Source organism: Amycolatopsis roodepoortensis, from assembly GCF_014873915.1.
Taxonomy (GTDB): Bacteria; Actinomycetota; Actinomycetes; order Mycobacteriales; family Pseudonocardiaceae; genus Amycolatopsis; species Amycolatopsis roodepoortensis.
This window is the reverse complement of sequence record NZ_JADBEJ010000006.1, coordinates 1-52,224: the sequence shown is the minus strand read 5'-3', so window position 1 is coordinate 52,224 and position 52,224 is coordinate 1. Positions and strand designations below refer to the sequence as shown.

The 52,224-nt window shown below is 68.5% G+C and carries 69 protein-coding genes and 1 pseudogene; 32 read left to right on the top strand and 38 right to left on the bottom strand.

The window, feature by feature from the left end; translation table 11 throughout:
* Nucleotides 1–252 precede the first annotated feature (252 nt).
* Nucleotides 253–528: a CHC2 zinc finger domain-containing protein gene (locus tag H4W30_RS37040; protein ID WP_378234903.1), complete on the bottom strand. Its 276-nt coding sequence runs from the start codon at nt 526–528 to the stop codon at nt 253–255.
* Between the two features lie 172 nt (nt 529–700).
* Here H4W30_RS37040 and H4W30_RS37035 point away from each other — a divergent pair, with 172 nt between their 5' ends.
* The 5 genes from H4W30_RS37035 to H4W30_RS37015 all read left to right on the top strand — a co-directional run bounded on the left by H4W30_RS37035 (nt 701) and on the right by H4W30_RS37015 (nt 2,605).
* On the top strand, nt 701–994 hold the full coding sequence (locus H4W30_RS37035) for a hypothetical protein (protein WP_192747011.1): 294 nt from the start codon (nt 701–703) through the stop codon (nt 992–994).
* Nucleotides 994–1,362, top strand: coding sequence for a phage regulatory CII family protein (locus H4W30_RS37030; RefSeq protein ID WP_192747010.1), 369 nt, complete (start codon nt 994–996; stop codon nt 1,360–1,362). The genes H4W30_RS37035 and H4W30_RS37030 overlap by 1 nt, the downstream gene beginning before the upstream one ends.
* Before the next feature lie 39 nt (nt 1,363–1,401).
* Nucleotides 1,402–1,560 (top strand): hypothetical protein, encoded by a 159-nt coding sequence (locus H4W30_RS37025; RefSeq protein ID WP_192747009.1) that lies wholly within the window; start codon nt 1,402–1,404, stop codon nt 1,558–1,560.
* A 137-nt stretch (nt 1,561–1,697) separates the two neighbouring features.
* Nucleotides 1,698–2,093: a hypothetical protein gene (locus tag H4W30_RS37020; RefSeq protein ID WP_192747008.1), complete on the top strand. Its 396-nt coding sequence runs from the start codon at nt 1,698–1,700 to the stop codon at nt 2,091–2,093.
* Between the two features lie 71 nt (nt 2,094–2,164).
* Entirely contained in the window at nt 2,165–2,605 is a 441-nt protein-coding gene (locus H4W30_RS37015; protein ID WP_192747007.1) for a hypothetical protein, read from the top strand.
* A 133-nt stretch (nt 2,606–2,738) separates the two neighbouring features.
* Here H4W30_RS37015 and H4W30_RS37010 read toward each other — a convergent pair whose 3' ends face one another.
* Together H4W30_RS37010 and H4W30_RS37005 are read right to left on the bottom strand one after the other, a co-directional pair.
* The gene (locus tag H4W30_RS37010; RefSeq protein WP_192747006.1) at nt 2,739–3,149 is read right to left on the bottom strand and encodes a hypothetical protein; all 411 of its coding nucleotides are present in this window, start codon (nt 3,147–3,149) and stop codon (nt 2,739–2,741) included.
* Nucleotides 3,150–3,238: 89 nt separating this feature from the next.
* Nucleotides 3,239–4,276, bottom strand: coding sequence for a tyrosine-type recombinase/integrase (locus H4W30_RS37005; protein WP_192747005.1), 1,038 nt, complete (start codon nt 4,274–4,276; stop codon nt 3,239–3,241).
* A 189-nt stretch (nt 4,277–4,465) separates the two neighbouring features.
* Here H4W30_RS37005 and H4W30_RS37000 point away from each other — a divergent pair, with 189 nt between their 5' ends.
* The 3 genes from H4W30_RS37000 (at nt 4,466) to H4W30_RS36990 (ending at nt 6,144) form a co-directional block, all read left to right on the top strand.
* Nucleotides 4,466–4,801: a hypothetical protein gene (locus H4W30_RS37000; protein WP_192747004.1), complete on the top strand. Its 336-nt coding sequence runs from the start codon at nt 4,466–4,468 to the stop codon at nt 4,799–4,801.
* A gap of 326 nt (nt 4,802–5,127) precedes the next feature.
* Nucleotides 5,128–5,334 (top strand): hypothetical protein, encoded by a 207-nt coding sequence (locus tag H4W30_RS36995; protein WP_192747003.1) that lies wholly within the window; start codon nt 5,128–5,130, stop codon nt 5,332–5,334.
* Nucleotides 5,335–5,433: 99 nt separating this feature from the next.
* Nucleotides 5,434–6,144: a toll/interleukin-1 receptor domain-containing protein gene (locus H4W30_RS36990; protein ID WP_225950760.1), complete on the top strand. Its 711-nt coding sequence runs from the start codon at nt 5,434–5,436 to the stop codon at nt 6,142–6,144.
* 121 nt (nt 6,145–6,265) lie between these two features.
* Here H4W30_RS36990 and H4W30_RS36985 read toward each other — a convergent pair whose 3' ends face one another.
* The 6 genes and pseudogenes from H4W30_RS36985 to ligD all read right to left on the bottom strand — a co-directional run bounded on the left by H4W30_RS36985 (nt 6,266) and on the right by ligD (nt 10,084).
* A complete protein-coding gene (locus tag H4W30_RS36985) occupies nt 6,266–6,826 on the bottom strand; it encodes a hypothetical protein (protein ID WP_192747001.1) in 561 nt (186 codons plus the stop codon).
* Nucleotides 6,827–7,052: 226 nt separating this feature from the next.
* The gene (locus H4W30_RS36980) at nt 7,053–7,223 is read right to left on the bottom strand and encodes a hypothetical protein (RefSeq protein WP_192747000.1); all 171 of its coding nucleotides are present in this window, start codon (nt 7,221–7,223) and stop codon (nt 7,053–7,055) included.
* An 85-nt stretch (nt 7,224–7,308) separates the two neighbouring features.
* Entirely contained in the window at nt 7,309–8,010 is a 702-nt protein-coding gene (locus H4W30_RS36975) for a response regulator (protein WP_225950764.1), read from the bottom strand.
* A gap of 99 nt (nt 8,011–8,109) precedes the next feature.
* Nucleotides 8,110–8,304 (bottom strand): annotated as a pseudogene (locus H4W30_RS43995) (helix-turn-helix domain-containing protein); the annotation flags it as partial.
* A gap of 80 nt (nt 8,305–8,384) precedes the next feature.
* Complete coding sequence (locus tag H4W30_RS36970; protein WP_192746998.1) at nt 8,385–8,582, bottom strand: hypothetical protein; 198 nt, start codon at nt 8,580–8,582, stop codon at nt 8,385–8,387.
* A 485-nt stretch (nt 8,583–9,067) separates the two neighbouring features.
* Nucleotides 9,068–10,084 carry a non-homologous end-joining DNA ligase gene (gene ligD, locus H4W30_RS36965; protein WP_192746997.1) on the bottom strand — a complete coding sequence of 339 codons (1,017 nt, stop codon included), beginning with the start codon at nt 10,082–10,084 and terminating at the stop codon, nt 9,068–9,070.
* Nucleotides 10,085–10,292: 208 nt separating this feature from the next.
* Here ligD and H4W30_RS36960 point away from each other — a divergent pair, with 208 nt between their 5' ends.
* Nucleotides 10,293–10,532, top strand: a complete 240-nt coding sequence (locus tag H4W30_RS36960) for a hypothetical protein (RefSeq protein ID WP_225950759.1) — start codon at nt 10,293–10,295, stop codon at nt 10,530–10,532.
* A 60-nt stretch (nt 10,533–10,592) separates the two neighbouring features.
* Here the strand turns inward: H4W30_RS36960 and H4W30_RS44645 are convergent, their stop codons facing one another.
* The gene (locus H4W30_RS44645) at nt 10,593–11,588 is read right to left on the bottom strand and encodes an RNA polymerase sigma factor (protein ID WP_318780742.1); all 996 of its coding nucleotides are present in this window, start codon (nt 11,586–11,588) and stop codon (nt 10,593–10,595) included.
* A 67-nt stretch (nt 11,589–11,655) separates the two neighbouring features.
* Nucleotides 11,656–11,865: a hypothetical protein gene (locus H4W30_RS36950; protein ID WP_192746996.1), complete on the bottom strand. Its 210-nt coding sequence runs from the start codon at nt 11,863–11,865 to the stop codon at nt 11,656–11,658.
* Nucleotides 11,866–12,254: 389 nt separating this feature from the next.
* Here H4W30_RS36950 and H4W30_RS36945 point away from each other — a divergent pair, with 389 nt between their 5' ends.
* From H4W30_RS36945 to H4W30_RS36935, 3 genes are read left to right on the top strand one after another with little or no spacing between them, the layout of a single operon-like run.
* A complete protein-coding gene (locus tag H4W30_RS36945; RefSeq protein ID WP_192746995.1) occupies nt 12,255–12,449 on the top strand; it encodes a hypothetical protein in 195 nt (64 codons plus the stop codon).
* A 48-nt stretch (nt 12,450–12,497) separates the two neighbouring features.
* On the top strand, nt 12,498–13,001 hold the full coding sequence (locus H4W30_RS36940) for a sigma-70 family RNA polymerase sigma factor (protein ID WP_192746994.1): 504 nt from the start codon (nt 12,498–12,500) through the stop codon (nt 12,999–13,001).
* 1 nt (nt 13,002) lies between these two features.
* A complete protein-coding gene (locus tag H4W30_RS36935; RefSeq protein ID WP_192746993.1) occupies nt 13,003–13,935 on the top strand; it encodes a sigma factor-like helix-turn-helix DNA-binding protein in 933 nt (310 codons plus the stop codon).
* An 80-nt stretch (nt 13,936–14,015) separates the two neighbouring features.
* Here the strand turns inward: H4W30_RS36935 and H4W30_RS36930 are convergent, their stop codons facing one another.
* The gene (locus H4W30_RS36930; RefSeq protein ID WP_192746992.1) at nt 14,016–14,501 is read right to left on the bottom strand and encodes a hypothetical protein; all 486 of its coding nucleotides are present in this window, start codon (nt 14,499–14,501) and stop codon (nt 14,016–14,018) included.
* Between the two features lie 621 nt (nt 14,502–15,122).
* Between H4W30_RS36930 and H4W30_RS36925 the strand changes: the two genes are divergently transcribed.
* The 3 genes from H4W30_RS36925 (at nt 15,123) to H4W30_RS36915 (ending at nt 17,037) form a co-directional block, all read left to right on the top strand.
* Nucleotides 15,123–15,587, top strand: a complete 465-nt coding sequence (locus H4W30_RS36925) for a hypothetical protein (RefSeq protein WP_192746991.1) — start codon at nt 15,123–15,125, stop codon at nt 15,585–15,587.
* Nucleotides 15,588–15,665: 78 nt separating this feature from the next.
* Nucleotides 15,666–16,112 (top strand): hypothetical protein, encoded by a 447-nt coding sequence (locus H4W30_RS36920; RefSeq protein ID WP_192746990.1) that lies wholly within the window; start codon nt 15,666–15,668, stop codon nt 16,110–16,112.
* Between the two features lie 7 nt (nt 16,113–16,119).
* Nucleotides 16,120–17,037 carry an acyltransferase gene (locus H4W30_RS36915; protein ID WP_192746989.1) on the top strand — a complete coding sequence of 306 codons (918 nt, stop codon included), beginning with the start codon at nt 16,120–16,122 and terminating at the stop codon, nt 17,035–17,037.
* Between the two features lie 27 nt (nt 17,038–17,064).
* On the opposite strand, the gene H4W30_RS36910 is transcribed toward H4W30_RS36915, so the two are convergent.
* From H4W30_RS36910 to H4W30_RS36900, 3 genes are all read right to left on the bottom strand, one after another.
* Complete coding sequence (locus tag H4W30_RS36910) at nt 17,065–17,934, bottom strand: hypothetical protein (protein ID WP_192746988.1); 870 nt, start codon at nt 17,932–17,934, stop codon at nt 17,065–17,067.
* Nucleotides 17,935–17,940: 6 nt separating this feature from the next.
* A complete protein-coding gene (locus H4W30_RS36905) occupies nt 17,941–18,156 on the bottom strand; it encodes a hypothetical protein (RefSeq protein WP_192746987.1) in 216 nt (71 codons plus the stop codon).
* 74 nt (nt 18,157–18,230) lie between these two features.
* Nucleotides 18,231–19,211, bottom strand: a complete 981-nt coding sequence (locus tag H4W30_RS36900; protein WP_192746986.1) for an endonuclease/exonuclease/phosphatase family protein — start codon at nt 19,209–19,211, stop codon at nt 18,231–18,233.
* A 166-nt stretch (nt 19,212–19,377) separates the two neighbouring features.
* On the opposite strand from H4W30_RS36900, the gene H4W30_RS36895 reads away from it, so the two are divergent.
* Complete coding sequence (locus H4W30_RS36895) at nt 19,378–20,217, top strand: hypothetical protein (RefSeq protein WP_192746985.1); 840 nt, start codon at nt 19,378–19,380, stop codon at nt 20,215–20,217.
* Here the strand turns inward: H4W30_RS36895 and H4W30_RS36890 are convergent.
* Nucleotides 20,214–20,636 carry a hypothetical protein gene (locus H4W30_RS36890; RefSeq protein WP_192746984.1) on the bottom strand — a complete coding sequence of 141 codons (423 nt, stop codon included), beginning with the start codon at nt 20,634–20,636 and terminating at the stop codon, nt 20,214–20,216. The two genes, H4W30_RS36895 and H4W30_RS36890, sit on opposite strands and share 4 nt — an antisense overlap.
* A gap of 236 nt (nt 20,637–20,872) precedes the next feature.
* On the opposite strand from H4W30_RS36890, the gene H4W30_RS36885 reads away from it, so the two are divergent.
* The 3 genes from H4W30_RS36885 (at nt 20,873) to H4W30_RS36875 (ending at nt 22,161) form a co-directional block, all read left to right on the top strand.
* Nucleotides 20,873–21,181, top strand: coding sequence for a hypothetical protein (locus H4W30_RS36885; protein WP_192746983.1), 309 nt, complete (start codon nt 20,873–20,875; stop codon nt 21,179–21,181).
* Nucleotides 21,182–21,242: 61 nt separating this feature from the next.
* Nucleotides 21,243–21,902 carry a hypothetical protein gene (locus H4W30_RS36880; protein WP_192746982.1) on the top strand — a complete coding sequence of 220 codons (660 nt, stop codon included), beginning with the start codon at nt 21,243–21,245 and terminating at the stop codon, nt 21,900–21,902.
* Between the two features lie 88 nt (nt 21,903–21,990).
* Entirely contained in the window at nt 21,991–22,161 is a 171-nt protein-coding gene (locus H4W30_RS36875; RefSeq protein ID WP_192746981.1) for a hypothetical protein, read from the top strand.
* Here the strand turns inward: H4W30_RS36875 and H4W30_RS36870 are convergent, their stop codons facing one another.
* Together H4W30_RS36870 and H4W30_RS36865 are read right to left on the bottom strand one after the other, a co-directional pair.
* Nucleotides 22,162–22,797 carry a hypothetical protein gene (locus H4W30_RS36870; RefSeq protein WP_192746980.1) on the bottom strand — a complete coding sequence of 212 codons (636 nt, stop codon included), beginning with the start codon at nt 22,795–22,797 and terminating at the stop codon, nt 22,162–22,164.
* An 80-nt stretch (nt 22,798–22,877) separates the two neighbouring features.
* Nucleotides 22,878–23,234: a hypothetical protein gene (locus H4W30_RS36865; protein ID WP_192746979.1), complete on the bottom strand. Its 357-nt coding sequence runs from the start codon at nt 23,232–23,234 to the stop codon at nt 22,878–22,880.
* 118 nt (nt 23,235–23,352) lie between these two features.
* On the opposite strand from H4W30_RS36865, the gene H4W30_RS36860 reads away from it, so the two are divergent.
* A complete protein-coding gene (locus H4W30_RS36860) occupies nt 23,353–23,697 on the top strand; it encodes a hypothetical protein (protein ID WP_192746978.1) in 345 nt (114 codons plus the stop codon).
* A 205-nt stretch (nt 23,698–23,902) separates the two neighbouring features.
* Here the strand turns inward: H4W30_RS36860 and H4W30_RS36855 are convergent, their stop codons facing one another.
* On the bottom strand, nt 23,903–24,244 hold the full coding sequence (locus tag H4W30_RS36855) for a hypothetical protein (RefSeq protein ID WP_192746977.1): 342 nt from the start codon (nt 24,242–24,244) through the stop codon (nt 23,903–23,905).
* Nucleotides 24,245–24,836: 592 nt separating this feature from the next.
* Here H4W30_RS36855 and H4W30_RS36850 point away from each other — a divergent pair.
* The gene (locus H4W30_RS36850; protein WP_192746976.1) at nt 24,837–25,856 is read left to right on the top strand and encodes a nuclease-related domain-containing protein; all 1,020 of its coding nucleotides are present in this window, start codon (nt 24,837–24,839) and stop codon (nt 25,854–25,856) included.
* A 59-nt stretch (nt 25,857–25,915) separates the two neighbouring features.
* Nucleotides 25,916–26,758, top strand: a complete 843-nt coding sequence (locus H4W30_RS36845; protein WP_192746975.1) for a hypothetical protein — start codon at nt 25,916–25,918, stop codon at nt 26,756–26,758.
* 287 nt (nt 26,759–27,045) lie between these two features.
* Here H4W30_RS36845 and mobF read toward each other — a convergent pair whose 3' ends face one another.
* Nucleotides 27,046–31,914 carry a MobF family relaxase gene (gene mobF, locus H4W30_RS36840; RefSeq protein ID WP_192746974.1) on the bottom strand — a complete coding sequence of 1,623 codons (4,869 nt, stop codon included), beginning with the start codon at nt 31,912–31,914 and terminating at the stop codon, nt 27,046–27,048.
* A gap of 304 nt (nt 31,915–32,218) precedes the next feature.
* Here mobF and H4W30_RS36835 point away from each other — a divergent pair, with 304 nt between their 5' ends.
* Both H4W30_RS36835 and H4W30_RS36830 read left to right on the top strand, forming a co-directional pair.
* Nucleotides 32,219–32,650, top strand: a complete 432-nt coding sequence (locus tag H4W30_RS36835) for a hypothetical protein (protein ID WP_192746973.1) — start codon at nt 32,219–32,221, stop codon at nt 32,648–32,650.
* Between the two features lie 56 nt (nt 32,651–32,706).
* Nucleotides 32,707–33,057 carry a hypothetical protein gene (locus tag H4W30_RS36830; protein ID WP_192746972.1) on the top strand — a complete coding sequence of 117 codons (351 nt, stop codon included), beginning with the start codon at nt 32,707–32,709 and terminating at the stop codon, nt 33,055–33,057.
* Between the two features lie 113 nt (nt 33,058–33,170).
* Here H4W30_RS36830 and H4W30_RS36825 read toward each other — a convergent pair whose 3' ends face one another.
* The 12 genes from H4W30_RS36825 to H4W30_RS36770 all read right to left on the bottom strand — a co-directional run bounded on the left by H4W30_RS36825 (nt 33,171) and on the right by H4W30_RS36770 (nt 39,777).
* Nucleotides 33,171–33,872 carry a hypothetical protein gene (locus H4W30_RS36825; protein WP_192746971.1) on the bottom strand — a complete coding sequence of 234 codons (702 nt, stop codon included), beginning with the start codon at nt 33,870–33,872 and terminating at the stop codon, nt 33,171–33,173.
* Nucleotides 33,869–34,168, bottom strand: a complete 300-nt coding sequence (locus tag H4W30_RS36820) for a hypothetical protein (protein WP_192746970.1) — start codon at nt 34,166–34,168, stop codon at nt 33,869–33,871. Before H4W30_RS36820 ends, H4W30_RS36825 begins: the two co-directional genes overlap by 4 nt.
* Nucleotides 34,169–34,276: 108 nt before the next feature.
* Entirely contained in the window at nt 34,277–34,468 is a 192-nt protein-coding gene (locus H4W30_RS36815; protein ID WP_192746969.1) for a hypothetical protein, read from the bottom strand.
* The gene (locus tag H4W30_RS36810; RefSeq protein ID WP_192746968.1) at nt 34,465–34,701 is read right to left on the bottom strand and encodes a hypothetical protein; all 237 of its coding nucleotides are present in this window, start codon (nt 34,699–34,701) and stop codon (nt 34,465–34,467) included. Before H4W30_RS36810 ends, H4W30_RS36815 begins: the two co-directional genes overlap by 4 nt.
* Nucleotides 34,698–35,222 (bottom strand): hypothetical protein, encoded by a 525-nt coding sequence (locus H4W30_RS36805; RefSeq protein ID WP_192746967.1) that lies wholly within the window; start codon nt 35,220–35,222, stop codon nt 34,698–34,700. The genes H4W30_RS36810 and H4W30_RS36805 overlap by 4 nt, the downstream gene beginning before the upstream one ends.
* 150 nt (nt 35,223–35,372) lie before the next feature.
* On the bottom strand, nt 35,373–36,782 hold the full coding sequence (locus H4W30_RS36800; protein WP_192746966.1) for a hypothetical protein: 1,410 nt from the start codon (nt 36,780–36,782) through the stop codon (nt 35,373–35,375).
* Between the two features lie 198 nt (nt 36,783–36,980).
* Nucleotides 36,981–37,169, bottom strand: coding sequence for a hypothetical protein (locus tag H4W30_RS36795; RefSeq protein WP_192746965.1), 189 nt, complete (start codon nt 37,167–37,169; stop codon nt 36,981–36,983).
* 122 nt (nt 37,170–37,291) lie between these two features.
* Nucleotides 37,292–37,771: a hypothetical protein gene (locus H4W30_RS36790; RefSeq protein WP_192746964.1), complete on the bottom strand. Its 480-nt coding sequence runs from the start codon at nt 37,769–37,771 to the stop codon at nt 37,292–37,294.
* A 102-nt stretch (nt 37,772–37,873) separates the two neighbouring features.
* Nucleotides 37,874–38,197 (bottom strand): hypothetical protein, encoded by a 324-nt coding sequence (locus H4W30_RS36785; protein ID WP_192746963.1) that lies wholly within the window; start codon nt 38,195–38,197, stop codon nt 37,874–37,876.
* A 108-nt stretch (nt 38,198–38,305) separates the two neighbouring features.
* A complete protein-coding gene (locus H4W30_RS36780) occupies nt 38,306–38,764 on the bottom strand; it encodes a hypothetical protein (protein WP_225950758.1) in 459 nt (152 codons plus the stop codon).
* Nucleotides 38,765–39,171: 407 nt separating this feature from the next.
* Nucleotides 39,172–39,495 (bottom strand): hypothetical protein, encoded by a 324-nt coding sequence (locus H4W30_RS36775; RefSeq protein ID WP_192746962.1) that lies wholly within the window; start codon nt 39,493–39,495, stop codon nt 39,172–39,174.
* A gap of 114 nt (nt 39,496–39,609) precedes the next feature.
* Nucleotides 39,610–39,777 carry a type II toxin-antitoxin system Phd/YefM family antitoxin gene (locus tag H4W30_RS36770; RefSeq protein WP_192746961.1) on the bottom strand — a complete coding sequence of 56 codons (168 nt, stop codon included), beginning with the start codon at nt 39,775–39,777 and terminating at the stop codon, nt 39,610–39,612.
* Nucleotides 39,778–39,947: 170 nt separating this feature from the next.
* On the opposite strand from H4W30_RS36770, the gene H4W30_RS36765 reads away from it, so the two are divergent.
* Together H4W30_RS36765 and H4W30_RS36760 are read left to right on the top strand one after the other, a co-directional pair.
* A complete protein-coding gene (locus H4W30_RS36765; RefSeq protein ID WP_192746960.1) occupies nt 39,948–40,850 on the top strand; it encodes a ParA family protein in 903 nt (300 codons plus the stop codon).
* Entirely contained in the window at nt 40,847–41,182 is a 336-nt protein-coding gene (locus H4W30_RS36760; protein WP_192746959.1) for a hypothetical protein, read from the top strand. The genes H4W30_RS36765 and H4W30_RS36760 overlap by 4 nt, the downstream gene beginning before the upstream one ends.
* 1,336 nt (nt 41,183–42,518) lie before the next feature.
* Here H4W30_RS36760 and dnaB read toward each other — a convergent pair.
* The 4 genes from dnaB to H4W30_RS36740 form a co-directional block, all read right to left on the bottom strand.
* Nucleotides 42,519–43,898, bottom strand: a complete 1,380-nt coding sequence (dnaB, locus tag H4W30_RS36755) for a replicative DNA helicase (RefSeq protein ID WP_192746958.1) — start codon at nt 43,896–43,898, stop codon at nt 42,519–42,521.
* A gap of 81 nt (nt 43,899–43,979) precedes the next feature.
* Nucleotides 43,980–45,491, bottom strand: coding sequence for a hypothetical protein (locus tag H4W30_RS36750; RefSeq protein WP_192746957.1), 1,512 nt, complete (start codon nt 45,489–45,491; stop codon nt 43,980–43,982).
* On the bottom strand, nt 45,488–45,838 hold the full coding sequence (locus H4W30_RS36745; protein WP_192746956.1) for a hypothetical protein: 351 nt from the start codon (nt 45,836–45,838) through the stop codon (nt 45,488–45,490). Before H4W30_RS36745 ends, H4W30_RS36750 begins: the two co-directional genes overlap by 4 nt.
* Before the next feature lie 250 nt (nt 45,839–46,088).
* Nucleotides 46,089–46,286, bottom strand: a complete 198-nt coding sequence (locus H4W30_RS36740) for a hypothetical protein (protein ID WP_192746955.1) — start codon at nt 46,284–46,286, stop codon at nt 46,089–46,091.
* Between the two features lie 313 nt (nt 46,287–46,599).
* Between H4W30_RS36740 and H4W30_RS36735 the strand changes: the two genes are divergently transcribed.
* The 6 genes from H4W30_RS36735 (at nt 46,600) to H4W30_RS36710 (ending at nt 50,972) form a co-directional block, all read left to right on the top strand.
* Nucleotides 46,600–46,887, top strand: coding sequence for a hypothetical protein (locus H4W30_RS36735; RefSeq protein ID WP_192746954.1), 288 nt, complete (start codon nt 46,600–46,602; stop codon nt 46,885–46,887).
* Nucleotides 46,884–47,273: a PIN domain-containing protein gene (locus H4W30_RS36730; RefSeq protein ID WP_192746953.1), complete on the top strand. Its 390-nt coding sequence runs from the start codon at nt 46,884–46,886 to the stop codon at nt 47,271–47,273. The genes H4W30_RS36735 and H4W30_RS36730 overlap by 4 nt, the downstream gene beginning before the upstream one ends.
* A gap of 652 nt (nt 47,274–47,925) precedes the next feature.
* Nucleotides 47,926–48,966, top strand: a complete 1,041-nt coding sequence (locus H4W30_RS36725; protein ID WP_192746952.1) for a hypothetical protein — start codon at nt 47,926–47,928, stop codon at nt 48,964–48,966.
* Nucleotides 48,967–49,653: 687 nt separating this feature from the next.
* The gene (locus H4W30_RS36720; protein WP_192746951.1) at nt 49,654–49,791 is read left to right on the top strand and encodes a hypothetical protein; all 138 of its coding nucleotides are present in this window, start codon (nt 49,654–49,656) and stop codon (nt 49,789–49,791) included.
* 169 nt (nt 49,792–49,960) lie between these two features.
* The gene (locus H4W30_RS36715) at nt 49,961–50,290 is read left to right on the top strand and encodes a hypothetical protein (RefSeq protein ID WP_192746950.1); all 330 of its coding nucleotides are present in this window, start codon (nt 49,961–49,963) and stop codon (nt 50,288–50,290) included.
* A gap of 124 nt (nt 50,291–50,414) precedes the next feature.
* Nucleotides 50,415–50,972, top strand: coding sequence for a DUF6879 family protein (locus H4W30_RS36710; protein ID WP_192746949.1), 558 nt, complete (start codon nt 50,415–50,417; stop codon nt 50,970–50,972).
* A gap of 63 nt (nt 50,973–51,035) precedes the next feature.
* On the opposite strand, the gene H4W30_RS36705 is transcribed toward H4W30_RS36710, so the two are convergent.
* On the bottom strand, nt 51,036–51,509 hold the full coding sequence (locus tag H4W30_RS36705) for an HAD family hydrolase (protein WP_192746948.1): 474 nt from the start codon (nt 51,507–51,509) through the stop codon (nt 51,036–51,038).
* Nucleotides 51,510–51,526: 17 nt separating this feature from the next.
* Nucleotides 51,527–52,084 carry an isochorismatase family cysteine hydrolase gene (locus tag H4W30_RS36700; protein ID WP_192746947.1) on the bottom strand — a complete coding sequence of 186 codons (558 nt, stop codon included), beginning with the start codon at nt 52,082–52,084 and terminating at the stop codon, nt 51,527–51,529.
* Nucleotides 52,085–52,224: the final 140 nt, after the last annotated feature.

Here is a 52,224-nt window from a genome sequence, read left to right as displayed (position 1 = left end):
GTCAACGGAAAGCCGATCAACACAACGAAGGAGGTGGTCGCTGATGACCAAAAACAAGGGACGCGGAAAGCAACTAGCCAACCGCGGAGCAGACATCCTTGCCAGGGTCGCGAAGGCGATCGAGATTCAGGAGATGAAGGAACTGCTGTCGCCCTGAACCAGCGGGGGACTCTCTATGCAGCAGGCATCGCGGGCTGGTTCAACGGCGCCTTGCTCTGACCTCCGAACTCCTTCCCCAGCAACTTCGGAGCGCTAGTCGTCCGGGTTCTCTCGCAGGCGACCGATCTTGTCCTCGAACATCGGTGCGTCGCCGCCGGCGCCGCAGCCGAAGCAGTGGAACGTGCCATAGGCCGGGCGGACTCTGAATGCCCGCGAGCCGCAGAACGGGCAGGCACCCTGCAACTGGGTGTCGCCGAGCGGGCTCAACTCCACGTGCGGCGAGACGGCCTCGACGATGCCCCGCGGGCCGGACGGCTCCTTCGCGGAGATCGCGGTGATGGCCATGGCCCGGACTGTACTGGCGGCCATCGAAACCATCCCCGGGACGGGACCAGGAGCCTCCGGAACCGTCACCCGGCCGAGTGGTTCGAGGGGCAAGCCTATGCATCCGATTTCGGGGTGGACAAAGCGCAGGTCAGAGCGGTTGTGTGCCGTTCGGCGTCATCGAGGACGCCCGAACAGGAAGGGCATCGAGAACCGGATGAGCTGGCAGGACAAGGTCGGTCTCCACATCGGAGTGGCCGAACTGAAAGAGGACCGTGGCTGGTCACGAGCGATGATCAAGCAGTACCTCGGGGAGCCGGACCGGACCGATCCGAACCCCGGCGGACCCAACGCCCCGCAGGTCAAGCTGTGGCTGTTCACTCGCGTCAAGGCGATCGAGGCCACCGACGAGTTCCAGGAACGCTGGTGGAAAGCCCGCGACCGGCGCCAGGCCCAGCAACGCCCGAAGCCGCAGAACGCCGGCGACACCACGGCGGGAGCGAGCTGCTGATGCCGGAGCCGACCACGTTGCTGCAAGAGCAGTACGCCGAGGTGCTGCTGCGGTTCCGGCGACGCGCTCTCCCGCTGACCGCCGCCATCGGCGAGCTCGCCCGGCTGGCCCGCCGTCCCCAGATCCTCGACGACCACGAGCTGCAGAGCCTGTTGTCCCGGATCGATCACGCTCATCGAAGTGGAACACTCCGGGCTCATGTCGAGGGACCGTGGGCGGGGGCGCCAACCGGCCGGGCGATCGCGGAGCGGTTCGGCGTCGGCAAAGTGAAGCTGCGCGACGTCCGGGACGCCTACTACACGCTGCACCTCGGGCTCCCGCCCTTCGACGCCGACGAACCCGTCCCCGCGCCCCCGTCGACGGGGTAAGGCGACATTCCTGTCGGTGCCGCTCCGTACGCTGGCCGGATGTTCGATCCCGACCTCGAAGCGTGTGGGGCATGTGGCGTGACGAAGAAGAACCACGCGGACGCCTGCGATCCCGCCGCTCTTCAGCGCGTCACGGAGCTGGAAGGCCAGCTGGACCGCGAGCTGGACACCTTGCTCGCGGCCGCCAGCGCCGCCTGATCGCCAGCACGAACTTCGAGCCTGCTCGGACCCTGGCCACTCCGGGATCCGGGCAGGCTTGCTCCATTTCAGGGGTTCCGGCAGACACGCCCGCCACACGTCGCTACCCATCGCGTGCGATTGATTACCTTGTGCGCATGACATCGAGGTGGGGACGAACGATGGTCGCGACGGCGGCCGGCGCGGCGGTGCTGCTGGTATCCGGATGCTCGTCGATGACGTGGGACCAGAAAGTCGAGGAGCTGCGCAAGATCGGCGAGCGTGGCGCCGACGCGCACTACATCCTGCTGACCCAGAACAAGCAGCCCACGAACGACGAATGCACCGCCAACTACCAGCTGCTCGGCGACGGAACTCCTAGTGACGAAGGTGCCGGCAGCACCCCGGAATGGCGGGATCTGCACCAGTCGTACTTCGTCGACAGCTGCGTCTCCGGCAAGCCGCGGGTGCCGAACACGCGGCCCGCCGACACTCCGGCGTCAACGGCGCCACCGTCCACCCCGGTGAGCGTTGTTCCGAGCGCCAAGCCGTGACGATGACGAGGCGGAAGTACCTGTGCCAGAAACACACGGAAGGTGAGTCGTTCCACGGAAATGATCTCGGGATGGGCGGCTACTACGCCGCTCCGGCGTGCGACACGCTGCCGCGACAGGTGTATCGCGACGACCACATCATCACCCGTGGCTACGCCGTCGGCTTCGGCCAGTGGTTCTTCTTCACCGACTTGGCGCCGGCGATCGCGTTCGGCCGGTCGGCACGGATGTCCTTGGACTGCCACGGCTACGGCGTATACGCCGCCGCCCGGGAGCTGAAGTACTGCGATCTCCACCGCAAGGACGAAATGGTGCTGCTTGTGAGCACCGCAGCGGCGGGCGGTCTGGTCGACCGGCACGACGAAGACCTGCAGCTGAAGATGCTCAAGAAGTTCGTGCAGGGCGCCAAGGAACACCCGTGGTCCTCGCACTGGCGCGACCCGACCGGCTACATCAGCGACTACAACAACGGCCGCCCAGTTCAGACCAGGCGTAAATCCTTGCCGCTGTAGGAAGAGCCGGTCGAATACGGGGGGAAGCCGCGCACTTGGTGCGCGGCTTCGAGTTTGTCATGGCCCACCGACAGTTCTGATCTAGCTGACCGGGACCGCATCCGGAATCTAGTTCAGGGCAGAGACGAAAGCGTCATGACAGCGCCTCGCCGAGCCGAGTGTGCGCGACCTCCTCGGGAAGCGTGAGCCCGCGTGTCGCCAGCTGATGGTCGATCCATTCGTCCGGTTGGGGCCCGAAGACGTCCAGGCGCACGAGTTCGGCGTCGATCCACGCGTAGAGCCGCAAAGCCGCGTCGCGCTCGGCGGAGTCTGGGCCATCGAGGGTTTCCAGGAGCGGGTGCGGCGCGGACATGGTGAGCCAGCGCATCGCGTAGTCGATGGCGCCGCGGACGTCTCGGTCGGTGAGCGGCTTCTGCTTGAGGCCCGGCTGAATCTGGCGAGGGTGCATGGTCATCATCAGCCGCACCAGGGTGTTGCGCGGGAGCAGCACCCGGACCTCGATCGCCTGGACGTTGTCGCTGTCGCGCCTCGCGTATTTGGGCATACAGCCACCTCAGCACAGAACGTCGACCGTGAATGTCCAGCTTTGGACATTCACGGCGGTGATGCTGTCAGGGAGTCTTTTTCAGCGGATCATGTCCTGGCCATGCGTGCGGCGAGGTCGTCGGCACTGGCTGTTCGGGTTCCGCGTTGGGCGTCGAGGTCGTCGAGGCGGCGGTGGGTGCCTTCCTTGCTGGGCTTCAAATATCGCTGGAGGGTGCGGCGGTCTTCGTGGCCGGAGAGGTTCATCAGGTCGGCTTCGGTGGCGCCGTCTTCTCCGGCGTGGGTGAGGCGGGAGTGGCGCAGATCGTGCAGGTCCCAGCCGCCGGTCGCGGCGCCGAGGTGGCGTTCGGCGGTGCGGTAGGTCATGCGCCGGCGGCGGCTGGCGGGGTCGACGTCGCGGGCGAGGACGGTGCCGTCGTCGGGGGCGACGCGGGTGGACAGGAAGATCGGGCCGGTGGTGCGGCGGCCGAGGAGCTGGCCGAGCATGCGGGCGGTGCGGACGTCGTAGAGCAGGTCGTCGGCCTTGCCGCCTTTGCGGATGGTGCGGGCGCGGCGATTCGCGCGGTCGACGTGCTCGATGTCGAGACGGAGGACTTCTTCGGCGCGAGCGGCGGTGGCGTAGAGCATCGACCACAGCGTGCGGTCCTCGAGCGGCAGCCGCCTGTCGGCGATGAGCCGGTCGATCCGTTCACGGTCGCGAACCCGGGTCTCATCCGGTTTGGGCTGGGGCTGGCGGGTGAGCCCGGCCAGCACCGCGGTGTGGTCGGTGAGCCATTCCTGGTCGCCGAAGTAGGCCAGGGCGCTGGCGACCGCGGCCCGCTTGGCGTTAAACGTCGCCGGCGCCGCGCTCCCCCACGCGGTGCGGATGTTGGTGTGCAGCCGCTCGCGGCCTCCGCCGTCGACGGCGAGCTCGCCGAGATGACCGATCCCGGCGAACGCGGTCGGCAGCGCCGAGGTGTAGGCGCGGACGGTCTCCGGCGAGGTGATCCGGCCGGACCGGCCGCGCCGCCCGGCGAGGTGCCGCAGGAACGACGCGAGCGCCTCGGCCGTCGGCACGCCGGACGACGTCTCCCCCGTGCCGACGGCGCCGGGTTCCCCGGCGACGGCGAGGTGTCGTTTGGTGCCCATCGAGCCCTCACTCCCCTACTTGTCAGATAACACCCGCGAAAGGGGTACCGCCCGCGGAGACGTTCCCGCAGGAGCCATTCGGCTACTTGTCAGATAATACGTCATTATCTGACAAGCAGAGCTTGTTCCTAGAAACCCTGTTTTGGAAGAGTTACTTGAAACGAGTTCTTGAAGACCTACCATGAGCAGATGACAAGAAGCCTCCCCCGGCTCATCCCTACGGGCACCTGCTGGTGTGGCTGCGGCAAGGAGACCGCCATCGGCGCGTTCTTCTCCCAAGGGCACGATAAAATCGCTGAAGCAGCGCTGGTCGCCGCCGAGTTCAACGGATCAGTACCTCAGCTTCTTCATGCTCACGGCTATGGGCCGGGGCGTTCGGCTATCCATCAAGCCGTCGAGGCTGGCACATGGCAGGCCTGCCCAGAGAAGGACTGTTGGTACAAGGGCACCGCGCAAAGCGTTCGCACTCACCAACGCAAGTACCACCCCACGGACCACTCTGCCCAGGCGAAATCGATCCCGTGATCGATGATCTGGCTGAGTGTGAGTTCGCGAGCAGGGTCCTCTGTTCCCGACGAGGTAGGCGGCGAGCCGAAACCAGCCGAGGACCTCGACGTCGCCGACCGGCCCGGCTTCGAAGCCGTGGATGTCTGCACCGATGACGAGGTGTGCACGCAGGTTCGGCAAGCGCGCCAGGTAGGTCGTCGTTGACCTGGGGGCTCCTCATTTCCGGCTGGCTGTTAGCACGGGTTAGCAATTGCGTGGCGTTGCTTGCACTTGTCGTTTCGCACGAATATAAAGCGAAGCGGCCCCGAAGGTTCTCTCCTGATCTTTAAGGAGAGGACTGTGCGATGTGGCTCTGGGTGTTCGTCGGCGGTTACGCCGTCTTCGTCGCCACGCTGGCCGCCTGCTGCCTTCGCGTCGCACTGAGCAGGCACTCGACCAAGCCCCGGCGGGACATGGCCTACAAGATGTTCCGGCTTATCTGGGGTGTCAACCTGCTCGGCGGGCTGGCCACCGCGGTCGTCAAACTCCACCAGGCGGGCCTGCTGCTGTGACGCGCATGCGCCCCGTGAGGGCAGAACAACCAGCCGACACGGAAAGCGTCGGGCGGTAAAGCGACCGGTATTGTCGGAGGCCGCATCTACCATGCACTTATGGCGCAATGCACAGCACCCGTCAATGGTCACCGCACGTCAGCGGCTGCTGCGCGATGCCCGGCATGTCGTGGAGGAGGAAGGTCGTACGGTTCCTACCCTTCCTACGCCTCGCCGCGAACCTCGTACCGTGGCGGGTCGTCGTACAACAGCGGGGGCTACGGCAGCTCGTCAGGCGGTGGTGGTTCCCGCCGCACCAGGTCCGGCAGGACGGTGTCGTACACCCCTACCGAATGGCGCACCGTCGAGCCCTTCACCCGGAAGGCCGGCGAGGTAGCCCAGGCCTACCCGGACCGCCGCGACCTTTTCCTCTGCCATGCCTGGGATGACCGAGAAGGCAGCGCGAAGGAGCTGTACGGTCAGCTGAAGTTGAATGGCGCCTCGGTGTGGTTTAGCGAAGAAGACCTCCCGCTCGGCTCGCTGATGATCCGCGAGATCGATAAGGGACTGCGGAACTCCCGTGTCGGGATCGTGCTCGTCACGCCCGCGCTGCTGAAAAGCATCGAGTCTCAGGGCGTTGCCGAGAAGGAGCTCGCGGCACTGCTTTCGACCCGTCGCGTCATCCCTGTTCTGCACGGGGTGAGCTTCGAAGACCTCAACAACGTCAGCCCGTTGCTGGCTTCACACGCTGGTCTGAGTACCAAGGAATCGACACTGGACATCGTCGCAGCAAAGATCGCCGCCGCCGCGGCCGCGCTCCCTGCCGCGTAGAGCGACCAGCTGCTAGAGATCAAAGTCAGTTGAGCCGAGACCATCGCCCAGCGCGGTGACGATCTCGGGCGGTACCGCCTTCGGCCTGCCGACGGCCACCGTCGGCAGGCCGAAGGGCGAGTTAAGCGAACTGCTCGTCGTCAGCTTCCTCGAACTGATCGTCCTCGTCGGGGTGACGCCACATCGCGATCCGACCGGGCGTGAGCCCGGCCGGCCGGAACGGCCGGAACCGGACTCGGACACCGTCGAGCCACACGGCGTTGAGCTCGCCAAGCGCGTTGATCCCGGGCAGGAGCTCGCCCGGCTCGATGGTGCCGGTGTCCGGGTTCTGCGCGAAGTACAACAGCTCGCGCACGACTTCCCACGCGTACGGGCCGCCGACCCAGTCGAGGTCGATGTGGCCGTCGATCGTGCGCCACCGGTCGCGCTGCTGGGCGCCTTCGAGGATCCCGGTGTCGCGCAGCGCCAGCTCGATCGCGCCGAGGGCCGCGCGGTGCTGGCCGACCGTCGGAATCGGCCAATGTGTTTCGACCAGGCCCTTGTCCCAGATCGGGGTGAGATGGGGATACTTGGTGGTGATCGCCAGTTCCTTTTCGACGTCGCGGCGGGCCTGCCGGTAGGTCACGTCGAACGCGTGCTGACGGGCGTGAATGATCTCTTTGAACTTGCGGTCCTGGGTCATGTCCGATGTCCTCACCGCGAGGTTCCCACGCAGCCTCGCCGGGGTACATGGATCGAACCGACGAGTTGTTGTACGCGATTCTGTGAACCTTGTCCTCGACGCGCCGCCGGCGTGGGCGGGATCGGCGCTCGGAGATAGGCCTGCGTACCGGCCGCGATCAGCGTAGCTGGTTCATCGTGAACCGACATCCCTGGCTGGCCGACCCGCTCGAGCCGGTTTCAACGTGTTAGAGGAGTCCGAAGTCGTGGAGGCGGATCGCGATCGCGGCGATGCCGCCGGCGCTGGTGGCGGTGCCCCAGATCAGCTTGAGCACGCGGAAGGCGTCCGCGCGGTGCTGTTTGTCGGGCCGGGACAGCGCGACATGGGTGGCATAGCTGATCAGCACGGCGACGAACACGGCGTATCCGCCGAAGAACCAGGGCCACTAGCGCTCCAGCCCATGAGCGCACGACTCCGGTCGAAGGTGGACGCTCCCTCCGTCGTTATCCTCTCTGCCTCAAGCGGCGCTCGGCTCCGTATGCCGCTGCTGCTGAACGCCGCTGGAGGCCGAGCTTGTTCAGCAGCGACGAGACGTAGTTCTTCACGGTCCTTTCCGCGAGGTAAAGCCTTTCGGCGATCTGCCGGTTGGTCAGGCCCTCCGAGATGAGCTCCAAGACCCGACGCTCTTGTGGACTGAGCTGGGCATACAGCGGATCCGCGGTGTCTACCTCGCCGCGCAGCCGACCCATAAGACTCGCTGTCAGGGTCGAGTCGAGCAGTGACCCACCGCACGCGATCGTTCGCACGGCCTTCACGAGCGCGCCGCCGCTGGCCTGCTTGGTCATGTATCCGGAGGCCCCGGCCATGATCGATTCGAACAGCGCGTTGTCGTCGGAGTAGGACGTGAACATCAAGCATGCTGGCGGCGGATGCATGCCTGCTCGGATTTCGCGACAGACGTCGACACCGCTTCCGTCTGGAAGCCGGATGTCGAGGATCGCCACGTCCGGTTTCAGCGCCGGGATCCGGACGAACGCTTCGGCAACGGTGGTGGCCTCTCCGATCACGGTGATGTCCGGCTCGCGTTCCAGGCGCATTCGCAGGCCGTCGCGGAGAAGTTCGTGGTCGTCCAGGAGGAAAACCGTCACGACGGAACGGGCGTGCTGTGGTCCGTGCTCGTCCTGTCGGGCTTCGGCGTCGCGCATCGCGGTGAACAGGGTTGGTTCTTCGGACACTGGGTGAACTGTGGCGTCATAGGCCGCCTGGTCGCGGCACATGTTCTCCCAGTGCCGTCTCCACAGCTCCGGATCGCCGCCGCAGGCGGTGACGAAGGCCTCGACCACGGGCCATCGAGGAACGATGGCACCTGCGGCGGCCTGAGACAAAACCGCCATCGAGTAGTGAACTCGCGCGGCCATCTCCCGGTAAGTGGGCTTGCCAGCGTCACGGCGCAGGTCGCGAAGGTCTGCAGCAAACTTCGCGACCGGGCCGCGGGACATGTCGATGGGCTTTTCGTTGCGAGGCATAGGTGCCCGCGATCCGGTGTGCCACGTAGAACTCGCGGCACACCGGACTCGCCTCAGGCCAGCAGGTGGCCGTACTGGCGATGGGTCAGGCCACGGCCGGCCCCCGAGCACGTCGCGATCGCCACGGCTGCACACACAGCGATCACGATGGGCTGCCCCTGAACCAGGAGGAGCTCCACGAAGCACGCGATCAAGCCGAAACTGATCAGCTTGAACTTATGGGTCGACGCGGAGGCCGCAGGCCAGGACATTCTGGGGTCACCGAAACGGGGCGCTCTCGGGCGCCCGCGGGGAAGCGGGGTCATCGCAAAAGCCTTTCTCTGAACCGGAATGGGACGGTGAGCGTCATCGACGAGCCATCGCCGGCCGGGGAGTGAGCGCTCCTCGGGCGACCTCGTCGACGTGCGTCACCGCTCATCGTCCAGCAGAACCGCCTCAAGCACCAGAGCGGGATGATTTGACTTCACGTCGACGTTGTTTGGTCAAGATCAGCCGCTTTGTTCGCCGGAAACGGACCACTGTGCCCTGCTTAGAGACCTTCCCGCGAGCAACACTGGACGACGGATTGGGCCTCTCTTAACCGGAATGGGCACCAGACCACTGCGGGCCTCCTGTGAGCGCGGGAGGCCCGCCAATTTGTCGCGACCCCGCCTCGGGGCGCAACAGGCCCAGAGGGCCCATCTTCAAGCTGTGCGCGTCCGGCGTTGGCGGGCGGCGCTTCGTTCACGACGGATGCTTAGTCGTTCCCGGGAATCTGGACGTCGGCCACATTCTTGTCCGGTCGCCATCCTCGCCAGGCGGTGTGGCGGAGGCGGTGTTCGCGTGGGGTGAACTGGCGGTAGACGACCTCGCCGACGAGTTTCGGCGTCACCCATTTCGCGCCCTTGGCGCGGTCCCGGGGCACCTCATCGGCGAACGGGCTCGTTTTCCGGGACAGGGGGGCGAGTTTCGCCTGGGCGTCGACGAGGGCCTGGTGGGTGAAGCCGGTGCCGACGTCGCCGATGTAGACCAGGTCGCCGGAGTCGGGGTCGTGGGCGCCGAGCAGCAGCGCGCCGATCATCCCGTCGCGACGGCCTTGCCCCGGACGCCACCCGCACACCACGACCTCGATGGTCTGGATCAGCGGGTGCTTGATCCACTCCGGCGAGCGGCGTCCCGGGTGGTACTTCGACCGGATCGCCTTCACCAGCAGACCTTCGAGGCCACGCTCGCGCGCGACGTCGAGCAAGTCGGCCGGGGACATGCCGGTCGCCGAGAGATCGGCGTGGCTGTAGGACGGGGTGATCGCGATGAGGTTCTTGTCCGGCGGCTCGATCCCCTCCAGCACCTTCCGCCGCCGCTCGTACGGTTCGTCCAGCAGCCGGTCGTCGCCGAGCTGTAGGACGTCGAAGACGAAGTACGCCACCGGGACCTCGCCGCCGTCGGCGTAGTTCTGCAGCAGCCCGAAGTCCGGGCGGCCGCGGGCGTCCAGCGCGACGATCTCGCCGTCGAGCACCGCCTGGCGACCTTCGAGCGAGTCGCCCAAGGCGTCGGCGAGGATCGGGAACCTGCTGGTGAAGTCCTTGTCGTTGCGGCTGCTCAGCCTCGTCGTCCCGTCGGCGGCGACCCGCATCACCGCCCGGTAGCCGTCCCACTTCCATTCGTAGGCGTACTGCGGATCGTCCGGAAGCTGCTTCTGCGCCTGGGTCGCGAGCATCGGCTCGATGAACGCCGGCACCCGCGACCGCGCACCGCCTGCGTTCTCCTGTGCCATGACGGCCTCCCACGACCGGCCGGGTACCTCCGGATGGCGCTCCCGGCCCGCGACTCACGGTAACCCGAATGGCGCAGTCTCGCCGGATTCCGCTGCCCCACATTTAAGGGACCACGGTTTTCGCAGCCTGCGCGTGGCCACGGTCTGTTACACGCGCTGCCCGGCAGACGACATAGCGGGACGAGACCGGACAGGAAGGGGCGGCAGCATGCGGAACGAGCGGCAGGTGCAGCTGCGCTGGGAACCCCGGACCGTGGTCATCGACGGCCTGCACGGCCCGGCGGAGACCGTGGTCTATCCCGGCATCGCGGTCGCCCGCCGGGAGCGCGGGCACGTCGTCGACGAGCTCTGGCTCCCGGTCGGCGAGGCCGCGCCCACCGTCGCCGACGACGAGGCCCTGATCGCCGTCATGCGGGACGCGTGGCGCTGGAGCACCTCAGTTGCCTGACGAGTGGGTTTCTCGCATGCGGCTCAGATTCGGAGAGGTTGCGGGCGTATCACTTCGGAGTCACCTCATCGTGAAGATGTTCTTCGTCGGCGATGTGGCCTCGCGAACTGCCTTGCGGGCCGAGTGGCGCTGGAACTGCTTCTTCCGGAAGGCGTGGTAGATCGGCGGGAACGCGCGGACGCACAGGTCGAGGTAGTGGTCGTTGAGCGAGGTGTCCGGTGCCCAGCTGCCGTGCTTGAGCGTGGTGACGAAGTCGGTCCAGGCGGAGGTGACCGTGGTGTGGACGAGGTGTTCGACGTCGGCCGGGGTGAGGTCTTCGGGCATGCGGAGCATGCGGCGGCCGGCGCGGGTGGCTTCCTGGATCATGCGGCCGGAGTGGATCCAGGCACTGACGATCGGGCGGGTGTGGTCGATGACCTGTTCGGCGAACAGGTCGAACTCGCGGCCGGTGAACTCGGCCGCGCGCAGCCGGTCCACCAGGGCGGCGTCGAGCGGGTGCGCGATGTCCTGTTCCTTGACCAGTTCCCGCAGCTTGTTCAAGGCCCGCACACGGAGTGGGCCGACCGAGCCGATGGACAAGCCCAGTGCCCGCGCCACGTCCTGGTGCGGTTCCTTGTTGATGACCAGGCGCCGCAACAGGTCCTGGTTCCGATGGGACAGCTTGGCGAAAGCGCGCCACAGCCGCTGGTCGTGGTCGCTGCGCAGCGCCTCTTCTTCAGGGGCGGGCTGGGTGCTCTCCATGTTGTCGGCCAGCTCGTCCGACAGCGACACCACGCGTGCATCGAGGCGAGCGGCGCGGTAGGCGTCGCGGCGGGCGGTGGTGACCAGCCACGCCGGCAGTGCCCGGGCGTCCCGGACCTGGTCGAGCTGGCGGAACAGCGCGAGCCACGTGTTCTGCACGACGTCCTCGGCCTCATGCGGGGTGCACCCGTTGCTGCGGGCGATATGCCACACCAGCGGCGTCAGGTCTCCGATCAGCCGGTCCATCGCCTCCCGGTCTCCGTCACGGGCGGCCGCCAGGTCCGCGGCGTGCCGGTCGGACGAGGTTTCGGGCACGGCGACCGCCCGGGCCCGCTCCTCCGCAGAGGGCAGGACCGGGTCCGTGGCGGCCGCGTGATCCACGTCAGGCCAGACGGGGGCGTGGATGTGCAGCCCGGCCGACCACGAGCGACAGCACCGTGATCATCGCGAGCACGCCGAGCAACGACGCGGCCTGATCCGGCTGCCACTGGCTCACGATCAGCAGGATGACGATGACCGGCCCGGCGGAAGTGGCACGCGGGAACGATCTCTCAGGACCGCCCATGGGCATGGGCGGTGACAGATGGAACATCTCGATCTCCAGTTATGTGTTCGAAGGAATTGCCCGCCGTCCCCGCGCTCCGGCCAAAGAGACTGAGGACAGTGGGCTCTGCCCACTCAGTGTGGCCGCTCCCACACGCTCGCGGAGAGACTTTGTCAGTGTGACTTGGGTCACTGAATCGTGGTGTACGGATCCAGGTTCCTTGACCCACCTGTGTAATGACGGGCTCTTAGAGCCTGGCACCTCGACGCCGGTCTCCGGTGTTCGAAGGGGAAGCCCACCGTTCCGCGCTCCGGCCAAAGAGACTGAGGACGGTGGGCTTCGCTATGCGCGGCCTCCTACCTCCATCTTTCGCCAGAACCATCCGATTGGCTGTCCTGAGTGGACAGTGCGGATGCGGGCGACGGAGGCTGGCGGACGTGGACAAGGCCACCTGGCCGGCCTTCCCGGTCGCTCGCGGAGCCGACCTCGGCGACGAGGTCCAGCTCAGCCCGTCTCAGCTCCTGCACGACGGCGAGATGGTCGGCGAGGCCGCGCCCACCGTCGACGACGACGAGAAAGATCTTGAAGTTTCTTTGCACGCTCCGGCCGTCTCAGCCCTCTACCAGTCGTAAGAGCAGGTCAGCCTGCTAAACCGACTCTCTGAGGAAGGGGGACGTCCGATGCCTGGTATCAGCTTCGAAGCGTTCTTCGCCGACGACTTCCCCCGACTAGCGGGGTTCCTGATCAGTCTGGGATACGAGTCCGCGCTCGCGGAGGACGCGGCCGCCGAGGCGATGTACAAGGCCCACGAGAACTGGGGATCGATCGATCATCCTGGCTCCTGGGTTCGCACGGTGGCCAAACGAGAAGCTATGAACCAGGCGATACGAGACCAGGACGGCATCAAGAAAGCTGTGCAGGGCGGCTGGGTCCCGCCCAAGCAGAGCCCGGAGGACCCGCCCCGGATCGTCGAGGCCCGGCTTCGGCGCCAGGAGATGCTCAAGACGCTGCCGGATCAGCAGCGCGAGGTGATGGCGTGGACCTTCGACGGCTTCGAGCCGATCGAGATCGCCAACGCGCTCGGAGTAGCTCCCGACACGGTCAGATCCAACCTGCGCCATGCGCGCACCAAGCTCAAAAAGCTGTACACGCAGCAGAATCAGCAAGCTGAAGGAGGTGCCTGAGATGGACCGCAACGAAGAGAAGGACTTCGACACCTGGCTGAACGGCCAGCGGGAGGAGTTCGACGCAGCCATGCGAGAAAGCGTGGACAGCGCCGCGGTTCTTCGGGCCATCAAACACCGCTCCGCCGCCGAGGCACGGCAGGAGATCGACGAGCGCGTGGCCGTCGCGGCCGCGACCGGGGAGCCGCTCAACCCCGAGCCGGATTGGCCGGCGGAGCGCTGGGAAAGAGTCGACGCCGACTTCGCCGCCCTGGCGCAGCAGGCTCCTCTGCAGACCTGGTCGGAATACCTCGCGGCGCGCCACCACCACACCCTGTTCCACATCCAGTCCCGGCTCGGTGCTCCTCCGCCGGATGCGGTGCCGGATTGGGAGGACTATGGGCTGGAGGACGTTGTTCTGCTCGAAGCGCTATCGCAGGGCCAGCAGGGAGCGCTGCAACGCATCGTGTCCCTGGTCCGGCCGCTCGCGGTCCGGTACGCACGTGGTCACTTTGGGATTCGTGGCTGGCCGCTGGAAGCCGCGGACGACGTGGCGCAGGAGGCTCTACTCGCGCTGATCAGCGGGCTACCCGCCTACGACCACCAGAAGCAGCCCTTCCTGCAATTCGCCTACTCCGTGCTCAAACACAAGGTCAGCACCGACGGCGGTCAAGCTGTGGTGAACCTGCAACTACCCCTACACCGGTTGGTGTCGTACAGCCACACCAAACCCGACCCAGCTTCTCGATTCGCGGCGCTGCTACGGGAACTACCCGCTGAACGGCGAGAAGTCGTCGTTCTGCGGATCGTCGTAGGACTATCGGCGGAGGAAACAGCGACCGCGCTGGGCGGTAAGAGCGCGGGCTGGGTTCGAGTCGAACAACATCGGGCGCTCGCCGAGCTACGTCGCGCGGTAGCACGACTCGAGATCGCCGAGCCCGACGACACCGAATAGCCGAAGGTCGGGGCCGCCTGTCCGCTGCGCGGCGGGCGAGCCCTGATCCCGGCCCGGCGAAGACGCCGGCGGATCACGGCTCAGCTCTCGGCGGCGGCGACGCCTCCCTTCTTGTTCGCGATCTTGCGCCGCGCGACCTTGGTTGCCTTCGTCAAGCCGTAGGCGCCGGCGCCGGTCAGGCCCAGCCACGGGCCGGTGAGCCAGATGATCAGCCCGACCAGGATCACGACGACGATGAACCACGCGGTGATCCTGAGGTACTGGCTCCGGCCCGTACTGTCGTTACTGCTGCATCCGAGATCGACAAGACGGAAGGCCAAACGCCACCCAGGGTGATCATCCGGAGCAGCACCTGCGGGGAACCGAGACACCGGTTCGCCACTCATGGGTTGCTCTTCACTCATGCGGGTAAGAGGATCGAGCGGGCTGCAACGTGCAATCGGGTGATTGCAAGGAGGCACGTCCCGCCCGGTGCCGCGGCCACGGCGGAACACCGCGCGCAGACCGACAACCGTGACCAGCAGCAAGCCGTATCCGACGGCTGTTCCGATGAGCCAATCCCGCATCGAACACCTTCCTCACCTGAAAGATCAGGTGAGGCGTGACCTTCGGGGCCCGCTTCGCTTCCTACCGCACCCCTGGCGGATTTCACAAGCAATCACGGTGTTAACGCCCACCGAAGAGCAGTGGGCGTGCGATCGCTCGCCGCCTTCACCCCGCGTGCCGGCACTTTGCCTCGTTCGGTCCTGTGCCGTGGACGACGTCGCGGCCGACACTGGAGGTCCAGCAGCATTCGAGGGAGGTTGATCTGGATGGCGAACCGCGAGGGCTGACAGGCTGCTACACGAAAAGGGGGGCTGCCCGGCGGATGTTCGCCGCGCAGCCCCCTTCGTCGTCGTGCAGGCGGTTCAGAACCCGGGCCCCGGAACCTGGGGCGAGGACGTTCAGCCGCTCGTAGGCCGCGCGGATCTGGCGTCCCCGATGCTCCAATGTCTCCAGCGCGGTCGGGATCTCGTAGTTGTGGAAGTCGTGGCAGACCCGGCAGTCGTTGATGTCGTCGTGTTTCGACCCGGTCGGCGCGGAATCTCTGGGTCACTGTAGCGCCACACACCGACGACTCCACGGACGTTCCCCCATTAGCGTCAAGCTGCCTTGACGCTGTCATATCGTCAAGCTAGCTTGACGATATGGGTGATAGAGCCGAGGAGATCCGTGATGACGGGCTGCTGCCCGCTGATGCCGACCTGGAAAAAGTCCTGGATATCGGCCGGGTGAGCGCGGAACGCGAGCTGACCGCGTTGTGGCGCACGCATTGGCAGGTGCGGATGTACCAGCAGACGCTGCAGAACCCCGACGCCAGCGACTGGCTGCGTGAGCGCAGCCGCGCGCAGCTGGCCGAGCTCGCGCCGGTCACCCCGGTCCATGCCCTGGCCGCGAACGCCCGGCTGGTCGAGCTGCTCACCGGCCAGCGCTGGATTTTGATGCGGGACGCGCGCGAGGCTGGGGAGAGCTGGTCGAGCATCGGGCGCGCGCTCGGGATGAGCAAGCAGGGCGCGCAGGACTGGTACCGGCGCGCCATCGAGCGCCAGGAGGAACACATCCCCGACCTGCACGACGGAGCTCGCGCCCGCGCCGCTCTCGACGAAGCCTGAACCACATCCTGACCGGAACAGACCGCGCCCCGGCGGCGACTTCACGATCGCCGCCGCCCTTGGATCTTGGAGGATCCCGTGACTGACCACATGGAACTCGACGTCGACGGGTGGGTCGAGAAGACCTTCCCCTACGACGGCCCGCACTCCCCGGAGTCGGTGATGAACGCCGGGAGTGCGATCCGGGAACTGACCCGCTACCTGGCCAACGCCACCCAGCACAAGCACACCGTGGCGTGGGCGGCCATCGCGCGCCGGATCCTCGCCAACGTCTCAGCCACGGCGTCGATCCAGACCGAGGTCCTCGCCCATCTCGCCGAGGCGATGGACCGCCAGGCCGCCGACCCGACGCTGTATCACGAGGCCACCCCGCATTCGGAGCGCGCGGGCAAGCTCGACCAGCGCGCCGTGACCACCGTCCGGGACGCCACCGTCCGGATCCGCGAGGCCAAGGCCGCGCTCGCGGAAGCTCAGATCGCGCTCGACCGCGCGGTGCAAACCATCTACCCGCTCGGCAACGACTGACCAGCCCATGCCCGAATCCTCGATCGGCGACATCGACCCGGCCCGGCTGCGCGCGTGGCGGGCAGCGCAGCGGATGGCGGCCGCGATCACCCCCGACTCGCCCGAAGCCGCAGGCTTCGCGGCCTTCGGCGACGGCACCTATCTGGCGTTCCCGCAGGGCGTGCTCGACGGTGTGCACCGGATCGTGCTCGGCGCCCGGTGCGTGATCAACGAATACGTGACGTTGTCGGCGGGGTTTCCCGGGGACGAGACGCCGGGGCCGTCGTCGATCCGGATCGGCGATGGTGTCGTCCTGGGCCGCCGCTGCGAGCTGCACGCCATGGAATCGATCGTCGTTGGGGACGATGTGCAGTGTGGCCCGGACGTGAAAGTGTTCGATCACAACCACACCAGCCGCGATCCCGACGTCCCGATCGGGCGCCAGCTGCCGCTGCAGGTCGCGTCGGTCGAGATCGGCGAGGGCTCCTGGATCGGTGCCGGCGCCACGATCCTGGCCGGGGCCCAGATCGGCCGTCACACCACCGTCGGCGCCGGCGCGGTCGTGCCCCGCGGCGACTATCCCGACCACGCGACCCTGCTCGGCGTCCCCGCCCGCCCATCCACGCGGCCGGAGACGGTGCCGGCGGGCAGTACGCTCGACGGCATGGCCGAACCAGCGGACACGCACGCGGCGGGCGACGACGCGGCCAGGTTGGGTCTGACCGGCACGATCACCACGCTGCAGCAGCGGGCGCGCGAGCAGGCCGGGGACGACGAAGCCCTGTTCCACCGGACGATGGCCACGCTGCTCTACGACAAGTGGACCAGCGTCAGCTACCACGTCACCAGCCGCCAGTGCACCACCGCGACCGAGTCAAAACAGGCGGATTTCCTGATCACGCTCGCCACCGATCACCGCTACGCCGCGAAACTCATCGACGGCTGATCTCCGCCCATTGGCACTAGCCGCGGGCTAGGACGATCCTGGTGTGAGCAGGACATGGAGTGCTCCGTCGAGCCCCAGGGTGAGGACGTCGCGCGGTGTCCAGGTGTAGTGGCCTGCCTCGGGGTCTTGGCGGAGGTCGACCAGGTGGATCTCCGTGATGTCGATCTGGGCTTCGTCCCAGTCCCCGGCGTAGCCGTGCAGGCGCGGGGCCGCGTCGAGCACGGTGAACTCGGCGCCGGTCTCGTCTTCGGCGGTGCCGTAGGCGATCGGCAGGTGCAGCCGCCGTGTCTTGCTGAGGGCGGTGAAGGTCGTGTGCGGGTCGGGCAGCTGGTCTCGCCGCCGGCGCCATTCGCCGGGGTCGCCTTCGATGTAGAAGTCGAACTCGGCGGGGCGGCCGCCGCCGAGCGCTTCGGTCGCTCCCTGCGCGAGGCACCACCCGATCCCCGGAAGCTCGCGCTCCTCGAGGGCCAGGGCGACCGAGTCGGCCCGGACCTGGGGTGCGCCGACCCTGATCGTGAAGGGCTCCGCCGCGGGCAGCCGGTAGAGCCGGTCCCCCATCGCGCGCAGCAGGCGGTCATAGCCGGCTGTGGAGACCTCGCTGGACCAGCCCAGGTCCAGCAGCGGGATGTGCAGCCACTGCTCGGGCACGCACGAGATGAACCCGGGCGCGGCCGTGGCCAGCTCTTTCTGGGCTTTGCGGGCCAGGGACTGCGCCAGCCCGTACACCCGGCCGGTCGGCTGGTCCGGCTGGCTGGGCGGAACGACGATCGCGAACAGCCGCGGCTCGTCCCGTCCCCAGGCCTCCTGGGTGAAGTGGTTACGCACGACCGCCCGCGCCCGGCCTCCGCCGGCGCTGGACCCCGTCGTGATTCCGGGCTCGGTCAGCCTGTCCAGCACCGATCATCACGACGTCCAGCCGCGCTGCTCGTCACGGAACTTGTCCATGCGGTTGACGTAGTCGACCGCCATGTCGCAGGCCTGGTCCGGCTCCGCGCCGACGAGGTGCTCGGCGTGATGCTGGGCCAGGAAGAACTCGACGGTGTGATCGGGGTTCGACGGATCCGGCCCGCAGTACACCGACCCCAGAGGCAGTGGCCGCAGCCTCTCGTTGCGTGTCATGGCTGCCACGGTACGTCAGCGACCTGCCGTCCGGCTCGCACTTCGCGGCCGCCTCACTCGACGAGCTCGCCGGGTCAGGCCAGGGCGTGTTCGTCGACGGTGATCTCGGTCAGCGCGTGGTCGGTCAGCTCGACCTCGTACCCGTCGATGAGGGCACGGTGCTCGTCGACGGGCACGGCGCGGAAGCCGGTCACCGCGGTGTCGGGAACGGTGCGGGTGGCGTACCAGCGGTCGACGCGCCGGGGCGGGTGGTGGTCCTGGGAATGGAACCCGGTGGTGGGCGTCCACGGGGTTCCGGTGATGAGCGCGCAGTCGCGCATGCCGCCGATCCGCGGGTGCTCGAGCCGGATCGCGGCCTGGCGGTCGAGCTGGCCATGACTGTCGAGCTGGTAGGCGTGATCGGGATGCCATGGCGTGCCGAACTCGCCCCGGGCAGCGCCGGGAGCGTACGGATCCTCGTCGTACCAGACATAACTGTCGGGGCCGATGGTTTTCTGGGCGCCGATGCCGTTGAAGTCGCCGCCGAGGAACCCGGGGACGGCGTCGCGGTTGAACACCCGCATCAGCTGGTTGACGTCCATCGCCGCCCAGGCCTGATCGAACGGGGACAGCTGCGTCGACCCGGCGCGCAGTTTCGGGCCGCCGACGTCGAACACGCACGCGGTCGCGCCATGCCACATGCCCGCGCCGTCCCGCTGCAGCAGCTGCAGCGTGCCAGGCAGCGGGTCGATGCCCTCGCGCCACAGCAGGCCGGTGTGGTGGATGATCCCGCCCACCGCGACGGCCGGATCCCCGGCGACCTCGCAGCGGCGGCCGGTCGCCTCGGCCAGGCGGCGCAGCCCGGCGATCGCGCCCGGTGTCTTGTCCTGTGTGGTCGGGGTCCGCCGTCCCGCCGCGGCGGCCTCGGCCTCCCCGGTCGAGATGATCTCCTGCACCGCGATGATGTCCGCGTCCCGCGACCGGATCAGCTCCTCCAGCGCCCGGAACCGCTGCTGCTCCTCGGCGCTGTCACTGCCATACAGATTCCAGGCATTGACCGACAACAAGGTGATCATCCACGGCCCCCTTCACGATCCCGGCCGCGCGCACCAGGCAGGCCTCCGCGCCACCGTAGCGACAAGGTCACCGTCGACGTCGGCACACACGCCTGCGTGCCGACCTTCCCGGGCATCTGGGTTTCGAACCAGGCATTCATGCTGGCCAGGACGCTAGGCTGTGGGAATGAGCGCAGATCGGGAACAGGCGTTGGCGAAGCTGCGGCAACTGCGAGCGCTGGCCCCGACACCAGCGGCTCCCCCGGCCAGCACTCCGTTCGGCCGGACCGGGATTGAGCGCCGCACGTGGGATGCCGAGGAGGCCGCCCGGCTCGTCGACGAGCACTTCGTGCCGTTCGGGACCGAGGTACTCACGGGCACGGAACGGCGGGAAACGATGGTGTGGCTGTCGGGAGTGACGGAGTGGTGGACCACCCAGGACGAGCTGCGGGCGCTGGATGACCTGACCGCCGGACTTCCCCTGCAGGAGGTGCTGCGGATCTGCTCCGAGGAAGGCTTCACCGTGATCGGCGACCGCGAGGTCATGGGAGACCGGCATATCTTCCTGCTCAGCGAGGATGGCCTGTTCGCCGAGGTTTTCCTGAACCCGGGGCCCGCCGGGGACCACACGCCCTGGTCGCTGACCGTCTACGGCAACCTCGCGGTCGAGGACTTCCTGCTCTTCGCGCGATGCCACGACGAAATGCGCCTGGAGACCGCTCCGGGCGGCCGGCGGGTCGCGACCGGGCGAATGCGCTGGAACCTGTGCTACGCCTCCGGATCGAGTGGCAGCTTCCGGGCCGCGATGGCCGCTCTGCGCGCGTCCTGCCAGACCGTCACCCCGTGGGAGTTCGCGCCGATCAGGGGGTGGCTGGGCGGAGACTCGCCCCGCGGCATGGCCGGCCACCCGAGCGACGAGATCGCACGTGTCGCACGCGCCAACACCCGTGACGCGCTCGACGACCTCCCCCGCCAGGTCCATGACCTTCTCGGGCCCCGGCTCATGGCGGCTCGACCCGCTTCTTAGGCGCTGGCGGTGTCGGGCCTGGTCCGGATCATCCGCAGGCGCCAGGACAGCCACTCCAGGATCTTGTCGATCTGCTCGCGCGACAGCGGCAGAGGGATCGTGTCCCCGGACGCGACACGCCCGGTCACGTGCGGCCCGCGCTCGTACAACGGGGCCCTGTGCTCCGGCTGCTCGATCATCCCGACCACCGCGTCCCAGCCCACCCGCTCGATCAGCAGCTCCAGCCACCAGTCCTGGTAGTGCGTGAGATCCGGGTCATCGAGGTCGTCGTCGATCCACCGCGTGCCCGCCAGACCGATGTAGGTCAGCCAGGTCTCGACCGTATCCCCGGTGGCGGCGAACAGGTCGCGGTAGGAATCCGGCACCGGCGGGCGACCAGGATGCGGATCGGGCCTGTTCAACGGCAGCTGGTCGACCATGCCTGGAGCCTGCCAGATTCGTGCGCGCGGCTGAAGCCATCCGGCACCCCGCACGTCCATCGTGAAGGCGAGTCGCTCTACGAAGGCCTAAAAGGCTCTGAGTTCACGATTTCTGAAGCATCAGACCGGACGAGAGAGGTGCTTCCTCCAGTTGAGCAGGTCACGGTCTCACCAGCCGCCCCGGTGACATTCGACGATTTCGTTACGCTCGGAGAGCTTTTGGCGATGATTCGGGCATGACCGAGGCCACCGACGCGCAGGAATCCGCACCTGAGGAGATGTGGCCGATGCTGCGCGCCTGGGCCGAGGAGATCGTCAGCGCGGACTACACCGACGCGGTGTCGCTGGAAACACTGTGCGAGCTCTGGGAGAACCGGCCGCGCCCGCTGCAGCTGCCGACGCTCGCCGAGGAGATCACCAACCACTGGGTCGGAGCGCCCGCGTGGTTGCCGGACGAGACGTGGTCCGTGCCGTATGACCACGTCCGGCATCTCCAGCAGCACCGCGGCCGCACCTCTGGCTGGCACCCGCCCACCGCGGCCTGAGCACCTTGCGTGTCCTGGTGTTGTCCAGTTTCTGTCGTGGAATGCCGGTGCGGACGTGCCGATGATGAAGAGCCTGACCACCATCTCGGCGACCCACTCGACCAGGACGGAGCCCTATATGGTGTCGGCGGCCGCGCCGGGCGCCTGGTACTGCCGTCTGCAGGTTCCCTTGGATCCCTACGACTGGGTGTGCCACGCGCTGGAAACCGCCGCGCGGCTGCGCGGCCTGCCGATCACGGCCGTGGTGCGGGGCAGCGACGGCGACGTCACCGACCTGGTCCTGCTGCGCGATCCCAGCGTGCTTTTCGGGACAGCAGCCGTTGCGGCCCTTGAGGGCCTGGTGGACATGCTCGTCGCGGCGACCGGCTGGCGCCGCCGCCCGCCGGCGCCGCTGCCGGAGGTCGTGATCCCGCTCGGCCTGCGCCGCGGCTACGCCCAGGACGCCCCGGTGCACCCAGCTCGCCCGACCCGCCGTCAGCTCGTCGACGACGTCCTCGGGGTCCGGGCCTGGCCGGTCCGGCTGTGCTCGGTGCGGATCGGGCACGACGGCGAACCGCAGTGGTGGCACGAACCCGGCCTGCTCGTCCACGCCGACGACGCCGACCAGCTCCCCGACCTGGCCGAGATCGCCGCCGAACTGGGCCAGGATCGTTTCGTCGTCACCAACGCAGGCTGCGACACGACCACCGCCTACCGGCGTCGAACCCTGACGGGCGGCTAGACGACCTGCCAGCGGGGTGTTGTGAACCCGATCGCGGTGATCGTGTTCCTGCGCGGATGTGTCGGTGGCCCGGCCTACGATCCGCGTCGTGGAGGAGAACGACACCGAGCAGCGGCTGTGCTTCAAGTGCGGGAAGAAGCCGATCGAGAAGCCGCACGTGCTGTGCGATGGCTGCCTCGAGCTGCTGGGACAGGGCGGGGCGGCGTACTGGCAGAGCCACGAACAGCGGGGCGCCACGGTGGTCAAGGTCGGCAGGTAGTCAGGGCCGGTTCGCCCGGAACGCGTCCATCTCCCAGCCCTCACCGGCGATCCCGGCATCGGCCTGGTGCCGGCACGGCCGGGGCTGTGGTGGCCCGATGAGCCCGGCCTGCGCGCAGAACCGGGCGGCCACCGGATCATCCGCGGGCACCGGCGCGGTCGTGGTCATGAACCGCTCGCAGCGGGCGCGGGCCGCTGCGACCAGCACCCGGCCCACGCCACGACGTCGCCGTTCGACGGCCACCTCCAGGTACTGCACCACCGCCCGGCGGCACCCCAGAGGGCACAAGGACAACGCGATGTAGCCGTAGACCTCACTCAGATGGATCAGCTGGATCTGCCCGACCCCAGCGGGATTCTCCGGCGGCAGGGTCACGAGGGTGATCCTCAGGCCGTCCACCTCGTCCGGCCGCCGCTGGAAGGTCACGTCCGGATTGACCGTGATCCACTTCCCCGCCCCCGGGACGCCCGCTCTCTCGCACGCGTGACAGACGAACGAACTCGTGCGATACCAGTGCGAATAGCCCGCCGAGACGCCGGCAACGGACAACACACAGCCCCATGGACAGCGTTCACCGGCCGTCGGCGACCGCGACGGCCGCATGATCAGATCTTCGGGCGGCACCGTGTCGAACATATGAGCGAGAGAATACGCTGTCGCTCACGCCCGGCCGACGCCCTTCTGCCGCGCCTCGGCTCGACGCACCTCAGGGCTGATCAGATCTTTTCCCTGTTCCAGCCGGAGCAGAGGTCGCTCGTGGGCCAGCTCCGGTCCACGCACGCCTTGTAGGAGACGTAGGTGCCGTCGCCGATCGGGACGTTCGCGGGCACGGCGGTGCCGCAGCCGCCCTTGTTGTTGATCCTGATCTCGGCTCCGCCATCGGTCTTCCAGAATCCGTAGACGCTGTCGTCATCGCACAACGTGTCGAACACGATGATCGCGTTGGACCTGGGATACAGGGAGACGTTCACACCGGGGACGCCGACGGTGCCCGCGTGGCTGGCAGCGGGAAATCCGACCAGCGCGGCGGCCATGACCAGCGTGGCTATCAGGGCTCTAGCAGAAGTCCTCATCGTCCGAGAGTGTCAGCGACCGCGATCCATGGAAAGTCGCCGATCGTGCGGTCGGCGCTGCCCGATTCGCCCGCTCGGCCGCTGGTTCCCACCGAGCGGGGCTGCGACGGTGGAGATCATGGCCGTGTCCGAGGAACCGCCGGCGCTGTTCGCGCTCCCGCTCACTCGCGACGTGCGGGATCCGCTGGGGCCGTTCCGTCGTCGGCTGACCCACCACCGGCCCGCCGAACCCGCCGATCCGGAGACACCGCAGGCGTGGGCGGCCGCGCACGTCGGTGCCCGCGGCCGCGCACCGTCCGGCACGATCCACCTGGTCACCGGCGACTGGCTCCCCGTCTGCGGAGCCGGACTGAACGGCTGGGACCCGCGCGGCCTGCAGGCGACCACCGACCCGGTGACCTGTGCCCGATGCGGCGGCATCGAGCAGCGGCGCCACCCCGAAACCCAGCTCGTGCTCTTCTGATCCGGAGCCTTCGATCGTGAAGATCGGGCAGAGCACGCAGGTTGCGCACGACATATGGACGCCGAACGCAAAGAGACGGGTAGCCCGAGGGCCAGGCCGGAGTTTCGGCCTGGCCCTCGAGGTGCGCCCACCCGCCCGGCAAGGTGCCGGGCGAAGGGGATCATGCCGTGTCGACGTCGGATGCGGGCGGCGGCCCGCCGGGCGTTTACCCGTCGTGGGCCAGCGGCCGGGCTGGGTTCTCGCGGACGGTGATGTGGATCGGGCCGATGTCGATGCGGGCGATTCCGATCGCGAGCATCGAGCCGGTCGCCAGCACGGTGATCGCCGCGGTGACGGCGACCGCGCGCCGGGCTACCGTCCCGCTGGTCAGAATCCGATCGGCCAGGGTGAGAAGACCATGCCGCTCACCGCACCGCTCGTCCGGTCCGACAGGGTGATTTCCGGACCGTTGTTGATCTTCGTTCTGCAGATCCTGCCGCCGGTCGCGCACAGGGGACGGGTCGCCGTTGGATGCTGGAATCCGCTTCTTGCGCGGACGTAACCTCACAGTCGTTCCTCTTCTCGATGTCGGGGGCCTGCCCGGCCGGCACGCTTTCCACGGCCGTTGACCGGCCGGGCAGGCCGTACACGATGACGCCGGGAAGAGGGACGACGACGTCCCCGGGGCTGGAACCCCGGGGACGTTCACACACCGGCCCTCCCACAGGCGTCACGCAAGAATCTAGAGCCGCCGCCATCACATTCACCCTGGTCTCGCGGTGCGCATCGGCGGCCGGTACGGGAACCGCGAACAGCGGCACGAGCGGATACGACCGACCGATCACGACGATGCGAGGCCATCCGCGCCGATGAACTCGGACTTATACAGAGCGAGGACGAACGTTGCGCTACCTGGGTGACGACACGCCCGGATCACTGTGGATCTTTCCGCGGCGTGGCGTAGCGAAGCGGCGAGCGGCGCCATGACGGCGTCCAGCGGACGCTCCCTCTACCCGCCGGGCAGTACGCATCGGCGGATAGGCGGCCGCCTGCCGGAGGGCCACCCGTTCGGGTGCAGATCCGCTCTGCTCCGCCTCGTACCGTCGATCACACGAGGGATCGGGGTCGTGTCACACGGTGACCGAGGAGGGGGATCGACGGTGCTGGTGCGGATTCAGCGCGGCACCGGCGCCACAGCGCACGGCTTGTCCGGCGCGGAGGAACGCGTCGTGACGCTGCTGTCGTCCTGGACGGGTGAGTACCACTTGCCCGGACTGGCGTTGGTAAACGTGAACGTGCCGGAGAAGACGGCGGTTCGGCAGGTCGATGGGCTGATCTTCACCCCGGCCGGGCTGATCGTCCTCGAGGTGAAGGGCTTCGTCCGCCCGCAGCCGGGCACGCTCACCGTGCCGCCGAACGGGCCGTGGACCGTCGACGACGAACCGGCCGCTGTACACACCCTCACCGGGCTCACCCCGGGCGATCAGGTCAAGGCCGGCGTGTACGCGGCGAAGGCGGCGCTCGCCGGAATCGGCGGTGCCGACGGCACGTTCGTCACCGGCCTGGTCGTGCTCGCCCCACACGACCGCGGCCTCCAGCTCGGCGACACCAGCCGGGCCGGGCTCGGCATCCACGTCACCCTCGCCACCCAGAAAGATCTCCGGCGCGTGATGCGCCGGATCACCAGCCACACCAGCAGCTGGACCGCCGACGCGGTCCTGGCCGCCTGCCGCGTCCTGGCGCTGGACCATCTCGCTCCGGAGCGCACCGAGCTGCTCGCCGAAGGCTTCCTCGACCAGCCACTGGCGCCAGTTCCGCCCCCGGTGCCACCGCCCCGCACCGCCAGCCCGCCACCGGCACGGACCCGAGCGGGCTCCCCGGCCAGGACCGCCTCGACGTCGACGAACACCTGGTCTCGCTCCCCCGGACTGCCAGCGAAACCGCCGCCGGACTTCGTCTTCGACCCGATCACCCCGACCACACCACGGGCTCCGCAACCGCGGCCCGCCGCGCCACGGCGACAGCCCGCATACCCGGCGGCGAGGCCTGCGCCCGTGCCGACCGCGCGGCCGGCGCGACGTCGGCGGATCCCCTGGGGGCTGCTGATCGTGCTCACCCTGATCTTCACGATCGGCATCACCGCCGCGATCCTCGTCGACCAGATGTTCGCCGGTCGCTGAGCTTGCAGCCCCTTGTTCAGCGTGCCGATCTTGTCGGTGGTGACGGGTACCGTGCGCCGATGAACGCTCCACAGCCCTTCCAGCGGCTCGATGACCGGCTCGCCGGGAAACCACTCGACGACGTCCTGCTGGCCGGTGTTCCCACCCGTCTGGAAATTCCGTTGCGGGAGTGGGTCAGCAGGGCATTGCAAGGCCCACCCGACGTCACCAGAAGGCTTGCCAGAGCCGTAGTGATCTCGCTGGGATGGTCACTCAACGCGAATAGGACCTACAGCGGCTTGCTCTACAACGCGCCGCGCGAAGAACTGTTGGTCGTGATCGATGCGATCCTGCAACTGACGGCCGAGCACCCCGACGTGGTCGAGTGGGATGACATCACCGAACTGGAGCAACTCCTCCGCTATGGACGGTCGGCGTACAAGGTCGCCGAGAACATGCGCGGGTTGACGTACCGGGTCGACCCGACAGTGGAGGGCAGCTTCAAGGAGGCCGTGCAGGCCGCGGAGCCGACAGCGGCGAAGATGCTGCAGCAGGCCTGGTATCACACGTATCGACCGGATCCGGACCCCACGACGGCGTACCGGGAAGCGATCCGCGCGGTCGAACAGGTTGCGTGCCCGCTCGTGCTTCCCAACACCGACAAGGCCACCCTGGGAACCGTCATCGCACATCTTCGCCAAGCCACCGCGAAGTGGGAGACGGTGCTGATCGGCGCGAACGCGGCACCGGGCGGGCCTGAGCCGGTGGTGGAACTGATGGCGCGGCTGTGGTCGGGGCAGGTGTCCCGTCACGGCGGGAGCAAGAACTCCCGTGATCAGGACCAGGCCGAAGCCGAAGCCGCGGTCCACGCAGCTGTCCTTCTTGTCCAGTGGCTCAGCACCGAGACCCTGCGCAGGAAGTAGTCCTCGCCGCACTCGCAGCCCGATCTTCAACTCTTCCCTTTTGGCAAGCGAGTCTGGGTAACCGCTGGATCCTCCAGCAGCGGTATGCGCTGCGGAAAGCCTTGTCACAGGGGATCCACCTGGGCGGTACTCGGAGGACCAGGCGCAGCGGCCCCCTGATCGGCGGGGTCAGTGGCGTAGTCCTCGATCCCGGCTCGGGACTCTTCCGCCAGACCGATTGTGATACCTGAGATCGACGAAGTATCACGGTCGATCTGGTGTGCTACTTGGCTTCGACAGCGCTGGGTCTACCGGCCCATTCCCATGCCGTGGCCGCGGTCTTGTCCGTAGTGCTGGTCGTAGCGGTGCGGGTCGTAGCGCTCGTCCTGGCGGGCGGTGCGTTGTTGGGCGGCCCGGAGCGCGCGTTCGGCCTGCAGCTCGCGTTCGGTGCTGCGGTAGCGGTCTTCGGCGTCGTGCTGGTTCTCGGGCATGCGGGTGCGGAGGTCGGCTTCGTCGCGGAGTTCGCCGAGGGTGGTGCCGGCGTTGTCGACGATGTGGCTGGCCCGGTCGGTTTGGCGATGGAGGTCGTCGACGTCGCGCTGATCGGCGGCCTGGGCGGTCTGGCGGTCCCGGTCGTGGTTGTCGACGGCGAGACGGGCTTCGGCGCGAGCGCGGTGGAGGCTGCCGGGGTCGTCGTCTTGCTGGGTGAGGGCGTTCATGCGGGTGCGGAGGTCGCCTGCGACAGCGTCAGCTTGGGCGGCGGCTTCGCGCAGGTCGGCGGCTTCCTCGGTCAGCCGGCCGCGCAGGCCGGGGTGGCGGAGGGTGTCCCAGCGGGTGAGCTGGTCGGCTTTCCGTGCGCGGTCGTTGGCGTTCGCGGTCGCGATGCGGGCTTCGGTCGCGGCGTTCTGGTGTTCGCGGGCGAGGCCGTCGTACTGGGTGGCCAGTTCGGCGCGGGCGGTCAGGGCGGTGACGCGGGCGTCGAGGTCCCGCACTCGCGGCCCTGCACCGGCGGCGACCTGGGGTTCGAGGTCGGTGAGGCGGCGGGCGAGGATCTGGCGGGCCTGGGTGGCCTTCTCGATGCGGCGTTGTTCGCGGGCGATCGCCGCGGCGAGGTCGTCGCCGGAGAGGGTGCTGTGCGGACGTTCCCGCCAGGCGTCCTTCCACTCCCGCTCCTGCTGCATCTTCTGGAGCTTCTCGGCCTCGATCCGCTCGACGAGCTCGGGGTGGGCGGCGATGAAGTCCTCCCGCTGCGCCAGTAACTCCTGTTCCCGGTCGGTGTCCCCGGCGATGTGCGCGCCGGTCAGCCCCATCTGTAGGCCGGTGTAGCGGATCCGCAGGAGGAGCTCGGCTCCGCTGCTCAGGGCGGGCTCGGCGATCTCGGTGTTCTCGGCGGGGTAGCTGGTTTCGTGCTCGGCGCGCCAGCGGTCCATCCGCTCCCACATGGCCTCGACCGGTTCCTCGACGGTCTCCTGGTCGAGTCCGGCTCGCTCGGCGGCGGTCAGGGCGTGGCCGTCGACGTCGGCGGGGTCGTCGGCGAGCGGGGTGTGCTCGGTGGCGGTGAGGTGGCGGGCGACCCAGTCGCGGGCGGTGTCGGCGGTGGTGTGCGGGAGCAGTTCGGGGTCGTCGTCGGGGACGCCGAAGCGTTCGCGGTAGGCGGCGACCTGTCCGGCGCGGTGGATCCAGGTTTCGCGGTCGAGGGGGTCGAGCGGGACCGGTCCGAGGTGCGCGGCCCAGGCCGGCGGGTTCTCGGCGGTCTGCTCGCCGAGGTGGCGGACGCGGTCGGTGAGGTCGCGTGCCTTCTCGGCCAGCCACTCCTGCAGGTCGGCGAGCTCGCGGGGCGCGGTCGGGTCGACCGGCGGGGGCGCGGGGATCCAGCCGGGCAGCAGCGCCGGCCGCTCCCCCGCCCCGTCGACGACGGCGCTTGCTGTGGCGGCGGGGAGGTCGGGTTCGAGGCGGTGGTGCAGGACCTGCGCGATGGAGTGGGCCGGGTCGGCGGGGTCGTCGAAGGGGCGCTGGGCGGCTCGTCGGGCGAGGACGTCGACGGGGCCGGCGCCGGTGTCGCGCACCTGGTGCAGGACCTCGGCGAGCGCAGGCCACGCCGGGTCGAGAAGGATCTCGTCGGCATACGCGGGGAGAGCCTGCTGCACCCAGGTTTCGGCGTCGGCGAAGGCGTCCGGGCCGCGGTGGACGTCGAGGGCGTGCAGGTAGGCGGGGACGGCGACGTCGAGCCGGAACGGTTCCTCCAGTGCCGCGCGCAGGTGTTCGGTGGCGGAGAGTTCGGCGCCTTCGCGGCGCAAGATCGCGGTCATCGCCGCGGCGGCCGGGTCGTCGTTGCGGTGCCGGTAGAACAGCTCGCCGGGCAGGGTCTCGGGTTCGCCACGGTCGAGGATGGTGTCGGTGTCGAGGTAGGCGTGGTTCTCCTCGGTACCGCGCGAGAGCGCGACGAGGGCGGCTTCGCGGACGGCGATCGGAGTCAGGTAGCCGCGGGAGACGTCGACGGTGAGGCCTTGGGAGCGGTGCACGGTGGCGGCGTAGCCGAGCTCCACCTGGGTGGCGACATACGGGGCGGGCAGGGTGATCTCGCCGCGGTGGCGCACGTGCCGGACGGTGAGGGATCCGTCGTCGTGGCGGGCGGTGACGTCCCACAGGTCGCCGTTCTTGACGTAGTCGGTGGGCCCGAGGGCGAGGCGGCGCTGGTTGTGGCGGGTGACGATCCGGTCCCCGACGCCGGCGCTCGTCCCGTCGCGCAGCCGCACACCTCCGGGTTCGACCTCGCCGGTGGCGCGGCGGTCGGTCTGCGCCCGCCCGGACAGCTCGCGGACGACCTCGGTCGAGTCCGACATCATGATCGACGCCCGCCCGAGGGTGGTGTCGGTGTTCCAGTCGGCGTAGAGCTGGTCCAGCACCGCGGTCCGGGTGCCGCCGTGCAGGCGGCCGCGGCCGCTGTAGAAGCCGACCGCCGCCTTGTCGCCGACGCGCAGCTGCAGCACCGCGGTGGCTTCGGCCGGGTCGCGGAAGCGGTGCAGGCGGGTCAGTTCGGTGCCGCCGTGGTCGTGGTGGATCAGCCGCAGCGCGCCACCGGCCTCGACTGCGGCGAGTTGGCGGTAGTCGCCGACCAGGCGGATCACGGCGCCGCGTTCGGCGGCGATCGCGCGCACGGCGTCGAGGGTGCGGGTGCCGCCCATCCCGGCCTCGTCGACCAGCACCATGTCCCCGGCGCGCAGGTCGATCTCGCGGCCGTGGGCGTGCAGGGTGACCAGCCGGTGCATGGTGTCGGCCGCGACGCCGAGCTCGGTGCCGAGGACCTGGGCCGAGGCGGCCGAGGGGGCGAGGCCGATGATCCGGCCGCCGGTGGTCTCCCAGGCCGTGCGGACCGCGCGCATCGCCGTCGACTTCCCCGCGCCCGGCGGGCCGATCCCGACCGCCAAGGCTTTTCCGCAGGTGACGAACTGTTCCACCAGCTGCCGCTGCCCGGGATCCAGCGCCCGCCCGGTGCGGGCCTCGTGCGCCGCGATCGCCGCGTGCACGTCCCGGGCCGCGACGACCGGCCCGGCCTGCGTGCGGGCCGCGTCGAGGAGCCGCTGTTCGGCGTCGAGGATCTCGGTGCTGGTGTAGCGGGTCGCGCCGTGCCGCTGGTAGATCGATTCGCCGTCGGCGCGCTGCAGGAGCTTCGGCGGCGGGGTGAGGGCAACCGACAGTTCGATGGATTCGGTGCCCAGCGCCGTGGCAACGACCTCTTCGGTGACCCGCTCGCGATCGGCGGCGGTGGCGAACCGATGGGGTTTGAGCTGGCGGATCGCCTCGGACCGCACGTGATACACCGACCAGGTCGACCGGTGCTGGGAGACGATGTCGACCACCGTCGCCGCCAGCTGCCCGACCTCGACCGGTTCGGCGGCCGCGGCCGCGCGGCCCATCGTCGCGGCGAGCGTTCGATCGAGGTCCTGGCCGGGCAGCATGCCCTGCGCCGCCGCCCGCCAGGCATCGCGCTGCTCGCCCAGGGTCGTTCCGGCGGTGGCCTTCTCCGGCCGGTCCTCCAGCGTGGCCTGCTGTGCGAGGCGCATCTGCACGCTGCGCGACGGCGTGTGCCCGTAGGCCTTCACGTACTCGCCGATCAGGCGCTCGTAGTTCTTCTCGACCTGGTTGCGGCGGCTGGAGAACCCGGTGATCAGCTCATCCGGGACACCGGCGATCTCCCGCACCGGCCGCTTCCCGTCGGGCTTCGGCACGTTCTGCCAGGCGACGCCCAGCCGCTCGGTCAGGCCGTGTTCCACGGCGGCGTTGTAGGTCTCCGACATCGACACCGCGACCCGGTGCACCTGCCGCGAGTCGAGCGTCCGCCATTTCCCGTCGACCCCGAGCACGCGGTTCGCGACGACCACGTGGGTGTGGAGGTTCGGGTCGCCGCAGCGGGAATCGCGGTGTTGGAACGCGACCGCGACGAAGCCGTTCGTGTCGATCTGCCCGACCCCGCCCGCGCCGATGCGGGTGAACGCGGCCTCACGTTCGCCGTAGGCGAGCGCCGTCCGCCACGCCTGCTCGTGAACTTCCTCGATGGCCTGCGCGACGTCCGGTTTCCCCAGGCCCCATAACACCGACGCGGATTTCGGCGGGGTGAAGACGAGATCGAAACCGGTGACGGGCTGATCCGCCTTGCCGAGCTCGTCGACGAGGAAGCGCCGCACCACCGCCGGTTCCGGCGGCGTGCCGCCCGGCCCGGACAGCATCTCCGCGGCGATCTTCTCCTTGATCTCCCGGCGCTCGGCCACGCTGGGACGGCGATCATGGATGACCGCGAAACGGTCGTAGCCCTCCTGTACGGCGACCCCGAGCGGGCTCTTGCCGCCCTTCGGAGGCGCAAACCGCCGGCCCAGCCGGGCCCGGTCGATCGCCTTCGCGTACGGCATACCCGCGTCGATCCAGCGGGCGACCATCGCGTCAGCGTCCGGGTGCAGGCCCTCGCCGAACAGGGCACGCATGTGCTCCTCGGTGACCTGGCCGGACATGCCAAGGTCAGAGATCCCTGACCCGGCCCACTGGCCCGGCGGGGTGCCTGAGGCCAGGTAGTAGTCCGCCAGCGACTGCCCAGGCTCACGCTCCATGTCGAACGAAGCGACCTGGTCGGTCAGGTACGTGTAGCCGTCCCCCGCGTGCAGGACGTGACACGTCATCGTCATCCGGGTCCCCCAACCCTCGCGGGGCCTCCCTGCCCCTCAAGATCCACCGTACGCCGCGCCTCTGACCAGCGCCTTTGCATCCGCACACTTTAGTGCCAGAGGTGTGGTGTCGGCCAGGGGTGCCGTACGGGCAAGTTGATCACCGGGCAGCACGTGGGCTGCGGCGTGCGGGCGTCGAGCGCCAGGCACGAGGGTGCACGGTGCAGCGTAGTCGGTGGTGACAGGTACGGCGGAGGCGCGCTGTGGATGCGGGCCGGGCTCGCGCGCAGAGCACTCGATCGGCGGTTCGGCCGACATTGTCTGGATGCCGATGACTTCTGTCGTGGACACCCAAACTCACAAGGTCACCTGGTCACCCGCCCCGATCGCGCTTCTGATCATGGCTGTCGTGACCGAGGTGGCATCGATCCCGCTGACTGTGCAGGCCTTCCGCTGGGCGTTCGCGCCGTTGGGGACGTTCCAGGAGATCGTGGGCGGCCTCATCTGGCCGCTGGCTCTGCACGCTGCGGCGATCGCGGCCGTGCTGATCCGTCCTCGCGCCCAGGAGCTGCTGCGCCTCACGCGGCTGTTCCGCGCGGTCGTCGTACTGCTTGTGGTGTTCAGCGGCCTGGGCATGTGGAGTCAGCATGGCGGGGATCCGGTAGCGATCGCCATCGCCGCCGCGGTGGCCGGCGGCGGACCGATCCTTGTCCGTGTCGCGGTGAACACTCTGCGTTCACCGGCTGCTGCGGAGTAGGCCGAGCGCGATCCGAGTCGGGTGATCTTGCCAGGATTCGTGCCTAACCTGGGGTGATGGCAAAAACATCATCAACAGTGCAGGCCCGGCAGGTCGTCCGGGAACGGATCGCGGCACGGCGGGAGGCCGCCCGGAAGCGGGAACAGGCCGAACTCGAGTGGATCACCTCTTTCGAGGTCGCACGGACACGACGGCAGGAGGTTGAGGCGGACATGGCGGCCGCGGTCGTCGGTCTGGCCGGTTTGGGTGCCAGCGTCGCCGATATCGCCGAGATGATCGAGGAGACCCAGGCCGAGGTCCGCCGCCTGCGCAAACTCGCCGACGATTCACCACCGACAACCTCGAAAGACGCGACGAAGAAGTCGGTGACGGAATCGTCGATTCCTCGGCAGCCCGGTAGGCGATAAAGGCCAGAGCGCACCCGAGGACGGGCAGAGTGAGTTCTCGTTCCCCACCGAGCGGCCATGACCGGCTCTGGACCGCTCAGCTGATGCGGGCCCCGCAGACGATCCGGCCCTGATCAGAGCAGTGCCGGGTCGTCGACGGGGGCTGCGTCGACGATGTCGAACTCGTCGATGCGGACGACGATCTCCTGGGCGATAGTGAGCGGAAGCAGCTCGCTGTCCCAGCCGATCCACCCTTTCCGGCGGCGGCCGAGCAACTCGGCGGCGTCGGCGGGTGTGCTGCACACGATCCCGGACACGCCCCACACCGTGAAGGCGCGCACGGTGAGCAGGGTCGATCCGGCCTCGCGCAACGCCGGGCAGTAGCGGCGGGACGCGGGGACACAGTCCAGGCAAGTCGGCGGGGTCGGGGTGCACCGGTGCCCGCCCTCGCCCATGTCGGCCATCTCCGGGGTGGGCAGCAGCCACGGCACCGCGTCCGGATCCAGGCTGCGGCTGCAGACCTGGCACGCCGGGCGCTGCATACAGTCCCGTTGCCGTCGTTCGTGGACGCGGCCCATGTGAGGCAGCGCCACCAGGTCCTCGCCGTCGACGCGGGGCTCGTTGCGGTACCAGAGCACGCCGCGGTCGTCCCGGTCGCCGGGCCGCTCGTCGGCGAAGGCGACCCGCCACACGCCGTCGGTCAGCGAGACCCTGATGACCGGTTCGTATCCGGCCTCGCCGTCCCAGGGCACCAGGTACGGCACGGGCAGGCCCCGGAATTTCGGCAGGTCCTCCACGCGCGGCGGCCGCGCGGCCCCGCCGGTGCCGGCGCTCACCGCTGGCCGGGCCGGGACTGCAGCAGGTGGTCGAAATTGTGGGTCTCGTCGATTGTGGCGCCGGCGCCGAGGGCGGCGGAGAACATCGCGTCGAAGTCCGGATCGGGCTCGGGCTCGGGTAGCGCGTCGACGGCGGCCTCCATGCCCGACAGCGTCTCCGCCTCGCTCCGGGCCGCGCGTTCGTCCGGGGCGCGGTGGATCGCGCGGCGACCGCGCCTGTCGGTGCCTCGGTCGACCACCAGCCAACTGCCGTCGGTCCCCTGCTCCACGACGTACCGCGGATCGCTCGTCGCCATCTCGGCCTCCCCTGTCGCCCCTCGCGCCCGGCTCTCGTCGTCCCGTTCTACCGCCCGACCGGCTTGTCGCCGTCCCGCGGCGCGCCCACGCCAGGTGGCGCAGCCGGGCTACCAGTTGTTCAGCCGCCATTCCAGTTCGCCAGGTGCGCCGCAGTGGCGGCAGTCCTCGTCGACGGAGAACGTCCGGCCCGGATGGCGGTCGGAACGGGGACCGTCGCACTGCTTCGAGCACACGTTCACCCCGATCCACTGCACGCCCTGCTCGTCGACGCGGTGGTAGGTGCGCAGGCTGTGTGTCATGACCTCGTGGCCGATGTGTCGTTGATGCCCGCCTGCAGCGCTAGCAGCAGCGAACGCGCGGGCACGATGATGTCGCGTTCGGGGCGCGGGGTCCGGTGGCCTGCCTCGTCGACGTCGACGAGCCCGAGGTGGACATCGTCGCCGGTCACCGACACGCACAGCTCCTGACCCGGCGGATCCAGGTAGAGGCCTTCGTCGCGGTCGCGGACGGTGATGTAGATGTCGGTGATCATGACGTTGATTGTGGCGAACCGGATCCGCCCCGGACAGGATCCGGCGTGGCGCGCCGGCCGGGTTGGGGAATCTCCGGGTCGTCCGGGCCGGAGTAGAAATCGCCCCGGTACTCCCGGCGCGGCACCGTCGGCATCCACACCGGGCCGGTGTCCTCGACCGGCGCCTCCGCCCGAACCTTCTCCAGCGCCGCCTCGACGATCTCGCCGTAGCGGCCGCGCAGGTCTTCGGCGGGCTGGCCGGTCATGGTGGCGATCGCGGTCCAGGACATCCCCTGCGCCCGGTCGCAGGCCAGCGACATCTCCATCACCCGCTCGGCCTGCTCCAGCATCCGCTGGGCTTGCCCCGCACGGCTCAGGCCGCCCTTGCTGAGCTTGCGGCGCGTGGTGTCGGACTCGACATCCATCTCGCCCACCAATGTCGACAACTGATCGGCCAGTGCGTGCTGGACCGGAGGGCGTTCCACCGTCCACGTGTCCAGCGGACCGCCGGCGTCGGGATCGAGGCTTTCAGCGTGGTTCATGATCGGGATTGTGCCTGACCCCAGCCGAGTCCGGGGAGTTCTTGGAGCGGATCTTGCCGTCATGCTGGCAAGGTGAAAAGGAGGCTGAGCAGGCTTGATAGGTCTGTAGCCAAGATATGCCTATCAAGCCTGCCTTACGACTCAGTCGGGCTACGTTTGAGGGGGGAACGTTACGGCGAAGAAGTCGTCGACGCGTTTCTCCGGCATGCCGCCGTCGATCATGAGGGACTTGCGCAGGGACTTCTCGACCACCTCGGCCGGGATCTCCAGGGTCCTGCCGGCGTCGCGGACGATGGCGCCGAACAGGGCTGGTGCCCGTTTGGGTGCCTGCTCGATGAACCAGCCCAGCGCGTGGCCGGCCTGGCGGGTGAGGCTGATGGTGCCGACCGCGGCCATGTCGCGGAAGCGCTGCAGCTCCCACAGCACGCCCTGCTGGATCATCCAGGCCAGGTCGGTGACCGGGATCGCGGCGTCGGCGTTGACCGCGGCGACCCAGCCGAGATCCACGGCCAGGTCCTTCGTCGCCGATTCGTTGCGGTAGGGCCGAGCCCAGCGTCGTCGCACGGCGGGCTGTTCCCACAGCTCGCGCTGCAGCTTCTCTTCGAGCCGGACCCACAGCCGCCGCAACGCCGGGGAGATCAATCCCGACGTTTCGGGTTCGACTCCGGCGTCGATGCCGACGAGAGCGGCTGCGGCGTTGTCAGGATCGCGGCGGCGTTGCTCGAGCCAGTCGGTCACGACCGGGCGGGACCAGCGTTTGCGGCCGCCGTCGCTGGCTTGGGGCGCGGGGATGTCGGCTTCGTCGCGGGCGATGTAGGCGCGCAGGGTCGAGGCGGCGATGCCGGTCTCGGCCGCGAACTCCTCCACTCCGAGGAGCGCGGATTCGGCCAGCTCGGGCGCGTTCAGCGTCACGACGCACTGGCCCAGCGCCAGGACGTCGCGGTCGGCGCGGTGCTGGGCCCAGCGGGCCAGGTCGTGGCGCCACTGCTGTGGCGGCACCGGCGGGCCGGGCGTGAACTGCGCGATCTTGGCGACGGTGCCCTGTTCGGGACGGCAGCTGTCGTCGAGCAGGTCGGCCGCGGTGATCATCGTCGGCCGTTGCACGGGGCGGCGCATGTAGGTCTCGGTGGCCCAGTTCAGCACCTGCCGGGGCCGATACCAGGTGGTGCCGTCCCACCAGTAGCCGCCGAGGCGGCTCATCAGGGCCTTATCGCCGAACCATTCGTCGTAGGCGCCTGAGCCCGCTTCGTCGCGGTAGAGCAGCACCGACAAGCCGTGCTCGGGGTGGAACCGCAGCACCCAGGCGAAGTCGTGGTTCTTCGGGTCGGTGGTGTAGGCCGCCCACTCCCCCGTGGAGTCGTCGTAGTCGCAGCGGCCCCACATGTCGCCGCCCGCGCCGCGGCCGAGGCCTTCGACCGCGTCGGGGTCCTCGATCGGGATGTGCCCGTCGTCCACGAAGGGCAGGTTCGGCCATGGGTGATCGGTGCGTAGGCCATTGGCCACCGGTTCGTCGTTCAACGTCATCGCGTCCACTCCCCTGTCCCAGTGCTGCACGGTCAACACATCTAGAGTGCTGTAGTGACAGTACAGCACTAGTGCGGGCAGTTCGCGCGGCTAGCTGACGTGCTCGGCGCGGCTTCCCACGAGGAGTCCGCCGGACTCTCGCCCACAATTCCGGGCTCACAACGCAGAGAGCAGGCTTGATAGAGCTTTAGTGTCGATAGCCCTATCAAGCCTGCGTAGGCGGACACCTGGGTTTTAGGGGTTGGTTTGCCGCGCGCCATACAGGCCGCTGCCGGGATCGGTGATGTGGCTGTTGTGAACGCGGGAGCCGGTGTCGGTGAGTACCAGCGGGTCTTCTGCTGTTCCTTCGTGGCCGCAGGCTCCGCAGTCGTTGCGCTGGCCGTTGTGGTCGCGATCTTGCTGGCGTGTGCTGATCCAGGTCATGTGCCGGGTCCTTTCCGTCGATTCCTGTGGGGGGTGAACAGGTTTGATAGGGCTGTTTCTGCTGATATCCCTATCAAATCTGCGTGGTAGATCAGGTGTGCCTGGTGTCGTCGATGGCGGCGTCAGAGCACGGCGAGCAGGGCGGCGGAGACGCCAAGCGCGAGGCCGTGGAGGGCTTGGTCCGCCAGGTACATGCCGTTGAGGCCTCCGCTGTTGAGGGCGGCGAAGGCCGGGGAGCCGGTGTGCTCGAGGAGCCATCGCACCGGCCATTTCCGGTCCAGGAGGGCGTGGGTCACGGCCGAGACCATGAGCGCCGCGGCGACTCCGGCCGGCGACCAGCGCAGCGGCAGCACGAGCCAGGCGAGACCTCCCAGGACGAGCAGGGTCAGGTGGTACTGGGCGATGTGAGCGAGGTTCGCCGCCCAGCCGCTGTGCCGGGCCTTGGCGCCGGTCTCGACCTCTTCGGGCAGCGGGGCTCCTTTGTGTTCGGCTTGCCGGTCGGTCTGGCCGGTGATGTGGTCGCCGAGGTGGTGCGCGACGTGCAGCACCGCCCAGCTGGCGGCGAAGGTGGTCAGGGTCGTCAGGTCGTCGATGGTCGTCATTGTGGTCGCCTCCAGGCGGATGAGCTGGGCGGATAGGGATCGCGGATATGCGGCTTCTGCGAGATGTGCGAGTCAGCGCAGGCCTCGTGCCGGTGCGGCGGGTCAGAGCATCGAGTCGGCGATGCTGGGGTCGAGTTCGCGGACGGTGGTGAAGCTGATGTCCCCGGCGTGGTGGACGTCGGCGAGCGCGTCGGCGTAGGGACTGGTGGCCGTGGCGCCGAGGACGTCCCCGAGGCGGCCGAGCGCGCCGTCGGCGAGGTCGACCAGCTGTGCGCGGATCCGGTCGAGCTGGGCCAGGTGCTCGGCGAGTTCCCGGCGGTCGAGTTGGCCAAGGACGGTCAGGTAGCGGGCGGTGGGCACCGCGTCGACGGTGTGGCAGAAGCTGTCGATGGCGGCGGTGACGGTGGTGATCACGGGGTCGCTCATGTGTTCCTCTCTGCGGTCCTGTCGGGCTTGCGAGACCTATCAAGGTGCGGCGGTCGCGCTTTGGTGGTGGCGTGAACCGGGCGGATAGGTCTGCGAGACGAGATAGGACTATCGGGTGTGCGTGGGTGTGGCGAGGTCGAACAGCGGGACCATCTCGGCCTCGTCGGCTTCGCGCAGCCGCCGGACTCGGCTCTGGCGATGGTGGTCGCGGTCGTGGTGGAGGTGGCAGCCCTGGCAGAAGGCGACGAGGTTGTCCTCGGCGCAGTGCTCCGGGAGGTGGTCGCGGTGCGCGGTGGTCAGGACGACGTCGGACCCGGTTCCGGCCGCGGGCGTGCCGTGCTTGTTGCGGCAGCGCCCGTCGACGGCCAGGTGGTGAGCGGGGCGGCCGCATTCACCGCGGCATTCGCAGCGGCCGCCGGCGCGTTCGAACCTGATGCGGTAGCTGATCATCGGCCAGTCGGCGGGGTAGCGGTGCCGGTTCTCCGGATGGATCGGCATGGCCGGATCACCCGGTCCGACGTCGCCGATGCGCCCCTCGGCACCGCGTTCTCCCAGGTGGAGACGCACCCGCAGACCTGCTAGACCTCGCAGGGTCACGGCAGATATCGAGAATCGCAAGGTCGCGAGGCGTGACGGACTCGTTGGGGGCGTGCAGCCGTTTGAGGACGGTGTCGACGAAGTCCGGCCGCGCGGCCGGGTGGCCGGGTTTGAGGTTGCTGAACATCCAGGCCCGGATGGCGAACGCCGGCATGCCACCGCTGTCGCGTGCGGCGATCTCGGCGACGAACGGAGCAGCGGCGTCCGGCGAGCAACGCAGAAGCCCGGCCGCGTCGCGGATGAGGACCGCGCGGGCCTCGTCCGGGGTCACCGGACGCCTCCGGCCTGGTCGGCCAGGTCGGTGAGGTGGTCGGCGAGCCGCTGCAGGGCCTCGGCGGTGACGTCGAGGACCACGGCGAGGCCGTAGAAGAAGGTGCTCATCGGGCCGTCACCTCGTTCAGCAGCGCGCCGAGTGCGTGCCTGACGGCCTGGTCGGTCCACGCGGCCTCGTCGTGGCCGCGGGCTTCGGTCCGGGCGCGGGTGGCGGCGTACCGAACGGCGGCCGCGGTGGCGGCGTCGACGGTGTCGGCGTGGCGCTCGAGGTGGTCGGCGATCGCGGTGGCCAGGGCGGCGGCCGCGATGTGGTCGGTCCCGGCCAGCGGCTCGGGCCGCAGCACGAGTTCGTGGTAGCGCAGCGCCAGGGTGTTGGCCAGGGCGAGATGGTCCGCGCGCTCGCGCGCAGGGTCGATCGAGTGAGACACTGGGATCTCCCTTTCGAGGGTGTCGGCCGATCCCTGGAGCCACGAGCTGGAATTCTGAAGCTCCCGGGGTCGGCTTTTTGATGTCCGCTCGGCGTTGTCGCCGACGGGGGAGGGTCAGCCGTCGACGTCCTCCTCACTCGCGGTCGGCTGGTAGGGCACCAGCCGCGCGACCGGCTTGTTCTCGGAGCCCCGGAGGATCACGTACTCCTCGCCACGCCACTGGACGTCGTCGAGCACGGAGGCCCAGTTGTCGCGTGCGGCGCGGGACAGGATCTTCTTCATGACTCCGATGGTCCCAGTGGTACCACTTGAGGGCAATCCATCAAACGGGGCAGAAAGCGTCTCTACCTGCTTTGATAGTTCTGATAGGTCACGCAGGGTTGCCGCCGTTGCGAGTGACGCGAGGGTTGAAGTCCTTCGCAAGCCTCGCACCTGCGTTTACGCTGCTGCCCATGCTCACTACCGCTGCGATCAACCAGAAGGGCGGCGTCGGGAAGTCCGCTCTCGTCGCCGGTACCGCTGGAGCGCTCCTGGCCCGCGGCCGCCGGGTACTCGCGGTCGACCTGGACCCGCAGGGCCACCTGACGACCGAGGCCCTGAAACTCGATGAGGCCAAGAGCGGCGACAAGGCCGCGAACATGTTCAACGCGCTGCGCGGCGCGTACAAGGGACCGCCATCGAAACTGACCGTCCGGCACTCGGTTCACACCGCGGCCGACGGCACGGTCGGTGTCCTCGACGTGCTGCCCACGACGTTCGACATGTTCTTCCTCGACCGCGAGCTCTACGCCCGGACCTCCCGCATGGAGGACCGGCTGACCTGGCTACTGCAGGCCATCGCCGAGGACCTCGCAAGCCGCGACGCCGCCTACGACCACGTCCTTATCGACTGCCCGCCGGCGCTGAACATCCTCACGGAGAACGCGCTCGTCGCGGCCGACGGCGTGCTCCTTCCGGTTCAGCCCGAACGCAGCTCGATCCGCGCGCTGCGGCTGCTGCTCGCACAGCTTCGGGCCATCGAGGAGAGCAACCGGCTCGACCAGCGCACCATCTTCGGCCTGGTCCCCTCGGTCTACCGCCGTCCGCTCGCCGGGATCAACATCGCGATGATGAAGAAGTTCGAGGCCATGCCGCTGGACATCCTCGCCCTGTTCCCCTCCGCCACGGTCGTCCAGCAGGCCTGGGCCACCGGCACCCCGGTCCCGCTGTTCCAGCCCGAATCGCCCAGCGCCTGGAACTACCACCGGCTGGCGATCCGGCTCGACGTCGCCGCCGGCCTGTCCCCGGCGTCCGAGTGGGACGCCCTGCCGCCCGTTTCCGAACTCACGAAAGCCACAGAGGACACCACCGCATGAGCGCCTCCACCCCCAGCTGGAAAGACGCCGTCAACCACGACGGCGACGACGAACTCGTCGACGTCCTCCGCAACCGCGGCGGTGGTGGCTCCCCAGCCCCGGCGAAGCGCGGGAAGCAGCCCGCGACGTCCTCCGGCCCGGCGGACGAACCGACCACCCGATCCTGGTATCTCGCTCGCTCCGTCGCCGAGGAGCTGAGCGAGGCCTGCGACGAACTCTTCTACGACCTACGCGGCGCCATCCCCAAGCACGTCATCCTCAGCCACCTCATCCGCGAAGGCCTCCGGCACAAGGCCAAGGTGCGCGAGAAGCTGACCAAATCCGTCTCGTAGTTCTGCGAGACCTCACACCCCTGCGAGCGCCGTGACCGAGCCCCTTCGGTCACGGCGCTCGCGCGTTCACCAGGCCTGCCCTGCCCGCGACATATGCGCCTCCGGCTAGGCCTCGCAAGCCTCGCAAAGACGCGCCGCTCTGCCCCCTCCGCTGCCACCCGCGAAGGCGGTCTCCTCCCGGCTTGCCCCCTCCGCTCACGGAGGGGGCAACCCGGCGGCGACGCCATGCCGCGGCCGGGATCTTTGACCCTCTGACCGAGCTCGCTGACGGGGTCATTGCCCCCCCTTGGTGCCCGGGGCAACCGGGAGGGGGCAATCTGCGGTTCACCTGCACAGTTGCCCCCTGTTGCCCCCCTGGTTGCCCCCCGTCCTGCGATCGCGGGGGACACCTCCACGAAGGGGCAGTGCCCCCTCAGGTGACCGGGCACCCTGCCCGGGGTCACTTGCCGGGGGACACCGAAGGGGGCAACCCTCGCCACCACGACAGGCCTGCCCCCGGGCAGCTGACCCCCGTCCAGCCGGGGGCTGCCCTAGGGGCACCTGCCCCCTCGGCGTCGATCACTCGCCGGCCACGCGCACCGCCGGGTTGCCCCGGTCACTGCCGGGGCGGGCAACGCGGATCGCGGTGCCCGCGGCCCCCTCGGTCCGGCCCGCCAGGCGACGAGGGCACCACCGGTCCCGCCGCCTGGCAGGACCTGGCCTTCGCTCTGGTCGCGACCGGGCCACGTGGCCGGGGCTGAGCGAGGTCGTCACCGTCCTCGAAGACGTCCTTGCAGCCAGCGCACGCCGCTCACTCTCCGTAGAAGAAACGGGGTTTCGCGGAGGGTTTCGTGGCGAAAGATCCACGGTTTCGCTAGCATCGGCCTCGCGCGCGCACGCGACGCGCGCTGCGCGTTGGCCCTCCAGCGGCCCGAAGTCCCTTCCCGCGCGAAACCCACACGCCCGCGTATGTGACCGACAGTCACCACGGCTCGCCCGGGTCCTTCACCGCCCCCGATCACGGCTGGCGGCCGGGCCGCATGATCGCCGGTCCAGTGCCGTGATCGAGATGGTGACCGGTCCACGGTCGGCCGAAACCGGTGAAACGATCTTCAAAAAAGCCGCATCGTATAACTTGCTATACAGCTTGGCTTTTTAAGGGCTTGAACCCCGTTCGCGCGGCCACGAACTCATCTGACGCCTCAAAAACGTCGCAGAGACGACCTGAGGGGCAGTAAATCCGGTCCAAGATCGCCTCCTTCAGCTCTGAATCGCGTCACGATCGGCCGATGACGCGCCTGCGGACCACGGTCCGCCCCGATCATCGTCGGACGTATTTCCGCTGGTAGAAGGCCGATTAGAGACGCGAGAGGTCGACGAAGCGCCCGTAGTGGAGCTGGTGCGCGACGGTCACGGTGGCCGTGGGCCCGAAGCGGTTCTTCGCCACGATGAAGTCGGCTTCACCGGCACGGGGGTCGTCGCGATCGTGGGCGTCAGGGCGGCTGAGGAGGATGACCATGTCGGCGTCCTGCTCCAGCGAACCCGACTCCCGCAGGTCCGACAGCAGCGGGCGCTTGTCCTGCCGCTGCTCCGGCCCGCGGTTGAGCTGCGAGAGCGCCACGATCGGCACCTCGAGCTCCTTCGCCAGCAGCTTCAGCGACCGGGACATCTCCGACACCTCGACCTGGCGGGACTCGGCGCGGCCGCCGGCCGTGAGCAGCTGCAGGTAGTCCACCACGATCAGCCCGAGCCCCTCGGGCTTGGCGTGCAACATCCGCGCCTTCGCCCGGATGTCGGTCACGGTCATGTTCGGGGTGTCGTCGATCGTCAGCGGCGCACCGCTGATGCGCTTGTCCCAGGCCTGGTTCATGCGATCCCAGTCGGCCGGGGTCAGGCTGCCGGGCTCCCGCATATCGCTGATCCGAAGAGGCGTCTCGGCGGCGACGACGCCCTGCACGAGCTCCGTGCGGCTCATCTCCAGGCTGAAGAACGCGGTCGGGACGCCCTGCTTGATGGCGGCCGCGCGGGACAGGTCCTTGGCGAGCGAGGTTTTCCCGATACCGGGACGGGCGGCGACGATGATCAGGTGCCCGGGGTGCAGACCGTTCGTGACAGCGTCGAGGTCGACATAGCCGGTCGACAGGCCCGGCTTGATCCGCCCGGACTGCACGTCGTCCAGGTGCGAGCAGAAGTCCGCGCGCAGATCACCGATGAGGGCCTGGCCGCCGTTCTGGTGGCCGTCACTGACCTGGTCCAGGAACGACTGGGCCCGGGTGAGCAGCTCAGCCGGGTCTCCGCCCGACTTGTTCGCCTCGAGCGCGGCCTGCGCCGTCCGCGTCCCGGCCTCGTACGCCCGGCGCAACGTCGCCTTGTCCCGCACCTGCTCGGCGTGGTGGGCCACAGCGTCCGAGGTGTGCAGCACCGCGACGAGGCTGTGCAGGTACAGGGCTCCGCCGACCCGGCTGAGCTCGCCGCGGTTGCTGAGCTCGTCGGCAACCACCATCGCGTCGTGCGGCTTGCCGTCGTTGAACAGGTCCAGGATCGCGTCGAAGATCGCCGCATGCGCGGGCCGGTAGAAATCCGCGCTGCTGATCAAGCCGGTCACTTCGCTGATCACCGCGGCGTTGCGGGTCTCCATCAAGCCGCCGAGGACGACCTGCTCGGCGCTGTTGTTGTGCGGTGGCTGGGATGCGTAGTCGTCGTCGGCCGGGCTGTAGGAGATCATGTCGGTGGACATGCGGGTTGACGCCTTTCTCGTGTGTCCATCGCCTGGTCGGCCCTGCACGGCTGACCAGGCTCCTTTCGTCTTCGGACAGGGTTAGCTGGACGCCTGGGCGGACATGTCGGGCTTCTCGAACCGCCACATCTGGTCGGCGGGGAAGCAGCCCGGGCACGGCTCGTTCGTGGCCGGGACGAGACGTTCGTTCCACAGCGCATCAGCAGGAGCGCGACAGGTCCCGCACTTCGCCGCACGGACGACCGGGGCCTTGGGAGCCGCGGGCTGGTCGACGACCGCGTCACGACCAGCCGGACGCTTTGCGGGCGTCGACTCCGTGACCTCGGGAGCGAGGTCCAGCAGCGGCAACGGAATCCGCGCCTCAGGTTCCGGAGTGATCCGCGCCAGCCACTTCGGCAGGTTCGCCGCGCTGAACGCCTGTTCCGCGTACGTGACCGGGGACTTCTTCGCCTCGGACACGGCTGCCTGCCCGATCTGCCGGACCTGTTCCAACGTCAGCGACGTCCGCGCCATCGCGGCCAGGATCGCGGTCTTCAGCCTGTCCGTGTCCCCCTTGGACAAGCCCTGCGTCTGTCCACGAGCGGCGTACCAGGCCTTCACCGGGAACGACCGTGCGGCTTCCCGCACCTCCTCGCCCCACGCCTCGTCCATGCCCGTGGCGGGCGGCTCCGCCGTCCCGCCCGGCACGGGCTCCATCGAGATCGATCCTTCGATCTCTCTATCAGAGATCGAAGATCGATCAGATCGATAGGACCCCCCTCCAGGGGGGATGGGGTGGAAAGTGGCCTGACCTGCGGAAACGTTCCCATCCCCCCCGGCGGGGGGTTGGGTGTCGAACTCCATCCCCCTCCCAGGGGGGATGGAGTGGAAAGTGGCCTGACCTGCGGAAACGTTCCCATCCCCCCCGGCGGGGGGTTGGGTGTCGAACTCCATCCCCCTCCCAGGGGGAATGGGCTGACCTGCAGGCGGCCCGAAGAGGTCGCGCTTGCGAATCCGGATGGTGCGCGGCTTGGAACGCTTGGTCCCGGTCCCGGCCGAACGCTCGTGGGCGAACTCGGCCTCGGCGATGTCCTCGGCGATCGCGGCGTCGATCTCTGCCAGGGTCCGCGGCCCGCGATAGTTCGGCGGCGGTGACGGGAACACGAGAAGCTCGTTCTCGATCGGCCGTCCCTGCGCGTCCCGGCGAGCCTGCCGACGTCCGGTCTTCGGGTTGACCCCGCCATCCAGGATCCGGAGGAAACCGATCCTCTGGAGGTAGTCCGTCAGCCACTTCGCCTTCTCGGGCCGTTCAAACCCGCACAGCAGCGCCAACCGAGTCGGCGAGAGCTTCACGGCCAGATCGCCGTGCACCCGCACGCAGGAGGCCATGAGGAACGCCACCGCGGTGCTGACCGTGTTGGCCGACGACGCCACGGGCGGAGGGTCGAACAGGATGCACGCGGTGACCCACAGCGGAACCTCGCCCGAGGAAGGGCTCTCGCCTCGCGAAGTGCCATGAGGAGAATCTGCGCCCAGGTCCGGCGGGAAGTTGCCTTCGACGTGACCCATGAGCGCGGCATTCGCGGCGAGCAGGGCTGGTGGGCTGTAGTTCACGCCGACACCTCCACGGCGCCGCGGGTAGGAGTCTCGCGGGCGAGCCGGGAGATCTCTGGGGTGCAGCAGCGACGGCAGAAGGTGTTCGCGCCCTGGCGAACCAGCGCTTCGGCGCCCGTCGTGGTCCACAGCCGCATGTCGTAGTCGCCAGAGTGCTGCAGCGTCTCCGGTTCGACGTAGGCCCTCCACATGGAGCACAGCCGGTCGACGCGATGAAGTTTCCACCCCAGCAAAGTCACGTACAGCAGATCAGCGCCGGCGGCTTCGAGCTGCTCAACGCTGCTGATCTTGACTGGTCGAAGGCCTCGCGACAGCTCGCGAGGCGGGACGTCCCTACTGAAACTCACCTAGATCTCCACATCGTTCGTGAAGCCCAGGGGGTGATCTACGGCTGATCTCTACTGCAACCTCACCGCAATGCAGTAAAGTACGTATTTGCCGGGTGATCCCCCAGGCTCTTTAGGACGCCTCGCGTGACTAGGTTGGCTGCCATTCACGCGGGGCGTTTCTGCTGTTCACGGGCCGTGTAGCCCGGTCCGGGGAGGGCTGATCGCCAGTCGGACCTGGGGCTTGCGACCCAGTCAGTGGGCTAGGTCGTCATGCGACCGCCTCTTCGGAGTAGTCGGAGATGAGCGCCCTGCCCTTGTCTCCGGCGAGTTCGATCAGCTGATCCAAAACAGCCAGTGGTACGACACCTGCGAACGGGATGTCGCGGAACGTCAGTGGCACGGTGTGGCCCTGGCGGACGGCCCGCCGGAGTTTGCCGGGGGTCCGCTGCACGGTGGACATGTCCATCGGTAGCTCCTCCTTTTGATCAACTGGCGTGAACCCTAGCGTGAATCACGTGGTTGGCGCTCGATGAAGTCCGTGTCGGCGTGTCGTGTTGCGCAGATTTCTGTCGCATGCTTGCTAGTTCTCTCGCTTTCGATAGACCTGCGAGAGAAGTGTGGTCGGCTCCGAAGACGATCTTCAAGAAGCGGCTTCGCTTCGAAAATTCCCTGATCATGCCGGACGAAGAGCGGCTCGCGCCCGCGTCGGCGGCTCGCCCACTTGGGCTCGTTTTCCCAGGAAGGCGCGCGCTTTTCCGGTTTGGGTATACGATAAGTAGATGACTGCGGATACCTCGATGACCACCGTGAAGGTGACGACGGAGGCACGTGATCGGCTGGCCGTGCTCGCGGCCGAGAAAGGCCAGTCGATCGGCGCGTTCATCTCCGGCGTCGCCGAGCGTCTCCCGACCGCGGCCGAGCTCGACGAGCGGGACGAGCGCACGCGCCAGGCCCTGAAGAAGTTCGGGATCGCGCTGGCGATCAGCGAGCGCGCCGAGGGCGAGGCGCTGTGGGCGGCACTGGACGCCGGCGATGACGAAGCCCTCCTCAAGGACCCCGACGCGTGAGGTCCTTCGTGCTGGACACCGCCGCGCTGGAAGCCCTCGGCGCTGGCAACAGGGTGCTCTCGAAGCTGATCTACGGCACCCCGCGCGACGTCGACGACGTGGTCCTGGCCCTGTACCGCGGGCCGCGCCTCCTGGTTCCGGCGATGGCCCTGCTGCACGCGGGTCGGCAGCGAGCAGGCCTGACCCGGCATGTGTCGGTGCTGGAACCGCTGCGCGTCGTCCCGCTGGACGCCCCGGCCGTCACCGCGTTGTGCGAGTCGCTGGCCGATCTGGCGCCGGACGTCGGCCACGTCGTGCACACGGCGGCGACGCACGACGCTTCGGTGATCACGCCGAGCCCGGAGTCGTACCCGGAATCGGTCCGCGTCGTGCGGCTGCCGATCTAGGCGGCCTCCGTTCTGGCGAAGAGGTCAGTGCCATGCCGATTCGGTTGCCTGGCAACTGATCGTGGCACTGGCATAGGCCAGCGAGTTTTCAGCGGGCACCTGCGAAACGGCCCGCGGCGAGGCCTGGCCAGCAGCGGCCAGGCGATTTCCTCGCGGTGTGGATGTGGACCGGTTTGCTGACAGTGGGTCCGGCGCGCGCTCGGATTCCGCGACTGTGGGATTTGGGTGCCGTGGCCGAGGGCGCGTTATCGACATTCAGAGAGCGCTTGCGGCCTTTGTTAGGCCGAATGGGTTGCGTTTCGTTTGGTACTGACTACCTATTCGGAGTGATTCTGTGGCGTGGCGCTTGGTCACCGGCCGGTAACGGATAGGTTGGCCCGACGGCCGGGGAGTATCGGAAGCCAGTAGGGGGTTTCCGCCGCTCGCGCCAAGCCCAGGGAGTGGGCTCCGGCCTTCATGCCCGAGTGCGCGAACGGGCTCATTCCACAGAAAGGCAGAGGTACATCACAGCAATAGGGAACATCATCCGCGGCACGGGGAAGCCCGCCCGCGGCACAGCGACGAACTGCTTTCGTTTTCCCTAGATGCTCGGTCGGGCGAGCAGGCGGCGATCGGGGAGCCGCCGGAGATCACCGGCAAGAACGGAACGACATTGCGCCATCCTGTGCAGCACACCATCACCCCCGGACCGGACGCCAGCGTGCTGGCTCCGGTCTCACCGACGACCACCTTCCATGCCCGGCGCCGCGGCAGGCCCGCGCTCGCCGGCATCGCCTCCACCGCGGCGTTCACCAACGTCCGGCTGACCGAGCCTGCCCGCCAGCTGGTGCTGCTCATGCTCTGCAGCCTCGAACGCGATGAAACCCTGACCGATGCCTACGAAGCCGTGCTCGCCAAGTACGGCGACAGCCCCGGGCACTGGTGCCACGGCAAGGACCTGCACGGCTTGCGGCACTTCTGTAGCAAGTTCCTCGGCCGGGCCGCGCGCAGCGCGCCGACCTGGGAGGTACTGACCGATCTGTTCAGTGCCGCGTTGCCGGCGCCGGACTGCGAACGGCTGCTGCCCTGGGCGGCGTGGCTGTGGTGCCGGGCTCACGACGTCGAGGCGCCTCCGGGCTACACCGGGCCGATCACCTCCCCGCCCTGGGGCGAGCGGGACGTCGTGGCCAAGACCGCCATCGTCGCCGCCCTTCGCGCAGACCAGCCGCCGCACCCGGCGGATCCTGCGCCCGTGTCCTGCGAGCCTCCTCACCACGAGCCGCGCGAGGACCACGAGACCCTGCCGGTGGCGGACACCCCGTCCCCGGCGTGGGAAGCCACGATCCCGTCGTGGGAGAACCCGCAGGATCTCCGGGTGCTGCTGGACTACATGACCCAGGTCTATCGCTTCCAGCAGGAACAGAACCGGCGGCTCCATGAGCAGATCCGGCAGCTCCTCGACGACAATCTCGAACTCGACCACATGACCTGGGATCTGCGGACCCAGGTCGCGAAACTGACCCAGGCCGCCGAAAAGGCGATCGTCGAGCAGGACCCGTCCCTGACCAGGCCTCAGGTCCGGCAGCGGCTGGAGATGATGATCGGGCGTACCCGATCGCCGCTGCCGCCGCTACCTCGGTCGCGGCTGCGTCCGATGCCCGTCTTCGTCGATCATCACGACCGGCGCCTGGCTCCGGTACCTCCCTCGGCCTAACACTTCGGCACTCCACCAGCGCCCGGGCAGCGACTCCGTCGTCGCCCGGGCGCTGTGCTGTCCGCACCAAGATCGCTCACCCCATCGACGTCGGCGTCGCCGGCCGCCAGGGCGACTCGACGACGACTACGGCCGGGGATGACGATCGGCACGCCGGGCTTCGCTGCTCCACCACGGTGGGCCGCCGCGCCAAGGGACTGGTAGCTACTGACACGCGAGCACGGGGACTGAACGAGAAAGTGAATTGTTCAGTCCCCGTTCAGTGCCACTCATTACTGCCGGGTTCAGTAATCATTAGTGCCATTAGTTCCATTGCGATTCCGACGGGGCCATTTTATTACCCTGACCAGGCAGAACGTTGCCGCATGATCTGCCGGGCAGAAATATTCAAAACCGTTTACCGACAGGGACTGACTGCCTGTCGTCCGAGCTCAGTTCCCGTTTCCGTCCGGCATGTCCGGATGGATACATTCGTTCTCGCCGGACCAAGATCGGCGGCAAGACATCGACAGATATCGATTTCCAGGAGTCTTCGTGAAGAACACGGGCAAGCCATGTGTCCTCACCCCTCACCGACGCACACCGGCGGCGACAGCGTCATCGGCCCTCCACGTGGCCGGCGTGGACCGGCTCGTGCCCGACACACGGGCCCACGGGCCCAGCCCGTGAACAGAAAGGAGTGCCCACATGGGCGGAAAACACCGTAAGGACAAGGACGGCGGGCTGGCCAGCAGGGGCGGATGCGCGGTGATCATGATGATCGCCGTACCTCTGCTCGTCCTGCTGACCACCGCCGCCGATCAGGCCATCATCCTGATCAGCTGACTACCGGCTCCCGTCAGAGAACCGATCGCGGGGCCGGCCCGTATTCGGGTCGGTCCCGCATCCTGTGCACCACTAAATCTCCAGTGCGCACGAATTATTACACCCGAAACCTGAATATTCCTCTACCGCAAACACCTATGCCCCAGTCGAGTGAGGACCCTTTACTCCCATGAACCCCCGTTGCACCGGCCGTCCCAATCTTCACGCCCGCCAGGCCCGGATCCGCCCCCGCGTGGTCCCGCTGCGCCTGCGCCGCGGTGCGACCACTCCCAACGGTCGTATCTGCGGGGAAACCGACCGTGAAACGCACTTCGTGCCCAGCGCGGCCGTCGACGGCGACGACACGGCCGTCACCACCCTCTGCGGCACCAGACTCGAGCGCGACCAAGCCGAACCCGCCGAGCACGCCCGCGGCGTGCCCTGCACCGCCTGCTACATCCAGTTTCTCCACGTCACCGACCTCGACGTGCCCCACCAGCGCGACAGGCGAGAATGGTGAACCCCTGAGAGAAGCACGTGGCTATCTGCTCTGGGAGTACTCGCAGAGCAGATAGCCACGTGAGGCGACGTCCGGGTGCTGCGAGGATCGAGATTTGCGGTCGTGCGTGGAAAGATCCCCGGTCATGCTGGATGAGGAACAGCTCGGTGCCTACATCAACGACCGGTTCACACAGCGCCTGTTCCGCCTGGAAACCCACGACTTCCTCGACGTCGGCAGTGACGGCGACGACTTCGAGCGCTACCTCGCCGGGCAGCCCGGCCCGGACATGGCCCGTAAGAGCGCCTGGCTGGATGTGATCCGGAGCGAGGTCGCCCGAGGCAAGCACACCTACCGGGTCCACGTCGTGCGGTCCCCGCTCACCGACTACCTGCGCTTCGACTTCGAGTGGGGCTACGTCCACAACGAACAGGCGGGCGAGCGGATCGGGATCCTCGACCTCGCCGAGCGTGACGCCCCGTCCGAGCTGATCGACCACGACTTCTGGCTGATCGACGACGAGCACCTGGTCCTCATGCACTACGACGACCGCGGTCGGTTCATCGGCGCGGAGCCCGTCTACGACGTCGACGAGATCGAGCGGCATCGGACCTGCGCACAAGCCGCCTGGGCGAGCGCGGAGCCGTTCGGCGCGTACTGGAGGGCTCACCCCGATGCCTGGCGCGGCCCGAGTCAGGCCTGAATGCCGGCGGTGAGCGAAGTCGCAGGTTTGCGGATTCCTTGCGAGGGCTCGCGGAAGAGATAGTTATGCGAGGTGGTGTCGGGGTGTGCTGGCGGCCGGTGGGAACATAGCGGGGAATCCCTGGTCAGAGGCCATCGCGACAACGCGTTCGTCGTCGTCGACCACGATGTCGATCTCGCGGGTCTTGGCGAGTTCGTGAAGCTGTTCGATCTTCCACACCGGCGACGGACGAAGGTCATCGTTCGGTCGCATCCGAAGCTCGCCTCGTGGAAGGTCATGGTGGGCGAACCACGCCACGGTCAGGGCACGTGTGCGGTCGCTGCGGGCAGTGAGCCAGCAGATGTCGCGGCCGACGGCGAGCTGACATGCCAGCGCTCGCCCGGACGGGATGAGCGGATCGTCCCCGGCCGCGTCGAAGAAGGCGGCCCAGGCCTGCCTGCTCGCGGACGCCGGATCGTCGCCGAGCAGAGGAAGGCGCCAGACGGCGTCCGCGACAACGCCGTCGACATCCATCACCGCCAGGCGGCGCTCGCTCATGGCCGGGGAGCCGCTCTTCAAGCGGCCTGCGCGCTGCCGTCGATCACGGAGGCGGCGTCGACGAGCTGGCCGCGGCCGATGAACCGCTTGATCACGAGCAGGCCGGCCTCGTGCTTGTCAGCTCCCGCGTGCGAGGCGCAGGCGTCGGTGACGACCCACGGGGTGTAGCCCTGCTCGAAGGCGTCGCAGGCCGACTTCATCACGCAGCTCTCGGTGGCGATCCCGCAGATCACCATCTGCGACCAGCCGTGGACGTTCACCAGCCTGGTGAACTCGGTCGTGAAGGGCGAGTACTGCCCGACCTTGTCCACCACGGCCGCGGCTCGCGCGGCGTGCGGGGCGAGCTCGTCGATGATCTCGACTTCCTCGGCGCCGGGCATGAACCGGGACCAGTGGATCAGCCGCTCGAACTGGCTGCCGGGGCGGTTGATGAAGCGGGTGAAGACGACGTCCCGGCCGAGCGCTTCCCAACGGTCGACGAGGTCGACGACGTGCGGTACGACCGGGGCGGACTTGCTGGACACGAAGCCGGCCTGCATGTCGACGACGAGCAGAACGCTGTTGCCGTTGTTCACGATGCTTCCTCTCGGAGTAGCTGGATGGTCTCAGTGAGCTTCTGCTCGAGCTCGCTGGTCTCGACGATGGCTGATCGCAGCTGACGAAGCTGCGCTGGCTCGTTCGCTTCGCCGCGGGTGATCGCGACCTTCCGGCCCCG

Bases quoted from the DNA above. Each gene is read 5' to 3' on its own strand.
- H4W30_RS36810 (WP_192746968.1), bottom strand. From the start codon at position 34,701: ATGATCACCGACATCTACATCACCGTCCGCGACCGCGACGAAGGCCTC.
- H4W30_RS37015 (WP_192747007.1), top strand. From the start codon at position 2,165: ATGGGCGGCTACTACGCCGCTCCGGCGTGCGACACGCTGCCGCGACAG.
- H4W30_RS36950 (WP_192746996.1), bottom strand. From the start codon at position 11,865: ATGTTCCATCTGTCACCGCCCATGCCCATGGGCGGTCCTGAGAGATCG.
- H4W30_RS36740 (WP_192746955.1), bottom strand. From the start codon at position 46,286: ATGGACATGTCCACCGTGCAGCGGACCCCCGGCAAACTCCGGCGGGCC.
- H4W30_RS36760 (WP_192746959.1), top strand. From the start codon at position 40,847: ATGAGCGCCTCCACCCCCAGCTGGAAAGACGCCGTCAACCACGACGGC.
- H4W30_RS36705 (WP_192746948.1), bottom strand. From the start codon at position 51,509: ATGAGCGAGCGCCGCCTGGCGGTGATGGATGTCGACGGCGTTGTCGCG.
- H4W30_RS37030 (WP_192747010.1), top strand. From the start codon at position 994: ATGCCGGAGCCGACCACGTTGCTGCAAGAGCAGTACGCCGAGGTGCTG.
- H4W30_RS36895 (WP_192746985.1), top strand. From the start codon at position 19,378: ATGAGCGCAGATCGGGAACAGGCGTTGGCGAAGCTGCGGCAACTGCGA.
- H4W30_RS36940 (WP_192746994.1), top strand. From the start codon at position 12,498: ATGCCTGGTATCAGCTTCGAAGCGTTCTTCGCCGACGACTTCCCCCGA.
- H4W30_RS36890 (WP_192746984.1), bottom strand. From the start codon at position 20,636: ATGGTCGACCAGCTGCCGTTGAACAGGCCCGATCCGCATCCTGGTCGC.
- H4W30_RS37020 (WP_192747008.1), top strand. From the start codon at position 1,698: ATGACATCGAGGTGGGGACGAACGATGGTCGCGACGGCGGCCGGCGCG.
- H4W30_RS37000 (WP_192747004.1), top strand. From the start codon at position 4,466: ATGACAAGAAGCCTCCCCCGGCTCATCCCTACGGGCACCTGCTGGTGT.
- H4W30_RS37040 (WP_378234903.1), bottom strand. From the start codon at position 528: ATGGCCGCCAGTACAGTCCGGGCCATGGCCATCACCGCGATCTCCGCG.
- H4W30_RS37005 (WP_192747005.1), bottom strand. From the start codon at position 4,276: ATGGGCACCAAACGACACCTCGCCGTCGCCGGGGAACCCGGCGCCGTC.
- H4W30_RS37025 (WP_192747009.1), top strand. From the start codon at position 1,402: ATGTTCGATCCCGACCTCGAAGCGTGTGGGGCATGTGGCGTGACGAAG.
- H4W30_RS36935 (WP_192746993.1), top strand. From the start codon at position 13,003: ATGGACCGCAACGAAGAGAAGGACTTCGACACCTGGCTGAACGGCCAG.
- ligD (WP_192746997.1), bottom strand. From the start codon at position 10,084: ATGGCACAGGAGAACGCAGGCGGTGCGCGGTCGCGGGTGCCGGCGTTC.
- H4W30_RS36925 (WP_192746991.1), top strand. From the start codon at position 15,123: ATGGGTGATAGAGCCGAGGAGATCCGTGATGACGGGCTGCTGCCCGCT.
- H4W30_RS36900 (WP_192746986.1), bottom strand. From the start codon at position 19,211: ATGATCACCTTGTTGTCGGTCAATGCCTGGAATCTGTATGGCAGTGAC.
- H4W30_RS36885 (WP_192746983.1), top strand. From the start codon at position 20,873: ATGACCGAGGCCACCGACGCGCAGGAATCCGCACCTGAGGAGATGTGG.
- H4W30_RS36995 (WP_192747003.1), top strand. From the start codon at position 5,128: ATGTGGCTCTGGGTGTTCGTCGGCGGTTACGCCGTCTTCGTCGCCACG.
- H4W30_RS36985 (WP_192747001.1), bottom strand. From the start codon at position 6,826: ATGACCCAGGACCGCAAGTTCAAAGAGATCATTCACGCCCGTCAGCAC.
- H4W30_RS36990 (WP_225950760.1), top strand. From the start codon at position 5,434: ATGGCGCAATGCACAGCACCCGTCAATGGTCACCGCACGTCAGCGGCT.
- H4W30_RS37035 (WP_192747011.1), top strand. From the start codon at position 701: ATGAGCTGGCAGGACAAGGTCGGTCTCCACATCGGAGTGGCCGAACTG.
- H4W30_RS36905 (WP_192746987.1), bottom strand. From the start codon at position 18,156: ATGACACGCAACGAGAGGCTGCGGCCACTGCCTCTGGGGTCGGTGTAC.
- H4W30_RS36795 (WP_192746965.1), bottom strand. From the start codon at position 37,169: ATGACCTGGATCAGCACACGCCAGCAAGATCGCGACCACAACGGCCAG.
- H4W30_RS36865 (WP_192746979.1), bottom strand. From the start codon at position 23,234: ATGAGGACTTCTGCTAGAGCCCTGATAGCCACGCTGGTCATGGCCGCC.
- H4W30_RS36860 (WP_192746978.1), top strand. From the start codon at position 23,353: ATGGCCGTGTCCGAGGAACCGCCGGCGCTGTTCGCGCTCCCGCTCACT.
- H4W30_RS36785 (WP_192746963.1), bottom strand. From the start codon at position 38,197: ATGAGCGACCCCGTGATCACCACCGTCACCGCCGCCATCGACAGCTTC.
- H4W30_RS36830 (WP_192746972.1), top strand. From the start codon at position 32,707: ATGGCAAAAACATCATCAACAGTGCAGGCCCGGCAGGTCGTCCGGGAA.
- H4W30_RS36805 (WP_192746967.1), bottom strand. From the start codon at position 35,222: ATGAACCACGCTGAAAGCCTCGATCCCGACGCCGGCGGTCCGCTGGAC.
- H4W30_RS36720 (WP_192746951.1), top strand. From the start codon at position 49,654: ATGGGCGGAAAACACCGTAAGGACAAGGACGGCGGGCTGGCCAGCAGG.
- mobF (WP_192746974.1), bottom strand. From the start codon at position 31,914: ATGACGATGACGTGTCACGTCCTGCACGCGGGGGACGGCTACACGTAC.
- H4W30_RS36715 (WP_192746950.1), top strand. From the start codon at position 49,961: ATGAACCCCCGTTGCACCGGCCGTCCCAATCTTCACGCCCGCCAGGCC.
- H4W30_RS36770 (WP_192746961.1), bottom strand. From the start codon at position 39,777: ATGAAGAAGATCCTGTCCCGCGCCGCACGCGACAACTGGGCCTCCGTG.
- H4W30_RS36960 (WP_225950759.1), top strand. From the start codon at position 10,293: ATGCGGAACGAGCGGCAGGTGCAGCTGCGCTGGGAACCCCGGACCGTG.
- H4W30_RS36970 (WP_192746998.1), bottom strand. From the start codon at position 8,582: ATGTCCTGGCCTGCGGCCTCCGCGTCGACCCATAAGTTCAAGCTGATC.
- H4W30_RS36975 (WP_225950764.1), bottom strand. From the start codon at position 8,010: ATGCGCGACGCCGAAGCCCGACAGGACGAGCACGGACCACAGCACGCC.
- H4W30_RS36710 (WP_192746949.1), top strand. From the start codon at position 50,415: ATGCTGGATGAGGAACAGCTCGGTGCCTACATCAACGACCGGTTCACA.
- H4W30_RS36820 (WP_192746970.1), bottom strand. From the start codon at position 34,168: ATGGCGACGAGCGATCCGCGGTACGTCGTGGAGCAGGGGACCGACGGC.
- H4W30_RS36915 (WP_192746989.1), top strand. From the start codon at position 16,120: ATGCCCGAATCCTCGATCGGCGACATCGACCCGGCCCGGCTGCGCGCG.
- H4W30_RS36835 (WP_192746973.1), top strand. From the start codon at position 32,219: ATGCCGATGACTTCTGTCGTGGACACCCAAACTCACAAGGTCACCTGG.
- H4W30_RS36930 (WP_192746992.1), bottom strand. From the start codon at position 14,501: ATGCGGGATTGGCTCATCGGAACAGCCGTCGGATACGGCTTGCTGCTG.
- H4W30_RS36735 (WP_192746954.1), top strand. From the start codon at position 46,600: ATGACTGCGGATACCTCGATGACCACCGTGAAGGTGACGACGGAGGCA.
- H4W30_RS37010 (WP_192747006.1), bottom strand. From the start codon at position 3,149: ATGCCCAAATACGCGAGGCGCGACAGCGACAACGTCCAGGCGATCGAG.
- H4W30_RS36870 (WP_192746980.1), bottom strand. From the start codon at position 22,797: ATGTTCGACACGGTGCCGCCCGAAGATCTGATCATGCGGCCGTCGCGG.
- H4W30_RS36815 (WP_192746969.1), bottom strand. From the start codon at position 34,468: ATGACACACAGCCTGCGCACCTACCACCGCGTCGACGAGCAGGGCGTG.
- dnaB (WP_192746958.1), bottom strand. From the start codon at position 43,898: ATGTCCACCGACATGATCTCCTACAGCCCGGCCGACGACGACTACGCA.
- H4W30_RS36790 (WP_192746964.1), bottom strand. From the start codon at position 37,771: ATGACGACCATCGACGACCTGACGACCCTGACCACCTTCGCCGCCAGC.
- H4W30_RS36765 (WP_192746960.1), top strand. From the start codon at position 39,948: ATGCTCACTACCGCTGCGATCAACCAGAAGGGCGGCGTCGGGAAGTCC.
- H4W30_RS36845 (WP_192746975.1), top strand. From the start codon at position 25,916: ATGAACGCTCCACAGCCCTTCCAGCGGCTCGATGACCGGCTCGCCGGG.
- H4W30_RS36880 (WP_192746982.1), top strand. From the start codon at position 21,243: ATGATGAAGAGCCTGACCACCATCTCGGCGACCCACTCGACCAGGACG.